The following is a 51,975-nucleotide window of genomic DNA, read 5'->3' on the forward strand; positions in this document are numbered from 1 at the left end:
GCGATTGACTACGATGGAACAAGTGCCACACCGTTTGACGACCAGATTCTGTACCTGGACATCAACTTCAACGGGAACACGGCAGGAAACGTCGGGTTTTCAGTGAACGGACAGTTGGACTTCGCGGGCAACCCGGTGTCAGTGACGGTGGGGAACATCACGGGTGGATTGATTCCAGACGTGGCGTACCTGTGCTCGGGATCATTTAACACGGGCGTGTCGGACGGGTTCGCGGGAATTGACGTGGCGTCGGATGCGGCGCCAGGGTCACCGGAACAGGTGATCGGCGGCGGTGTGGGCGCGGGCAACGCGGTGGTTGCCGAAGCGGGCTTCACGGGAAGCGTGTATGATGCGCAGGGAGCCGTTGGCAGCGTCAACGACTATGACGATGAAGCGGGAACGATTGAAAACAACCGTCGGCAGTTTGACGTGGCGCCGATCACGGCGTTCCAGGGAAATCTGTGCCCACGGGCGATTATGTTCTCCCGGACGTCACAGTTGCAGGACGGCGCCAACGACCTGGTGTTTGTGGCGACGGACTTTGGCTCAGTCGGGGACGGCGTGGCCGGGATCGATAGCGACGGAGACCTGCTGGACGATGTGTTGTCAGCCCCGGATCGGAGCGCGGACCCAGTCGGGTCGGTGTTTGTGTTGTTGAACGACACCACGAGCGCGTCATTCCAGGGAACAATCCTGCGCAATGCGCGCCGCCAGGATGAAGATTATGACTTTGGATCAACGCCGCCCTTCCCATTTGGGAAACAAAACGGGTTGATTCTGCCATCCGGCAACCTGCCATCAGGGGTGTCAGGTGGGGACTTCAACGGGGACAACGTGTTTGACATTTGTTCGTCAAACAACCTGTCGGGAACGGTGACGGTGTTTAACTCCGGACCGATTGCGGCGGTGCAGCCAACGGCGGCGCCAACCTCACCCCAGGTGAGTTCATATCCGAACATTTTGACGGCGTTTTTGCCAGTGGGCGGATCACCGACAACGGTGTACACACAGGATCTGAACGGGGACAGCAAACTCGACATTCTGGGAACGAACCTGTTGCCAGGTGGCTATGCGCTGTTCGGTTCATCAACCGCGGGTGGAACCCTGTTCAATCAGGGAACGCTGCGTGGATTGGGCCTGGATTCAGTGGTGACGAGCAATGGCGCGGTGTCATTGGCGATCAACACGATTCCGGCGAGCGGTGTGATTCCGATCAACGGGCTGCGGGATCCGATTGAATTCGGGGACAATGCGGGAACGTTGCTCGACATCGTGATTGCACGCGGCAGCACGCCATCGGATCTGACGGGCGCGCCAGGCGGCCTCAACGTGGGCTACGGAACGGCGTCGGGAGCGAACTTCGTGCAGTTCGGCACCGTGCGGTTGAGCAGCTTTGTGGGTGTGGCCGAAGGCAACATCAACAACGATGCGCTGCCGGATGTGGCGATTGTGGATCGCGGAGCGTTCCAGATCGTGATTCTGCAGAACAGTGCGGATGGATTGGCGGCGACGGCCCGGCGACGGATCGGGTTGTTCAACCTGCTGGACTTCTTCCCCCGCAACGAAGCGGGTGGTTTGACGTCATTGGACATCGGCGATGTGAACCGGGACAACCTGCGAGACATCGTGGTGGCCGTGGACGGACCAAACGATCAGGCAGTGGTGCTCTATAACCTGGGCAGCACGCAGATTGACTTTGACACGCGGTTTGCAATTCGCGCGTTCCCAATGGGCGGCGACCCAACAGCGATCAAGCTGGCGGATCTGGCCGGACCAGCGGGACCGGGAAGCGGAACGGCGACTGGAAAAGATGGGGCACCGGAAATGATCGCGGTGAACCGACGCACCAACAGCGTGACAACGCTGATCAACAACGGCGCTGGAATTTTCGGCCAGGGCCGGGTGGCGGAAACGGGCGGCTTTGATCCGCTGTCACAGGCGATTGCCGACTACAACGACGATGGCAAGTTGGACACCGCGGTGTTGAACCGAGGCCGTCGTGGATTGGGAACCGGCACGGGTGAAGAAGATGACTCAGTGGTGAGCATCATGTTGGGCAATGGCGATGGATCATTCCAGGCGACGAACTTCCTGGTGCCAGTGCCACGGCAGTCAGTATCAATCGCCGCCGCCGGATACGGGGTGGTGCGCAATGCAATTCAGATTGACATTCCAGACCTGAACCTGGATGGAATCATCGACCTGGGAGTGGCGTCACAGTTGGGCGGCGATTTGACCAACGATATTGACAACCCATTCACGGTCAATGATTCAGATGGAACGGATGAAGCGGGAGCGTTGACGGTGCTGTTCGGCAGTTCAAGCCAGGATGGCCAGTTTACGCGGTCAACGCAGTCACAGTCGCTGGTGGACACGGTGCGAACCGGTGGCCGGGTGGCGACCTTCCCAGGATCGCCAGATCCGCTGGGACTGTATCCAGTGATTGGATACGGTGAATTGTCAATCAACGCCGACTACAACCAGAATGGACGTCCAGACGCCCACGTGGGTGGTGTGGAAACCAACAATGGCAACCTCATTGGGGGCGGCGGATCAAACGATGGCGTGTTGGAAGACCTGTTCGCGGGAACAATGACGAGCCTGGACAACCTGAGCGCCGCGTTTGCCGCGCAACGGACGACCAACGTGTTCCCATCAGGGTTGAATAACCTGCTTACGACTTCTGGAACGGCGCCAGTGGACGAAGACAACGTGACGGGCGTGGCGTCAGCCGGCGCGTTCGTGGTGAGCGACACGGGAGCGATTGTTGACCAGTTCACCAACGACTTTGATCTGGGCAACTTCCAGATTGCACCCGATGCCGTGAGCGTGACGCGCATTGGTCGGGTGTATGAAAGCATCAACATCACCAGCATTTTGAACCACGCGCCAATCGTGACGACCTCGAACGGGAATCGTGCGTTTGACGGCCCAGGCCGGAAAGTTGTGTTGTCGGAAGCCGAGCAGAAGACAATCAACGTGAAAGCCGAGGACGTGGACCAGAGCCTGGATGGCCGGTTGTTGAAGTATCGGTTAGTGGAATTCCCAAGCTTTGTGTCATTGACGGATAACGGTAATGGTACAGCGTCAATTTCAGTGAAACCAGGATTGACGGATGGATCAGCCACCGCCAACAATGGTTTGGGTCAGGATTATCGAGTGGCCGTGGAAGTGACCGATCAGGACTTCCGTCTGCCGCTGACGAGCCTGCTGTTCTTCCGAATCTTTGTGAAAGACGCGCCAACCGCGCCGTCAATCACGCCGATTCCGGATCAAGTCGTGAATGCGACCCTGTCATTGGCGGTGCCAGTGACGGCGACGGATGCGACCAACCGCCGCTTGACGATGTCAACGACGTTTGCGCAGCCATTCTCAACCTTCACGGATGGTGGTGGTGGAACGGCGCTGTTCCAGTTCCGGCCAACCGAAGCCAACGGTGGCGTGTTCAACGTCAGCGTGACGGCGACCAATGACCTGGGCTTGAGCGCGACGGCGAGCTTCAAGCTGACGGTGATTGTCAACACCGCCCCAACCCTGAGCACGATTGCTGATATTACCACTCAGGAATTGAGGGATAGTGTTGTGACGGTTAAGGCAATTGACCCAGACCTGGGGACGTTGAATCAGACGTTGACCCTGTCAATGTCAGGGGCCCCAAGCTTCGCGATCCTGAGCGATGCTGGGAACGGCAACGGAACGATCACGTTGTCACCGAAGATTGGTGATGCGGGAACGTACCGGATCACGGTGCGTGCGCTGGATAACGGTATCCCAGCCAAGACGGGTGAAGTGAGCTTCAACGTGACGGTGACGTCAACGGTGCAGATCACTGCCGCCAGCTTTGCCAAGAAACGCTTGTTCGTGGCGGGTTCAAACTTCGGTCCGAACCCAACCCTGATCGTCAATGGTGTGACGGTGCCGGCCAATCTGATTGTGCCGACCTCCGCGCCAAACAGCATCACGGCCAAGGGCAACAACAAGAAACAGTTGGGCCTGCGCAAGGGCACCAACACCCTCGAAGTGATTGGCATCAATGGTGTCAAGTCAGCGGCCTACACGCTGAACCTCGCCGATGCTGAATAGTCTCTGAGAGGCAGTGCTTCGGCCTGCTTCCACGGCGGGTGGGTTTCATAACCCACCCGCTTTTTTATTTTTCGAGACTGCCCAACCCGGAAAATTGGTGAGACATTGGTTGAATATCAGTCGTATGCTTGGACGATTCCTTTCACCCCAATCACCAATCACCAATCACCACATCCGCCCAGTGAAAAAACCATCCAACCTGAAGAGGTTTTTCATCGGACTATGTCTTATATCGAAATCATCAGATTAGCACTTAGTGCTATACTGGCCCATAAGTTACGGTCATTTTTGACGTTACTTGGGGTCATTTTCGGAGTTGCCACGGTCATTGTTGTTGTTTCGCTGATTGAAGGGTTTAACACCTATGTTGATGAAAAAATTTCGGACATGGGCCCCAATGCAATTGTGATTCGAAAATTCAGCATTGACGATTTCAACAGTCTTGATGCCTTTGAAAAGGCGCAAAAACGAAACAAAGATATAAAGTTGGAAGATCTGGAAGCGATCAAAGCTCAATCCCGGTATGCCATATCAGTTGGCGCGCAAACCGGAGGTGGGGCAGAGGTCAAGCGTGGGGATGAAATCCTGTATGAAGTCAGTCTCACGGGCCGAACTGATACGATGGGAGACATCCAGCGCATGGAAGCGGTTCATGGCAATTATTTTACCTTCCAGGATCTTGAGCATAAGCGGCAGGTCTGTTTTATTGGATCAGAAGTTGCCGAACGTTTGTTTAAAACGGCCAATCCAATTGGAGGCGAGATTAAAATTGACGGTCGAGTCTTTTCGGTCGTTGGAGTTTCCAAATCACTTGGATCCGCCTTTGGTGCCTCGCGGGACAAGTTTATTGATATCCCGCTCACAACCTTTCAGAAAATCTATGGTACCCGGCGCTCGCTTGCCGTCTATGTCCAGGTTGCGAATGAACAGGTTGTCCCAGACGCCGTGGATGAAGTCCGTGTCATTATGCGGAACCGCCGGCATTTATCATTTGGGGACCTGGATAATTTTGGGATTACTACGGTAGAAATGATTTCAAATCTGCGTCAGCGGATCTTTGGCACTATTCAGATGACCGCCATCGGAGTTACTTCAATTGCCTTAGTGGTGGGCGGCATTGTGATTATGAACATAATGCTGGTTTCGGTAACTGAGCGAACCCGTGAAATTGGCATTCGAAAATCTTTAGGTGCTCGTCGAACTGATATCATTCGTCAATTTCTGGCTGAATCGTTTGTTCTGGCTCTGGTTGGGGGAGCGATTGGGGTCACGATTGCCTATATGATTGCCTTGTCCCTGGCAGCTTTTACACCAATTCCAGCCCGACTTCCTCTGGTGGCTGTCTTTCTGGCATTACTGGTCTCTGGAGGGGTGGGAATTGCTTCGGGCGTGTATCCAGCCTGGCGAGCCGCCTCATTGGATCCTATCCGCGCCTTGCGAGCTGATTAAGGCAGGTTTGAAGACGGGGAGTAACACAAATGAACCAGTTATTGAATAATGTGTTGATGGGATTCGATACCCTCAAAGCGCATAAACTACGGACCTTCCTGACAATTCTGGGGGTTATTGTTGGTACTTCAACTGTGATTGTCATTTCTGCCTTTGTTTCAGGTATCAATGTCCAGGTAACCAAGGAAATCGAAGCCTGGGGGACCAATACCATTTATGTCTATAAGTTCAACCCAGGATTTAACTTCCGCCCAACGCTTGAAGAACGAACCCGTAAGCCCATAACCAAAAAAGAAGCCGTCGCCATTCGCGAAGGGTGCCCTTCGGTCAAAGAAGTGGCACTGTTTCTTTCTCCAATTGATTTTTCAAATGAAGGAGGGCGATTGGAGCGCCGGATTCCAATTCGGTATCAGGACCATGAAATGCGCAATAGTACCTTACAAGGGACCTGGCCAGCTTATGAGCGAATGGGGGTCGTGAATCTCAGCGAAGGACGCTTTTTTACCGAAGAAGAAAACACTCGATGTGACCGGGTTTGTGTCATCGGTTTGGACGTTGCTGAGACCTTGTTTCCAACAACTGCTGCGTTAAATCGTGAGGTATTGATTGATAATTATCCCTTCCAGGTGATTGGTGTGCTTGCCCGGCGCGATCATTTTCTGGTGGGAGATGATGATGCCAATAATGAAAACAAAGCCGTTTACATCCCATATGAAACCTGCCACAAAATGTATCCCCACCTTGATGACCATTTTGTGATGGGAATGGCCAAACCGGGAGAACTGGATGCTGCCGTCAATGAAATGACCAGTGTCCTTCGACGCGTGAGAAAAGTTTCATACAACGACCCTGATAATTTCGGTGTTTCGACCTCAGACAACATTGTTGAGCAATTTGGCCAGATCACTGGTGGTATATTTTTGCTCATGGTCGCTATCTCAAGCGTTGGCCTCTTGATTGGTGGTATCGGAGTGATGAATATCATGCTGGTTTCAGTGACTGAGCGAACCAAGGAAATTGGCATTCGCAAAGCCATCGGTGCCCGGCAACGCGATATCATTCAACAGTTTTTGATTGAAGCTGTCACTTTGACTGGGATTGGCGGATTGATTGGGATTGGAATTGGATGGTTAATGGCGATTGGAATCCAGTATGTACTTCCTTCTTATGTACCACCATTAGCCCCAGTTGTTGGGATGGTTGTATCGGTGGCAACTGGCGTCATCTTTGGATTATGGCCGGCTATGAAAGCTGCCCGGCTTGACCCAATTGAAGCCCTTCGATACGAATAATATTTATAAGGGAGTCGGATGGAAATATCATACCACCAGGGTTCAGGGTTTTCGGAAGGGATGAGGGATGAAGGATGAGGGATGAAAAAATCACCCTGTCACTTTGTCAGTCGGTCATCTTGTCAGGGTTTAGGGTTCAGGGCCAGATACTCCAGTTTGAGCGGTACCTGCCGGTTCCCCAGTCCTCATTTTGAGTGGGATCAAGTCACTTCATCGCCTCAAACCCTGAAACCCTGAAACCCTGAAACCTGAACCCGATTTCATTGGGATTTTATTTTCTTCCGGATCCCTAATGCCAGTTGATATAACAACCTGCAGCCTTAGACAAAAAAGTTGAAAGCAGAATTATTATGTCGTTGACAGAACAAGAGATCAGTGGGTATGCCTGCCCTAAATGTCATACTCCGGTTCAACTGGCGGCTGATAAATCCTCGGTCGTGTGCCCCCAGTGCAAGGTTGCCTTCCCAATTCAGGAAGATATCCCCCATCTTATCTTTGAAGAATCCATTCCTTGCTCATGAATCCAGAAGCAATTCGACGAGTGTTACTCGTTCGATTGAGGTCAATTGGTGATACGGTGCTCATGACCCCGGTCTTGGAAGCCTTAAAGCAGTGGTCACCCAATATCTCAATTTCAGTTGTAAGCGAGCCCCTTTCGGCACCAGTTCTTGAAGCTCACCCCCTGGTTGATCAGTTATTTATTGTTCCACGAACCCGCAAAAAATGGCGAGATTTGATTCAACGAGGACGGCTGATTCAGGATTTAAGACAGGAAGGCTTTGATCTGGCGGTCAATTTACACGGAGGTACAACCGGGGCCTGGATTTGCTGGCTTTCAGGGACACCACGCCGGGTCGGGTTTGCACTCCCCAATACAAAATTTCTGTTAACGACTGTTATTCCGCCACCCCAGGAAGTCTGGCAAAAAAAGACGATTCACTGCGTGGAGCAACAACTTGCCTGGATCAAATACCTGGGAATCCCAATTCAACATCCCCCAACGCTTTCACTCAAATGCCAGCCTGAGAGTTTGAAAACCGTTGCCGCTTTTCTCACCGTCAACGGCATTTCATCACCCTATGCCGTTTTTCACCCGGCGGCAGCTTTTGCAACCAAACAATGGGCACCGGTGCGATTTGCTCAAGTGATTGACCGTGTCAGGGAATTAGGGCTGAAACCAATTATTTGCGTGGCCAGGTCTGAAACTGGGGTGGCACGGGCTATTCAAGGAGACCTGATTTCCAGAGATGAAACGCTTGTAATTGACCATTTTTCGCTTTCAGAAATGATGGCCCTCATTGCTGGGGCGTCACTTTTTGTCGGGAATGATAGTGGCCCAGCGCATATTGCTGCAGCTTTGGGGCGTCCAATGGTGGTTATTTTTGGATCTTCAAACGAGGAAGTCTGGCATCCGTGGACAACCTCACCCCATGAGGTGGTCCGCCGCCGACTTCCATGTGTTCCCTGTGCCGGGTACACCTGTCAGGTATTTCCAGAGCCGGAATGCATTAAAGGAGTTGAAGTGAGGGATGTACTTCAGGCAATTCAGCGAGTGCTTGGCACCTGGTAGCCTGATATCTGGGGACTGGGTTGAGGATGTGTCATCCTTTTAAAGATCAGGCCCAATCCTCATTAGCTTGGAACCGGCATATCTTCGTCAACCCATTCCTGATACCGAATCATATCCGCCCCAGAGAATCGTTTTAAAAGCTCAGGTCTATCCAAAAGCTGCCCAGCTCCGACCACCACTGCTTCCATCGGGTTCGACGCCCGCATGGCCGGTAATCCAAGTTCAAGGTGAACCCGCCGATAAAAGTCTCGAAGCAGTGACCCGCCGCCAGCCAGAGTTACACCAGTTCGATGAATATCAACGGCTACGGCTGGTTTACTTGACTCAATGACCTGTCTGATTCCTTCGATGATGGTGTCGAGGGTATGGTCGAGAGCTTCAACCACTTCGCTTTGCAATAATGTCAATTCACGAACTTTATAGTTGGTGAGGTTTTTCCCGGTGACCAGCATTGACGCTTCGTTTTCCTGTGGAATGGCTGAGCCAAGGTTGATCTTGATTTGTTCCGCCGATTGTTCGTCAATCACCAACTTATGTTTGCGGTGCAGGTATTCAACAATATCCTGGGTCATGCGATTTCCGGCAATTTCAAGCGATTTTGAAGCGATAATTCCAGTGGTACTGACAATTGTGATGTTGGTTGTGCCACCACCGATATCAACCAGAAGATGGGCTTGAGGGCTGCGAAACATCACCTCAGAGCCGACTGCCGCCGCCAGTCCTTCGTCAATTAAGAACACTTTGTTCGCCCCAATACTATAGGCCGCATTGCGGAGCGCCCGACGTTCGGTTTGAGTGGCTGAACTGGGAATACTCACCACCAGTTTGCAGTATCGGCGTGATTCGCGTTTACAGGCGGCGTGAAAGAAATTCCGAAGCATTTTTTCCGCCAGATCATAGTCGGCAATGGTTCCATCCTTCATCGGACGATGAACCACGGTGTCGTATGGCTCGCGGCCAAGCATCGCAATGGCCCGTCGCCCAACCGCGACAACGTTCCCCGTATCCCGATTAATGGCAATCGCTGATGGCTCATTGAGAATAATCCCATGGCCACGGGAGTAAATCAGGGTATTGGCCGTACCGAGGTCGATTGCAACCCCGCTGACAAAAAAATTCCGAATCGATTCCCACCACATGATCTATCACCCTTGATGAAAAAACGAAAAAAGGAAGAACTCAACCGAACTGTGGGATGCAGAGCAACCTGGTTGTGTTTTTAGAATGAGCCAACCGTCTTTATCAGAGCAGGTTGCGAATTGCAAAGGACAAATGAAAGCCTCAAGTCAGTGAAGAAAAAACAGGATGAAATTGGGTTCTTCATCCTATCTTCGGCGTGGAGACCCGGTCCTGGCTGGGCCGGGAGGAAACGCCGCTCCTTTTTGAGTTGATACGAAAGCGGGAAGAACGAATCCTTCCCACCCTCGATGTGATGTGAAGAGAGTACATCACGCACCGATTTGCATCGGGTAGTGCGTACCGGTCTAACTGTGACCGCCGACCGGATTCGACTTCCTCTCGACCGGATTTGGGAAGGTTTGCCGTGACCGGCACTGGCACTGACTCCCATGCCTGTTTAACCTGTCACCGTAGGGCAGCGGACTGAGGCGGCATCCGCAGGTACCTGTATATTCTTCCCAATCGGTTCCCGTGATTTGCACGGGGGTCTGGTCAACCGGAGCTTGAGCCAATCTCCCCACACCGGCCATCCGTCAGGATGGCGTCGTGGCGACACAACTCAAGCTCGGCCCTTGAGGACCGAGTCTGTTGACTTACTTTTCCAGGGAGCGTTTTTCACTTATAGTATTACTTACTATTGGATAAAAAGCTATCCTCCGTGCCGATCACTATGCGAACAATTAAGGAAATATCAGGCAGTTAAAATGATAGATGATACTGATGAAAATAACTCGACCACAGTGGATAGAATGTTGGGAGTCTGGAGAAGCAATGAACGTGAGCCCGGAGGCTGGTTTAGGAAAATTTGAATGTGCCTATAAGAGGTATTTCGGAGAAGAAAGTCTGTTTCTTGATGAGTGTCTGTGCCTTCAGTTGCTTGCCCAGTGTGAGATCCAGTATCTCATTCAATCTTGAGACCCCGGACGCGGCTGCCCGACCAGAATGGCAATCAAACACCAAATCCGCGAACCCGTCGTGATCGAGTAACTGGAAAACTTGAATTCAATGGAAGACTCGTTTTCGGGGCCACCAGTTTTGACTGTGGTTCCTGGTTTGGCGGCGCCTCGGTTGCATCCGTTTCAGGTTGAGTTGGTTCGGATTGTTCTTCAAAGTGCTTCAGGATTTGGGGGCGAGCCTGCTTGACCGCTGCCACCAGACCAAGATAGACACTTTGAAATTCGTCAAATCCAACCTGGGGATCCGTTCGAACAGAAAACTTAAACCCAATATCATCTTCTTCATCAATAAAAAATGCCCCCACTGCCAGTTGATCGTTGAGGCTGAGTAAAGTCTTAAAAAGTAGAGTTGGATTGGCTATTTTTTTGGTATTTCCAAATTTGTAGGCATAAAAGCCCAGCATTTTCTTCGATGGCATGTTGACCAAAACCAGGTCCACCACCTCTTTTCCACTCTGATAATGTGTCACCAGGGTGCTGGTATTCCCTTGTCGTTTTTCACTCTTGACATTCATTCGTTTCAAATATCCCTGCAGGGTATCAACCAGGGTTGGAGCCGGTTTAGGGACAGTCGGGGTTGATTGACCGGAAGTTGTACTGGTTGCCGGTGAGGTCGTTTTTTTCTTGGGCGGCGGAGCCTCCTGGGCAGAGACCGCGGGTCCTGTCAGGAAACAGAAAAGCAGAGGCAACAAGGCAGATGCAAAATGGGTCAAGCGCATAAAAAGAGTGATGGACAAGTTCGAGTTTGGTGCGGTGGCTGGAGGAATTGAGGGGATTGAGGGGTATGAAAAACCCGAAGCCCGGTTGCAAAGTAGCATGCTCTGGAAAAGGCTGGCAAGGATTCTTTTCCTGACCAAAATATGCTCAAATAGGGCGCCGTAATCACCGTCACTCCATTCAATTCCATGAAGAAAAAGTGCTGGTGGTTGAATTCAATATCACGATTTGAAAGTGATTTCCTTTCTTACCCAAATCCATGTCAGAACAAAAAGTTGTTTCGTCTCCAGCCGTGGAAACACTTGAAACCGAGTTAGCTGAGTTTGCTCGTCACCAATTTCGGAAATTTGCTCCGCGCAAGGTGGCGCCCGCTGAGTTTCAGGTTCGATTTTACCCGTATGCCGGGTTTAACAATACCATCCGACTGCGGCAGGGAACGCTACTGATCCGGCTGTCTGATTTACTCAAAGGTGCCTCGCCGGTGGTTCGGCACGCGATTATTGGTATTTTAATTGCCAAGATTTTAAAGAAGCCGGTTCCGGTTGAGTATGAAGAAGCCTTTCGAGTTTTTACGCAACTTCCCAGTGTCAAAACTGCCATTGAGCGCGCCCGCCGGGTCCGAGGGTTTAAGCACGTCACTGGTGAAAAAGGCCAGGTCTATGACCTTGGAGAACTGTTTCAAACACTCAACCATCAATATTTTTCTGATGAATTAAGCCAGCCAACCCTGACCTGGAGCCGAACCCAAACCCGCCGGATTCTCGGTCATTATGACCGGGCTCACCACACCATTGTCATCAGCCGAACCCTTGATGATCCACGCGTCCCAGGCTACGTTGTGGCCTATGTGCTGTATCACGAAATGCTGCATATCAAGCACCGGGTTCGTTCCGTCAATGGTCGAAATTGTATTCACTCAACTGAGTTTCAGACCGAAGAACGTGTCTTTGCCAGGTATACCGAAGCCCAACAGTGGTTAAGTGAACTTGCTCGTCGTCCCAAACCCAAGCCGGTCCGGAGAAAATCACCTGCCAAGCCAAATAGTGGTTAGTGATTAGTGATTAGTGGTTAGAAATCAACACTTTCCAAGAACCAAGCACCAAATAGTGGTTAGTGGTTAGTGGTTAGTGGTTAGAAATCAACACTTTCCAAGAACCAGGAACTCACCACTCACTCACCACTACTAACCTTCTTAAACATTGCGAAGCGGAAAATTGCGTCCGGCCATGTTGGGTGGAAGCGAGCATTCAGCCGCTTCGGTTAACTCCTGGGCAAATTCCAGGGTTGACGAGGGGCGATCCTCAGGTTTTTTGCTAAGGGCTCGCAAGACCACGTCTGAGACAGGTTTGGGCAAATCTGGTCGGAGCGTGTTGGGTGGTTGAGGTGGAATCCGAACGTGCTTGTTGGCCAGTTGCATTACGGTCGGAGCATTAAATGGAACGCATCCAGTGAGCATTTCATACAAAATCACTCCCAGCCCATAGACATCAGTGCGAGCGTCAATGGTTTTGTCCATCCATTGTTCGGGGGACATATAGTAGGGAGTTCCCGCCACCCGGCCCTGTTCAGTCAATGTTTTCATTAAGTTACCGGTAAACCGAAGTTTGGCCAGACCAAAATCAATGACTTTGACAACTTCGCCCTGGCCTTCATATTTCTCAACAATAATGTTTTCCGGTTTCAGATCACGGTGAATGATTTTGTTGTTATGGGCGACATTCAGTGCCGAACACATCTGGTTAAACAGATGAACCGTCCGATGGAGATCAAGCATCTTTTCCTCGCGCAAAACCTGGCGCAAGGTTCGGCCAGACAGCATTTCCATCACCAGGAACGTGATGCCGTCAGGTGTGACCCCAAAATCATACACGGCAATGGTGTTTGGATGATGGATTCGGCCCAGGGCAAGTGCTTCGCGTCGGAACCGTTCGGTTGCGGCTGAGTCAGCCACCAGTTCCGGTTTCAGGACTTTTACGGCGACATCATCCTGAATTGATAATCGTCGGGCACGATACACGGCACCACTGGCCCCTTGACCAATTTTGGACTTGATCAGGTATTTGTTATCAAGCGTTCGGCCCAATAAATAATCTTCACCCGCCAGTTCTGGTAGTCTGGTTCCGTCTTCTGGGCAAAATCGCATGGTATCTGGCCAATCTCGGGTACAACGTGGGCATTTTTTCATAGGCAACTTAGGGTGAGACAAGCCAACCTGACAGAGTTTATTCTACCAGGTGGAGGAAGTTCCCTGGTGTATCCTCTTTGACAACTTGTTCCCTCTGGCCAACCGTGGCAATGAGGGGATTGGCACGTGCAAGCGATTGAATTGATTGTTTTTCGGAGCGTGGAGATTGTGGGTGAACAGACTGGCCCAGTATACGATGTTTCACAAGAAAGCGCCAATCAGGGAACGCAAAAGCCCAAAGAAAAAGGGCTGAAAACATCAGGCTGAAGACAGTAGGCTCGGGGTATGAAACCCATTTTCTTCAGCCCCGAGCTTGCGAGACTTCAGCCCCAAGCCCTAAGCCCTGGTTTGTTCAGCCCCAAGCCCTAAGCCCGCCTTCTTCAGCCCTAATTCCCAGGTTCCTTGAGCATATATCCCGCACCACGAATGGTATGAATCAACTTCGGTTCAAAGTCGCGATCTATTTTGTTCCGCAGGTAGTTGATATAAACGTCAATCACATTTGTCAGCGTATCAAATGACAAATCCCAGACCTTTTCAGACAGAACGGTGCGCGAAAGCACGCGATTGGGGTTTTGCATCAGGCATTCAAGCAGGGCAAATTCTTTGGCTGTCAGCAAGATTTCTTTGCCGCTCCGCATAACCTTCCGGGCGACTGGGTCAAGCATAAGGTCCGCGACTCGAAGGACGGGTGAGGTATCCTGTCGCGAACGCCGGATCAATGCCCTGATTCGAGCCACCAGTTCAACAAAGGCAAATGGTTTGGTCAGGTAATCATCTGCCCCAAGATCAAGCCCTTGAACCCTGGTTTCCAGGTCATCTCGGGCAGTCAAAATCAGAATTGGGGTGTGGACCTGGCTTTCCCGAAGTCGCCGACATACTTCGAGCCCGCCCATGGAAGGCAGCATCAAATCCAAAATAATGACGTCATAAGGAAATTGAAGCGCCTGGATGAAGCCGTCTTCGCCGTCATGGACCACATCAACCGCCATTCCTTCTTCTTTCAGGCCGCGTTCCACAAGCGAAGCCATTTTCACTTCATCTTCGATCACCAAAACTCTCATGTCAGTTTCGTTTTACCCGTTTTCTTACCCTGGAGGCCATCCAAGGTCACGTCCACCTAGCACGTGGACATGTAACTGAAAAACTGTCTGTCCAGCGTTGCGTCCAGTGTTGACCACCACTCGATATCCGGTTTCCGCAATACCCGTTGTTTGGGCAATTTGAGCCGCCACCCGCAACAAGTGCCCAAGCAGTTGTGTGTCTTCTCCGGTTGCTTCACTGATTGATTCCAGTGGTTTGCGGGGAATCACCAGGATATGAACCGGCGCCTGGGGGTTGATATCACGAAAGGCGACACACTGGTCATCTTCAAACACAATATCCGCCGGGATTTCCCGGCGCGCAATTTTCAGAAAAATGTTGTTTGGATCTGCCATAAAGGGAAGTCCTTTGAGGAAGAGCGAGTTGTGAGTAGCGAATAGCGAGTCGTCAAGCCAGGAAAAGAAGGTACGGAGTAGTCAGGACAAAATCAGGTGAGGTCTTTAGTAAAATTTCACAGATATTTTCAACACGGAGTTCGCGAAAAGAATCAATCATTTACCAGATTGGATATCCTGGTGATCTTATGAAAAAGCACAGAGCAAGTATGGCTTGACGACTCGCTATTCGCTACTCGCTACTCGCTTTTGAATTGTTAACTCCGAAACCGTTCGATTTGGGCGCCGACCGAGCACAATTTTTCTTCAATTCGTTCATAGCCCCGATCAATGTGGTAAACCCGATCCACAATGGTTTCGCCATCCGCCGCCAGACCGGCCAGCACCAGGGAAGCACTGGCGCGTAAATCGGACGCCTGGACTCCAGCCCCCGTGAGTTTCCCCGTGCCACTCACGATAGCCTGATTTCCACGAAGTGTAATGTGCGCACCCATGCGCATCATTTCACTGGCGTGCATAAACCGGTTTTCAAAAATGGTTTCGGTGATGACCGATGTTCCTTCGGCGTGGGTCATCACGGCCAGATACTGAGCCTGCATATCGGTTGGGAAGGCCGGGAAGGGAAGCGTTGTCACATTTAAGGCTTTCAGTGGCCCGGCATAGGACGCATGAAGGGCAACATCGCTTAGCCGATCAATTTTGAGGCCGGCTTCCTGAAACTTATCAATCACCGCTGTCAGGTGATCTGGGTTGCAATCAGTAATTTCCAGATTGCCCTGGGTTATGGCCGCAGCCGCCAGAAGGGTTCCGGCTTCAATTCGGTCAGGAATGATCGTGTGCTCAGCACCACGTAACCGCTCGACGCCTTCAATGACAATGGTTGGTGTTCCCGCACCCGTGATCCGGGCGCCCATTCGATTGAGCAGCACTGCCAGATCAACGACTTCGGGTTCACTGGCGGCGTTTTGGAGCACTGTTCGGCCACGTGCCAGCGCACCGGCCATCATCAGGTTTTCAGTCCCGGTGACCGTTACCTGATCAAAATAGACTTCGGCTCCAACCAGTTTGTCGGCATGGGCAACGACATTTCCATTCACCAGTTCAATTGCGGCGCCCATTTTGGTAAGTGCCATCAAGTGAAGGTCAATCGGGCGTTGTCCGATGGCACAACCACCAGGCAAACTGACACTGGCGTGTCCAAAGCGAGCGACCAGCGGTCCTAAAACCAAAACTGAAGCCCGCATGGTTTTCACCAGTTCATAGGGCGCTTCACAAAATTGAATTGGATCGGCCTGAATTTTCAATGTGCCACGTTCCGGCATCAGGACAAGGCCACCCATGTCTTCAATGAGTCGCCGCATCGTGATGATGTCCCGGACATACGGAAGATTGTGTAATGTGACCGCATCTGAGGTAAGGAGGGCGGCTGCCATACAGGGGAGGGCTGCATTTTTGGCCCCACTGACACTGATGCGCCCTTCGAGGGGGTTTTTACCAATGATTCGAAACTTATCCATCCTAGTGATTCAACCTTTAAAAAATTAGAGATAACTCAGATTAAAGTCAGTAGTCAGTAGTTGATAAGTCAGTAGTCAGTAGACCAAATCCAGGTATTTCAGTCTGCAAAGACCTTGAAAGAACTCTTTGCAAGCTACTCAAAAAGAACCAGATAGACTTGACCGACAATTCAAAATCCCAACGTTTGACTACTGACTACTGACTCTTTTCATTCAATCGTTTCCAACCCAAACCGTTTGCGCTTGAGGATCAGGCCCTGTCGGGTGAGTCCCAATTCACGTGCGGCGCGGGTGATATTGCCGGAATGCCGTTCCAGGGCTTCTGAAACCAGCTTGCGTTCAAGCTCTTCGACGGCTTCGGACAGCGTTTTGGGTGTGGCAATCATTGAGCCGGAGCGCCGCCCTTGAATCGAAACCGAGACTGGACGCTGCCAGACTTCGTTGGAAAAATGTTCTGGCATCAGGATGGTTTCGTGGGGCGCGAGGGCCACAGCCCGTTCAATTTCATTTTTTAATTGGCGGACATTTCCAGGCCAGGAGAATTTGCTCAGGATTTCCATCGCGGCTTCAGAAAGAGAAATGGTTTTGTTTTCTTTTTTCGCGGCGGCTTTGAGCAGATAGCGAACCAGCACCGGGATGTCTTCGCGGCGTTCACGCAAGGGCGGCACATGAATGCGAATGACATTGAGCCGGTGATACAGATCTTCCCGAAATTTTCCACGCTCAACTTCCTTTTCCAGGTCCCGATTGGTGGCAGCCACCACGCGCACATCAACTTTGACCGGGTGGTCTTCCCCGACAGGGTGGATTTCGCGATCTTGTAGAAAGCGCAGTAACTTGGGTTGGACGTGCAGCGTGAGTTCGCCGATTTCATCTAAAAACAATGTTCCACCACTGGCGGCGCGGATGATGCCAAATGAATCTTTATCGGCACCGGTAAAGGCGCCGCGCCGGTGGCCAAACAACCGGCTCTCCACGAGTTCGGCTGGAATGGCGGCACAATTAAAGGGCAGAAACGGTTTGGCGCTTCGGGCGCTGGTATTGTGAACCGCCCGGGCGATGAGTTCTTTGCCGACACCAGATTCACCTGTAATCAAAACCGTCACGTCCGATGAGCGAATTTTTTGAATTCGTTCCAGTGCCCGCATCATGGCCGGGGATTCACAGACAAACCCGGCGGCCACCAGATTGCTGCTGGTTTTATAACTGCTGACAATGGTTTGTGAGGCCCGAACCGTGTTGCGCAGCATACAGTTTTCAAGTCCCAATTCGACAACCCGCAACAGCGAATCCAGGTTCCCCAGTTTGGTGACCGAAGCTGGTGTTCCACCGCTCAGATAGAGCCAGAAGCGACGAAGCGGAGTTGGGTCATTGGTATGCCGGTTGTCGGCCAATAATTTTAGTTGAACGCCTGGCGGAAGCGGTTTTTCTTCTTCAAGGTGCAGCCGGAGTTCAAAAAACGCGCGGTCGGCTTCTTTGCGGTCGCATCCACGGGCGGTAACCAGTTTCAGACTTTCATCCGCCAGTTGCTCAAACACCACCGCCTGCATTTGCAATTCATCGCGGATAATGGTGGCAACTTCACGCAGGAGCAAATCGTGTGAGGTGGCCGCCGTAATCAGGCGCTCGACAATGAGGGTATCCATGGTGAGTGCGGCTGATTCCGGACGCATGGAATATGAATTGTCGAGCAGTCGTTCAATGGCTTCCGTTGCCTGTTTTTGCCTGGGTTCGGCTTTGAGATCGGTAAAAATCTTGCAGGCTTTTTCCAGATGGGACATTGCCCGGTGCGGATTCGCTGTCCGCGCCATCGCCAGGCCGATTTCAAGATGGCTGCAGGCGGCCTCATAGGCAAAGCTGATTGATTCAAAGATGGAAATACTTTGCGCCAGCAGGGAAATTGCTTCGGTTGACTCACCACGCGAGAGCCGGATGATGCCTTCATACCGGGCCGCCAGCCCTGACATGTGAAGGTTCGGCTGTGTTTTGAGCAGTTCCTGGGCTTGTTTGAGGTAATCAGCGGCTTTTTCAATATCAGAGCGCTGCAAATAGCCCGTGGCAAGCCGCAAGTAGGTGCCGGGAATATCCACCAGGCGGCCAATTTTGGAGTTGAGCTGGAGGGTGTGTTGAAATTGAACCAGCGCGTCATCAACCCGGTTTTGGGCCAGAAACACATCCCCAAGCGTCTCCCAGCCCATGGCTTCAATGGATTTGATACCGGTTTCAAGCGCCAGTTCAATGGCCCGCCGGACACAGCGTTCTGCATCCTGAAAGCGTCCCTGGCGCAGGTACAATTCGCCAAGTGTATCAAGCACCACACTTTCAGTTCGCTTGTTGATGCCGGTGGCCAGATCAAACGCCATTTTGAGTGACGTTTCGGCCCGTTGCCATTCGCCGATTCCCAGTTGGGCATCAGCCAGGTTGTTATAGGCGATCCCGAGCAGGTTGCGATCTTTGGTTTGTGACCAGTGCTCAATGGCGCGTTCGTAGTTGGCAACAGCTTTATGAATATTGCCTTCCTCAATCTCGACCATCGCCAGATTATTGAGGAGTTTGCCGATGGAAATGTGATCGGCGACCGTGGGGCGGCTGGACATTTTCTCAAGCAATTCTAGCCCACGCATTGAATCTTCACGTGATTCCTGCTGCCGGCCTTCGAGATAATCAACCAGGGACAGATTCCAGTAGGTTTGCGCCAATGCCCGGGCATCGCCCACGGCTTCCAGGTGATCAAGCCCGGCCAGCAAGTGGTCGCGTGAAATGGCATATTCGTCAATCATCCAGTACACATACCCAATCAGAGCGTGGGATGACCCGCAACCAGTGACATCTTTAATTTCGGTGTACAGCTTGAGCGCATTGGTGGCGCAATAAATAGAACGCGGAGCATTATCGAGCCATCGGTAAATGCTCCCCATGCGATACCACAGATTGGCAATCGTGGTTTGGGGGAGGGTGTATTGGCGACCAGTCAAATCAACCGGAATGATTGCGGCCAGGGCCTCATCATACCGCCCGGTAATTTCAAGCAATTCAGCCAACTGACACCGGAGTTGAGCGGCTTCTTCCCGTGAAACAGATTCATTTTGCAGCAACTCGCCAATGAGCTGAATTCCTTTGGTTGGGTCTCCGCCTTGCACACTTAAACTTTCCATCGTCATCCGTTCAAGGGTGACGTGGTCTGAGACATCATTGTTTGGCACCCAGCGATTATTCATCGAACCGTCCTTTGTGGTATCCGTGGAAAGTGGTCAACCAGTGCAACAGCAGGGCATCGGGAAACTGGCTGAAAAAACCTGGTCCAGTTATCAGGGTGGTGGAGGTTGGGTGAAGCTATTATGGTGATGAACCGCTAGTTTACCAAAGCTCAATCGAGTGTGAAATAAGCGCGTGACCGGAATTTTAGGTTCGGGGTTTTGGGGCTGGAAATTGAGGGTGAAGAACTTCTTATTTTTGAATGAAATAGATGAAAAACAGCATCACTGAGGGGTGAAGGTATTCAAAAGTGGGATTGCAAAATTCAGACGGTGGAAGGCCATTCAGATTGGATCAATCCGTCTGTGCTTTCCACAAACACTCTAGTTTGTGTTTCGTGCGCGTGGGATTGCCTCCCGAGCCTGAGGAGGTAACATTTCGGTGGTGTGTTCGGTAACTGATGGTGGAACAATCATTTGGGATGCGCCGGACGGTAATTGCAACTCTGATGTTGAAAACCGCGCTCCACTTTCCAACTGTCGTTGCTTGTCGGCATCAACCTGAAATTCCTGTTCCTGCCGGCGTGGGGGCGGGGTGGTGGTAAAAAACCAGCCATTAATCAGGATTCCAAGACCAATAAAGAGTGGAACAAACCCCACTGGCCAGGGAATCCGGTCTCCCATCACGCTACTCAACAAAAGCATAAAAACCACGACTCCAAATCCAACTGAGGCAACGGTGATACCAATTCGAATCCGGCGAAGGCGGCGTTCTTCAGGGGATTCCAGAAATTTCTCAATCTCAGGGAGCACATCTTCAGCCAGGTGGGATAAATCTTTCACCGTCCGAAGTTCAAGGATTTTCGAAGCAATTGCTTTGCCGATTTCATCGCGAGCGGAAACCGCCGCCGCCGTCACTGAATCGGGGCGCTGCAGCGAGGTCCGCACAACGCGCATATCAGTCCCACAGGCACGGCAATACTGGCTGGGCTGGCGTTCTTCAGTTCCACAGTTTGGGCAAAACATGGCTTCCCTCAAAAGATTTTCAATCTGGTGATTGCGTTTGGTGACAAAATGAAGCTAGGCTGCGAAAATAGCCTTCCCATAATAGGAAATTGCTGCCCCCTGCAGCAACCTTCTTGAGAAATCTTTTCACATGGTAGTTTTTGGTACAGACCAGATACGCTCTTTTTCCTGCCTGCCTCTGGTCGGCTGGCTACCACCATCCTCATCCCACTTTGAGCCTTATGAACGGACAAGCCTATATTCTGCACGAACGTGCCAAAGCACTTGCTCAATACCCGCATATGCGGCGTGTTGGTGGTCTCTTATATATTTCAGGAACTTCGTCCCGCCGACCAGACAACACCTTTGACGGCGTTACCCACGAGTCTGATGGGACGATAACGCTTGATATCCGTGCCCAAACTCAGGCGGTGATTGAAAATATCCGACTGATTTTACGCGAAGCCGGCGCCGACCTGACCCATCTGGTTGATATGACAGTCTTTCTGGTGGATATGAAGGATTACCCTGGGTACAACGAAGTGTATAATCACTATTTTCAGGCTGAAACCGGGCCGACACGAACCACTGTGGCCGTTCATCAATTACCCCACCCCCACCTCTTGATTGAAATCAAAGCCATTGCGATTGACCCGGCTCATATCCAGGAAGATCGGGCCATTTTGTAAGAATGAAGAATTGAGAATGAAGAAACCATATAGTGGTTAGTGGTTAGTGGTTAGTGGTTAGTGGTTAGTGGTTAGTGGTTAGAAATCAATACTTTCAAAGCAGAACCAGGAACCAAGCACCAAAGAGTGGTTAGTGGTTAGTACTACAGCGAGGTTTCGGTTTTAACCTGCGAAGCGGGTGATGGCTCGTAGCCCAGGGTGGAGTCTTCGAAACCCTGGGTTGACGGTCATTCCCAATTTCTCCCGCCCCACCGGCAACCGCCTACGGCGGTTGCCGGTGGGGCGGGAGGTCGGTCGGGCCGTTGGTCCCAGGGTTGCACCCTGGGCTAGCGTGCCTACGCGGGAGTTCCTGGGCTCAAAACTCGGTTTTTTATTAAAACCTCGCTGTAGTATTAGTGGTTAGAAATCAATACTTTCAAAGCAAAACCAAGAACTAACCACTAACCACTAACCACTAACCACTTCTTTCATTCTTCATTCAAAAGGAGTTTCCATGCCAGGACTATCAACTATCAATTTCAAACAGTGGATTGAAGAACATCGCCATTTATTTCAACCACCAGTTGGGAATGCCCAGATTTGGAAGGACCGGGAATTTATGGTAACCGTGGTCGGTGGTCCAAACAGCCGGAAGGACTACCATATTGACCCCGGCGAAGAGTTTTTTTATCAACTTGAAGGCGATATGGTGTTGCGGATTGTCGAAGATGGCGTTCACCGGGATTTACCCATCCGCGAAGGAGATATTCTTCTCCTGCCGCCATTTGTGCCGCATTCGCCCCAACGCGGTCCCAAAACCCTGGGACTGGTGATCGAACGGATTCGACGTCTGGATGAACTGGATCAGTTCCAGTGGTATTGCGAAGCCTGTGGAACTGTCCTTCACACCGTCAGTGTGCACGTGTCAGACATCACGACCCAGCTTAAACCGGTCTTTGATGCCTACTGGGCTGACCTTGACGCCCGAACCTGTAAACATTGCGGAGAAGTACAACAGCCCCCTCCTCCTCGTGAATAAAGTCAGTGCCACCTGCGTCAGCGGGTGGTTTTCATGTTAAGCCACAGGCTCAGAGAGAAACCGCTGTTATTTGCCCACCCGCTGACGCAGGTGGTACTGACTTCAATTATTGCTATGAAAATCATTGACTTGCACACCCACATCCTTCCTCCAAATTGGCCCAATCTGAAGGACAAATATGGGTATGGCGGTTGGCCAAGACTGGATTACCTGTCCCCTTGCCACGCCAAAATCATGATTGATGATCGGTTTTTTCGTGAAATCACCGACAATTGTTGGGATCCAGAGGTGAGGTTAAAAGAGGGAGGCGTTGATATCCAGGTATTGTCAACGGTGCCGGTCATGTTCAGTTACTGGGCTAAACCGCAGGATGCGTATGACCTGTCCCGGTTTTTGAATGACCACATTGCCGAACTGGTCAATCGGTGGCCAGACCGGTTTGTGGGACTGGGAACCTTACCTCTTCAAGCACCAGATCTGGCCATTCAGGAACTCAAACGCTGTGTTCAGGAGCTTGGTCTGGCTGGGGTTGAAATCGGAAGCCACGTCAACGACTGGAATTTGGACCAACCGGAACTCTTTCCGGTATTTCAGGCTGCCGCGAAGCTGGGGGCTTCGGTGTTCGTTCATCCGTGGGACATGATCGGGCGTGAACGGATGCCTCAGTATTTCCTGCCGTGGCTGGTCGGGATGCCGGCTGAGTCGTCACTGGCAATTTGTTCAGTGATTTTTGGAGGAGTTTTGGAGCGACTTCCGCAATTGAAAATCTGCTTTGCCCACGGCGGCGGTGCTTTCCCATATACGCTTGGGCGGATCAACAAAGGATATGAAGCCCGGCCTGACCTATGTCAGATTCACATTACTCACCCGCCCCGAACCTATCTGCCTCAAATTTATGTTGATTCACTGGTTCACGATCCAGACGCTTTACTCTATATCCTCAAACTCTTTGGCGCCAATCGAGTTGCGATGGGCTCCGATTATCCATTTCCACTCGGCGAATTCCCACCTGGAAATTTGATTAGGTCAATTGATGAACTGGATGAACCGACGAAAGAACGGTTGTTGTGGGGGACAGCCGCGGAGTTTCTCGGACTTGAAAAGAAAATGGTGCCGTGGGAGGCGCTTGAGAATGAAGAATGACAAGGTGACAAATGACAAGGTGACAAATGACAAGGTGACAAATGACAAGGTGACAAATGACAAGGTGACAGGGTGACAGGGTGACAGGGTAATAGAATGACAGAATGACAGGCCAATAAATATGTCACCCATTCACCTTGTCACCCATTCACCTTGTCACTCAGTCACCTTGTCACCAGGTCATTTCTTGGCGGCTGGGGCGACAGGCAGGACCCCTTCGGTGGTTTCTTTGATCAGGTTGTCAACCACGGCGTGGAGATCGCCGGTTTCTTCATAAACCTTGAGTTGACGGTCAGCGCTTGACCCTTCCTTCATGATGGTATGCACGTATTCGATTTCCTTGCGGCTTCCGAGTTCGTCCACCACATCATCCACAAAGTCCAATAATTCACAGATTAAATCCCGGACTGGAACTTCAATCTGTTTTCCGAAGTCAATCAGCTTTCCGTCGAGGCCATAGCGAACGGCGCGCCATTTATTTTCCTGGATCAGCGCCCGGCGATAGAGGCGGAACCCCATATTCTGCTTCAACAATTTATAGAGTTTGGCCACAATTGCCTGGAACAGCGCGGCAATCGCGATGACTTCATCAACTTTTGCTGGCAAATCACAGGTGCGGAACTCCAGCGTGGGGAAGATTGGGTGTGGGCGGACATCCCACCAGATTTTTTTGCCATTATCAATGCATTTGGTTTTGACCAGCAGTTTGACATAGTTGTCAAATTCACTGGCGGAGCCAAAGTAGTCTGGAATGTCAGTTCGTGGGAACGCCTTAAATACTTCAGAGCGGTATGATTTCAGGCCCGTATTGCGGCCAATCCAGAACGGCGAACTGGTTGAAAGCGCCAGCACGTGCGGCAGGAAATACCGGGCAGCATTCATAATATGGATGGCATCTTCCCGGCTTTCCATTCCAACGTGAACGTGCAGACCATAAATTGAAAGGGCACGTGCCACCTGCTGCATTTCTTCGATCAAGGCATAGTAGCGTTCGTCAGGCGTGATCAACTGATCTTTCCAGTGAGAGAACGGATGGGTTGATGCCGCGACAATCGCCAGATTTTTCTTTGCCGCCAGGGTGGCAATCGTCCGCCGAAGCTTGGTGACATCTGCCCGGGCTTCCTGAATGTTTTTGCAAATACCAGTGCCGACTTCAATCTGGGACTGGTGCATTTCCTGTTTGACTTGCTCGCCGAGGAGCATCATGCCCTCTTCCAGAATCTCGGCCACGCGTGAGCGAAGTTCGCGAGTTTTGGGGTCAATAATCTGAAATTCTTCTTCAATGCCAAGTGTGAATTCCTGTGCCATGTAGGTATCCCCTTAAGTGAGGTTTGTGGGATCAGAAATGGAGATTGAAGCTGGTCGGCGGACTGACAAAACCTCTCGTCCACAAAGAGATTTTCTCAATCCCAAACCTGAATCCCAGGCCCTCGAAAAATTAGTCATTCAGGATGAATGTTGGAACCATGCCGCCACCCGAGGTGACGTTGCACAGTGCGTTACTGGAGAGACGCGTAAAGGCGCCGCCAACTTTCCCATAAAACAGCAACGGGTCAAGATCAACCAGTTGCTCAATAAACGTGATGTCACCTTCGGGCGTGTAATGAGGAAAAACTTCCTGGGCCGTGCTGACCCGTTCCTGGACCAGATAATCGCCGGTGAGCGCGGTTTCAATGGCGTCATCCCACTCTGATTCATTTGATTCCCAGCCGATAAAAATACCTTTCCCGCCATATTCATCATTTGGTTTGAGCACCAGGGTATCACGGTTGGCGCGGGTATAACTGACCAGATCAATGGACTGGCCATAATACATGGTGTTGCCTTCCTGACACCGGCGAGTCCAGGGAATGTGGGCCTTGATGGCTGCCCGCTGCTCTTCGGTGAACAAATGGGCATTGGCCTCATCAGTCAGAACCCCAAAGAACATCTTTTTGTGGACAAACTTGGTTCGAAATCCATTGACCACACACACATCGTGGGCACGATAGGCGTCAATCAGCGCTTTGCACTTGTCTGGATTTTCAAGAATGTCATTGGTCAATACCCGCCGATAGACCAGATCAATTTCAAAATCACCGGTGCGGAGTCGGCCATTGGTATGGTCCAGCTTTTCCGGCGCCACGATCTCGCAAGCATACCCGGACTGGATAAAGTACTCGCGGAATTGTTCGAATTCGCATTGGGTCGGGAGTCCCTCCCAATCCACAATCGCAATGTTGGGTTTATCGCGTCCGCCGCTCCATTCCTTAAAGGCCCGTAACAGCGTTTCAAGCAACAAATGCCGGGCATAGAGCGGTGTCACTGGAAAAGTTTTCACAAATTCCTGCATCACCGGCAAGTCCATAAAGATTTTGCCCATGACTTCGCAGTAAGAAATCCCAGCCGGGTTTTCGGCGTTGAGCTCAACAAAACTGTAGGCACTTTCAGTCAGAAAGGAATCAAGCCGGGACGTGACGGAAATACCGCTAAAGCCTGGATCAATCGCAATCAACTCAGCTTCACCGGGGGTAATCCCCAAATCGGCATTCAGGCGCGGTTCCGTGGTGACCGCCTGGCCAACCACTTCGACGCATGACCAGATTCGTTCACAGACGTCGGTAATATGTCGCCATTGAGCTGCGGAAACAAAGTGGGGGCGCAGGTAAGGGGATAACGGTCGGCCTCCGAAAATCATTTTCTCAGCCTGAATGCGGTCTTTGATAAAATCCCGCGAATCAGTCAAGACCGATGGGTGCGCCTCAAGAAGTTGATTATAGTGAGCAACGGCAGCACGAACTCGTTCCATAGTGTTTGTCTTTCAGAAAGGGAGAAAGAATACCATTTTGGAGGTGTGGTTGCGGAGAAAGGCAGACTTTTCAACGAATGAACTGCTTGATGATCCGACCTGACGATTTCAAAATGGTATTGAGGTTGGGGGCAAACGGGGAGCAACCAGAGACAATGTGGATGTGATGCAACATCGCTTGATGTTCGGAAAAACTGAAAATCCATCCAAAAATCAACCAGTGGTCAGGCTCACCTGCCTCAGCGGGTAAGACTGACCGACCAGCCTGTGCCATTCACTTCCACTTCGTGCTTATTCAGCCGCCGCGTCCGCTTTTACCGTAATTTCCTGGTTCATCATTGAACTCCAGCGGAACGGTTTGTGAGTGGGCTGGCCATCTTTGGCGTATCGAATCAGCAAATCGCTAACCCGTGAAACCATCCACTCAAAGTTGACCGGACCGACGGAGAATGAATCGGCATCCGGCGCTGGATTCATAAAGTCAATGGCATACGGAATGCCGTCACGAATGGCAAATTCAACCGTGTTGATATCATAGCCCAGCGCCTCGTTGAGGAGGATGACTTCGGCGACCACCCGGTCATAGAGTTTCTTGTCGAGATACTCTTCGGGTTTCATATCAACATACTGGTTTGGATATGGACGGGTTGGATCATAGGGCATGACCAGCACATCCCGCCGACCAATCCCATAACAGCGGACATAGCGGTCAAAATGAATAAATTCCTGCAGGGTCATGCACAATTGACCGGTCCGGTCATAGACCTGAATCAGTTCGTCAATGGTATTGACCCGATACACGTCGCGCCAGCCGCCACCATCGTGTGGCTTCAAAATCGCTGGCAAGCCGACATAATCAACGATTCCTTGCCAATCGAGCGGAAATTCGAGGTTCCGCAATGATTGTGACGTGACGCGCTCCTGATAATTCTTTTGTGGAAGCAACACGGTCCGCGGAACCGCCACGCCCAGGCGGGCTGCCAGCGAGTAGTTGAAAAACTTGTCGTCAGCCGACCACCAGAATGGGTTATTGACAATGATTGCCCCGCACAGCGCCGCATTTTTGAGATAGGCCCGGTAAAACGGAATTTCGTGTGAAATGCGATCCACGATGACTTTATAGGGGCAGGGTCCATCCATGCGAACACCACCGATGTTGACATATTCGGCAGTTACTCCGGTGCCGCTGGAGTTAATCCGTTCAATCAACGCAGGCGGAAACGTATTTTCTCGGCCAACCAAAATACCAACTTTCATAGTGTGGTTCCTTTGCGAATGTGGAATGTGAACAACGGCAAAACACCGCCTCTTTGCCTGGCACACAGACCCCAGGTATCCGAAGCTGTTGCAGCGATGATGCAGAATTAATTGTGGGGGAGATAGTGTGCTGCGAGTTCGCAAACATTAGCGACTTGATATTGGGATTGTCAAGCAACCACTTAGGTTCTCATGATCAATCAGGAATGGAAAATGGTACTAAGGTTAGAACTCTTTTATTTTCAGGTTCTAAATGAAGCCGCCAGAGGCTGACCATCCGGCTTGATGACCGGTGGCTCCAGGCTTGAAATTCAACCTGTGACAGGCAAAACAGACTATCAATTCGAAGCCGGATCTTTGAGCAAACCTTCAGTTCTGGCTCATCGAGGACGCCAGAAGGCCATCTTTCTTTTATGTTGACTTTGTAACGCAAAGCACTCTACAATGCGAACTCCCCATCAAAGTGATTGATCTGATTGCAGTTGGTAACAATTTTACAGCAAGGGCAAAGCCTTTTCACACCCGGCTGAGGAGGTTTTTTCAAAGTTGACTTGCCACACCTCATCATCATGAGGAAAATGCAGCCTGCTTTTAAGCCTTTTCTCGAAACTTGGCTCTATCTACAATGACTAATCTTTCTCCAAGTACTGTTACTTCTTACACTCAAGCTGACATGGATGATCCATTTTCTGGCTACCCGACCACTTCGCAGACAATGCTGGCCCACGTTCTGGTCGAGCCAGGACGATTGGAAATGCGTGAGGTGACCCGACCTGCTCCAGGTCCAGGCGGGGTCGTCATTCAGGTTCGGGCAGCATTAACCTGTGGTACGGATTTAAAAGCCTTTCTTCGTGGCCACCCAAAATTTCCAATGCCAACCCTGTTTGGCCACGAATTTTCAGGTGTGATTGCCGAAGTCGGTGCCGGAGTGACTCAATTTCGCGAAGGCGATGCGGTGATGTCAACCCACTCAGCACCTTGTGGCACCTGTTACTACTGCCAGCGCAACCAAGAAAATCTATGTGACACGATCATGGGCACCATGGTGTTGGGTGCTTATGCGGAATATATCCATATTCCCGAACACATCGTGCGACAAAACATGTATCGCAAGCCAGTTGAACTCAGTTATACAGAAGCGGCTTTACTGGAGCCGCTTTCGTGCGTTCTTCACGGCCTTGAAACCATTCGTTTCCGTGAAGATGACACGGTTTTAATCATCGGGAGCGGGGCCATCGGGTTGCTGCATTTACTGGCACTGAAAGCCTATGGTGTTCAAAACATTCTGGTGGCTGGCCGGCGTTCCTTCCGCCTGAAAATGGCCAAATCAATGGGTGCCGCCCACGTCATTGACGTCCGGCACGATGAGATCCAGGAATCGGTGATGGAATTGACCGGAGGTCGCGGTGCGGATACGGTCATTGAATGCACTGGACGGCCTGAGGTTTGGGAATCAGCCGTTTCGATGGCGCGTCGGGGTGGCAACGTCATCCTTTTTGGCGGTTGCAAGAAAGGCACCAGTGTCACCTTTGACACCCATCGCCTGCACTATGATCAAATCACCCTGCACAGTCCGTTCCATATGACGCCGGCTTCCGTTCGGAAAGCCTTCCAATTGTTGACCGAAAAAGGAATTGACGGGCACAACCTGATTACCGGTGAATACCGGCTTGACCAGTTGCTGGAAGTCTTTGATTTGCTTCAAAACAGCGACTGCATCAAATGTGCGGTCATCCCCTAGCCGGTCCCGGCGTAAGGGCTGACGCACAGCCCCATTTTAAAGCGGTGGTTCATGTTTCAGAGGTGATGCGGAAAAACCGGTGGCGAGGAGAGAACCGATGTGAGTTCTCGCCTTTGTCAGGTTTGTTCCGCATCACCTTTCTTCTTTTACCCAGAAAGTAAATTTGATTGACTGGAAATGTGAGAATCTATGAAAGTTGCCCGCATTTACGATTTTGAAGATATCCGCATCGAGGACATGCCGATGCCGGAGGTTGGTCCGACCGAAGCCCTGGTTCAGGTCAAAGCCTGTGGTGTGTGTTCGGGAGATGTCACACCCTGGTACATTAAACGCAAAGCCCCGATTGTGCTTGGGCATGAACCGGCTGGCGTGATAGCGGCTGTTGGCCGCGAAGTGACCAAATTTAAGGTCGGAGACCGGGTTTTTGCTCATCATCATGCTCCCTGTTTTGCCTGTCATCAGTGCCAGAAGGGAAATTATGTCCAATGCCCAACCTGGAAAGCCTCAAAGATCATTCCAGGCGGAATTGCCGAATATTTCCTGGTACCGGAAACCAATCTCGGCGATACGCTCCGTCTCCCCGATTCAATTTCTTTTGAAGATGGGGCCTTGACTGAACCGGCGGCTTGCTCTGTCAAATCAATCAAACGGGCTAATCTGCATCCTGGTGATACTGTGCTGATTATTGGCCTGGGGATTATGGGACAAATGAACGTCCTGCTGGCCAGGCACTATGGCGCCGGAAAAATCATTGGGGCTGATTTGGTGGATTATCGGTGTGAGCGGGCGATTGAATTTGGTGCAGATGCGGTCATTAACCCAACACGTGAAGATCTGGTCGAGCGACTCAGCGAATTGACCGGCGGCAAAATGGCGGATGTGGTGATTGTTGGACCTGGAAGCGCCCCGGTGATGGACCTTGGGATTCGATGTGCCGGGAAGGGCAGCACCGTGGTGTTTTTTATGGGAACACCACCGGAGGAAACTCTGACCGTTCACCCGTTTCATCTGTACTTCAATGAAATTTCGCTGGTGTCGAGCTATTCCTGCGGGCCGGATGATACCCAGGAAGCGCTGAATCTGATCGAAGCCGGTGTGATTACGGCTCAAAAACTGGTGACCCACCGGTTTCCGCTTCAGGAAACGACCCAGGCATTTCGAAAAATGGCCGAAGCCCGCGACGTTCTCAAGGCGCTGGTGGTTTTTCCTTAGGGAGCGTTAAAAAATAAGTTCCTGGGGCGCGTTTTGCCACGTCCAGGTTTTGGTCTTGCCCCGCGAAGCGTTGCAGTTCGGATAGCCGGTCGGTTGGCCGCTTTGGGCCTACCACCGGTCACCACGGCCCCCCTGTCGCTCCCCGCTTGGCCCGCGCGAACCTGTTCCCGGTGGTAGCTCGCAAAGCCTCGCAACCACCGGCTATCCGAACGGCAGCCTTTCAGGATGCTCAATCCAAATACCCGTTCCCCAAACGAAAACGGGAAGTTGATTTTTAACGATCCCTTAGGAAGAGGGCTGAAGAAGGCGGGCTGAAGAAAACGGGCTGAAGACTCGCAAGCTCGGGGCTGAAGAAAACGGGCTGAAGCCTTCGGGGTGAGATTGCACATTGACCCGTTTTCTTCAGCCCGAAGTCTTCAGCCCCAAGCCCTGGTTTTCTCAGCCCGTCTTCTTCAGCCCTGGTTTTTTTAGTCTACCCCTGCGTAGGAATGCAGGCCCGGCAGCACAAAGCTCACGCCAAGGTAGGTAAAGATCACAAACAAAAAGCCGATAACCGCAAAGTAAGCCGAGCTTTTGCCTTTCCATCCGTGAACAATCCGGGCGTGCAGGTATCCGGCATAGGCCAGCCAGGTAATCAGCGCCCAGGTTTCTTTCGGATCCCAGCTCCAGTAAGTCCCCCAGGATTCATTGGCCCAGACGGCACCAGTAATCAACATCATCGCCAGCATTGGGAAGCACACTGAAACTGTTTTGTAGGTCAGGTCATCAAGTGCTTCGGTCGAAGGGAGCGCGGCCATCAAGGTTTGTCCCCTCCAGGTAAACAAAACAATAAACCCGGTGCAGGCAACAAGGGTCAAAATGGCGGCCAGTTCGATAGGATTTGAGGCAAAGGTGACCGAGAGTACTCCAGATTGGGTCGTGAGAAAATCTTGAGCAAACCCAACCAGTTGCATCGGGGCAAACTGGGTTGGGTCCTGGTCTGAATTTTTCACCAGCCAGGCGCCAAAAGCTTGAAACTGGCTCTGGTTGATATGGCTCAGAACGCTTCCAGTCATAGCTTTCATTTGGGTATAGAGCGCGCCAAATGTCAGTACCTGGATTACCAGGGCGGCTGTCATCAGGCGGTTCCCCCAGATCTGCATTTGCGCTTTGGCCTGGAGCACAAACAGAGCGAGACAGATGGCGGCGGCCACATAAACCAGCGTTCCAAGTTGCATCAAATGCCCCACACCCGGTAAATCAGCCCGCAGGTTCCCACCTCCTGAAAGGTTTAACCCGCCGCCCATCGCGCGGACGCCTAACCCATAGGAACCAGTCGTCAGGACTTTAAAATCACCGATTATGATATAGGTCAGGATACCCAACACCGCCACCCAAAACCCCATGCTCTCGATTTTGACCTTTTCCTTGAGCAGGTGCAGCACTGCCACCCCAAAACTCACCAGACAGACTCCATAGCTGATGGCTGCCAGACTGACGTGAATTGGTCGCCAGTAACTGCGCAAAATTGGCTGAAGGGTTGAAATTTCGTTGCCCAGAAACACGCACAAAATCATCACCAGCGCTGAAATCGGCATGGTCACAAAGCCAATGAAGTCATACTTTTTCCGGCTGGCAATCACCAGACTTGAAAAGACCGCGATGCTCGTAAAGGCAATGCCTACGTCATAGAGCCCGGTCAACGGATAGGTATGCGAAACTTTATCCGTCCAGGGCATTGAAGCCCAAATCGGGCCAATCGCCGGCTGTTGTTTGAAATGGTCAACAATTTCAATCCAGCGAATCCCCCATCCGGCAAAATTGAGCACAAACCCAAAAGCCATTGTCCAGAGACCGATTCGCTGCAACAGGTGTTTATCTCCCAAACCAAGCAGGTAACTCACAAAAACCACGCTGGCACTCAAATAGGCAATCAGGGCGACCACCGTCAAGTTGCCTTCTTTCAAGATGTTGGGAGCGATGTTATTCCATCGCAACATCACCAGCCCAAGGGCCAGGATCAGCGGTATGATGTAGGTAAAACTTTTGCTCGAAGTCAGGCCAGATTGTGGCTTTACACTGGCAGCCGAAAATGGGACTTCAAGATTGACAGGGTTGGTTGACATAACAAAAACCTCTTGCGGAGTGATCTTATGGCGGAAAGAGCCGAATCAGGACGGAGTTATGAATTATGAATTATGAAACTACTCATTTATTGTAGAAGACAGGGGGAAGCCCCAGTCATTCATACCCCATTTCATAATTCATAATTCATAATTCGTTTGGGTGTTCTTGGGGTGAAGCGCCACGAGTATAGGCGAACCAGACGGATGACGGCAAGGATTCCACGACATTTGATTGCACCCCGTCGCCCATCTGGGGCGGGTTTTTCTGTTCTTTTGGGATATCGAATCTGGATTTTTATGAGATGGCGAGTTCGCTGAAAAAGACGGAAAAGATGCACCATCTAAACCAGGTTCATTCGGTCCAGGGAAGGTGGAGGGGGCAAAAGGTAGTCAGTTCGTTCAAATCAGTGCTACTCTCCGCCTTCAATTCCAGGATCAATTGATCTTCACCCAGTCGGAACTCACTCCATTTGTTGCTATTCATATGACGCCAACTGAGTTTGTTGCTTCAGTTCAAGGTGGGAAAATCGAGCCGGTGTATCTGTTGATGGGGCCAGAGACCTATCTTCAGTCGGAATGTTTACGCATATTGACCAGGCAGCTTATTTCTGACCCGGAAGCCCGCCAGTTTGGATATTCCGAGCATGCAGTGGCTGAGCGATCACTTGGAACGGTATTGGGCATTGCTGGACAGTTACCGATGATGTCATCTGCCCAGGTGGTGGTCGCCCGTGAATTTGACAAAGTTTCAGATGCTGAAATCGAAGCTCTGAAAAACTATTTGCGGCGGCCAAATCCCTCGACCACCCTGGTGTTTCAAACCACGGACCTTGATAAACGCCGGACACTGTCCACGATTCTGCTCAAAGGTTGTGCGGTTGTCGAATGTAACCGGATTGGCGACCAGGAGGCGATTGCCTGGGCTCAGGCTTTTGCGCGGAAGCAGGGGTATCAGTTTTCGCCACCTGCCGTTGGGCAATTGATTGGGATGACTGGCACCAGCCTGAACATTTTGTCCAAAGAGATTGAAAAATTGATGCTTTATGTGGGCAAAGGTGGGACGATCACTCCGGTTGACATCGAGGCGGTGGTTGTTCGGTCACGGGAGTTTTCAAGTTTTGATTTGACGGATGCGGTACTGGCCGGGGATGCCAAAAAAGCGCTGAAATTATTGCACCGGCTGCTTGGGCAAAGTGAAGAGCCTGTTGCCCTCGTCGGCGTGCTGGCGTGGCTCTACCGCCAGATGTTGATGGCCCACGATATGATGCAAAACAATGTCCCGCGTGAGGAAATTGTGCGGGATTTGCGAATGCCGCCAAGCCGGGTTACCCCATTTTTGACCGCCGTCCGCCGGAAATCCGAAGCCGACATTCGACGAGGCATCATTCGGCTGGCCGAAGTGGACGTGGCGTTGAAAAGCTCACGCGCCACACCCCGTTTACAACTCGAAGTCCTGCTGTGCGACTTATTGGCCCAGTCCTGACAGGTCGGATGGAAAAAAAGGTTTTGGAGCGGAAACAGGTGGAATGGGGAACCAGTGTTCCTGATTGAGTTACCGACCCTTCCACATACAGGAAGGGTGGATCCGGGAGGGGAACCTGTGGATGGCTCCATCACCCTCAACTCAAAACATTTTGGCCGAACACCGGGGTGGTTCGGCGCTCAATGACTAGCTCGCTGACAATTTGTTTACGTGCAACGTCAACCGTGATTTGTAGCGCGCAGCCGCATTTTGGTGAATCACGCCTTTTTGAACTGCTTTGTCAATCGCGGAAATGGTTGGTGGCAGTTGGGCGATGGCTTCATCTTTGGTCTTGACACTGAGCAGGCTACGCAGCTTTTTGATATAAGTGCGAACCCGGGCGCGGTTTTTGCGGTTGACTTCGTTGCGACGTTTGTTTTGACGATCACGTTTAATTGCAGACTCGTGATTTGGCATGAACGACTCCCTGTAAGATCAGTTTTCCTTGAGACAAAAGTTAATAGTGTGTGATTGGGAAAGTGAATGACGCAAACCGCGTAATTTACGGATGAAGGCGGCGGCTGTCAAGGTATTCCGTAAGGTTTTTCAGCCCAATCGGGGTTGGAGTTGGGGAAGTGCCGGGCCGTAGGGATGGTTTGCGCCGTTCCTGGTTCCTGAATAGAGTAACAGCGGGCCTTTATTCCTTCCGGTCAAACATTCGAAATTTTTCAATTTTTTCAGATCGAGGTGTTCCCATGGGTGAATGGATCAAAGTCGCCGAACGACGCCAGGTTCGTGAGGGAAGCTTTTTTGTGGTTGAGGTCAAAGAGAAAAAGATCATTTTATATAATATTGCGGGAGAATATTTTGCTTCGGCCCGGGGGTGTCCGCATATGGGCGCCCCGCTCGATGAAGGCGCCTGTGCTGGTACGGAGGTCATTTGTGTCTGGCATCACTGGTCGTTTGATCTGCGGACCGGAAAATGTACCAGTAACTCCCTGTCACCAGCCGATCTCAAGCTGTACCCGATCAAATTAGAAAGTGGGGCCTTGTGGCTGGAATACTCAGAGGATCCTCCACAACCAGCAATTGAACCGCAAGTGTAAACTACTGAAGATACTTGGCTTGAGGCTGAAAGAGACTGGCTGGATCTGGCTCTCCCCATCGTCGGAACGGTCGGGAATTCCCTCCTCGCCGGAGGAAGGAACTGGTCATGAAACTTAGCGTGGTGGCTATTTTCGCTTCTTGATCTTGAAGACTTCGTTACTTTCGTCCTGGCCGATATTTCCAACTGTATCCGTAGCCACCACCCGAATCATTCCCTTTTTGGTCGTCAGCGATTTCGGAATTTCAAAGATAAAGGAATTGGCCGTGCCCGGTGCATCACCGAGTTTGGTTGGGAAGGTTTGTCCTCCGTCGGTTGAAAGGAAAATTTCATGGCCTCGAATTTCGCTCCTGTCGGAGGAAAGCCAGGTTATCGTGGTGCTGCTTTTGGATTTTAGCTTCTCGTCACCATTGGGATAAATCACTCGGACTGATGGGGGGTCGGTATCAACTCCGGCCATCAAGGTAAAGTCAGCCGGGCTTGAAGCTGTTCCGAAATTGAACCCGGCATCAATGGCTCGAACGGCAATTCGGGCCTGGGTGGTCGGCTCCAGATAATCAGCCGGTGTCCATTGAAATAAAAGTGTAGTGGCCGGCAGCCCGGTGACAATGGTTTCATTAAACGTCGCGCCACTATCGAGCGAAAGCAAAATATCGTGGCTAACAACACCGACATTGTCAGCGGATGTCCATCGGATTTCAAAGGTATCAATCAGGGAAATTTCCTCGCCACCGACCGGAGACTGGAGCGAAATGGTTGGCGCCACAGTATCGGTTACAGGTTGAGCCTGAAAATTCTCAACCAACAGGGCGGCATTGTACGAACCCCACCCGGTTACCCGATCATATCCTGGCTGACAGGTAAATCCTTGCACGGCTCCAAAACTGTTATTGCCCGTTAAGGTATCAAAAAAGACCTGTGCCCCGGCACCGGTCGCCTGGGCATTTCCCAGGCGATAGATTTCAGGATTGATAGTGCCAAGTCCATTGGCTTGTTTGGCTTCGTTGAGAATGGCGCACAGCCCGGCCCAGCAGGGAGTGGAAACACTCGTTCCTCCAACACCGGCCAATGCTCCACGGATGATATAGGCATAGGCCGGGCTTCCGGCGAGTAAGGCGACATCCGGAACTGTGCGAACCGTTGTTTCAGGCACGCCAACCCCGGTTTGGAAAGCTGGTTTGGGAAAAAAGATACTGTCGCCGCCGCCGCTCCCGGTCCATCCGGTTTCACCTCCGTGGCCAGTTGCATTGCTACTGGCATCAAATTGCGGATTGACGTTGGTGCCGCCAACGCCAGTGGCTTGTGGCGGAGAGGCCAGGACATTGACTGACGGCGCGGTTGTCCCATCAATTCGAAGGCAATCAGACACCCCGTTATCACCTGATGAAACCAGAATTGACTGACCTTGCGTGGCAGCCTGGGCAAACAGCAGCTCAATAAATTCAGCGACTTCCAGACCGTTAAACCGCTCACATCCGCCAAAGCTCACGCTGATGACTTTGGCTTCCGGCATATTGTTGGTGATTGCCTGAATTGAGAAGTCAATATCCGGGGCAATCACGCTTTTGACGGTGGCATCAGGGGCTGTGGCACCCGCCCATTGGACATCGAGCACGGCTTCCACTTCTTCGACTCCACCGCGATTGGGACGAGGACCAAAGGGAAACACCTTGATCGGATCCTTTGGTGGTAGATTGAATTGCGAGCGAAAGGCAACCGGGTCGCTGAGGTTAAAATCGCTTCGGGCCGCTACGGCAATCGTAACGCCGCTTCCATCCAATCCTTGATCCAACAGTGGTTTCAGGTTGTAGACGGTGGCGATGTCAGCCGGGGCCATTAAATTTGATGGGCCACGTTGCGAAAAGGTATTTCCGGCCTGAGAGACACCAGATGTAAGGCTGGCTTCAGAGATCATCGGTTGAAACCGGGTAAAGCTGTGCAGGCCACTGATTCCCTTGATAAATGAAAAGGTCGTCGGAACGGATGGCATCCGATTGGCGGCAAATCCAACTTCGTCATCGAGCTGATATTCGTCAAGCTGGACGTCAAAGGCGCGTTCGACAGCTTCCGCCGGGCCTTCAATGGTCATCTGGAGGCGATTTGGCCACTGGTGAGAGACCCTGAGTCCTGTCGAGCGAAGCCATTCCCTCAGTTGTGCATATTCTTGTGGCAGGCGGCCAAATCGGCTGCCAAATTCCTGTGGTGTCAACCATTTATGGTACTGAGGCGAAGCGGGATTTTGCTGAGCCGCCATCAAATCCTGAAGTCCTTTGGGGTCGCGCGATGCCAGAACCACCGTCAGTGGGCCAATATGGCGAAAGGCTGGAACTCGTGCCTGTTTTTTCGCCAGGTCAGCCACCAAGGGAAGTCCCCCGGAAACCTGTCGTTTGGCTGGAACCATTGAGATTTGCGAACCCGGTGACACTGACGAAACCCACACCGGGCCATGTGCGAGAAAGCACGCTACAAGAAAAGGAATCAGGATTTGTTTCATAAATTATTGCCATTCACTATCCGCTTTTTGATTGACTACTCGCTACTCGCTTAGGGAGCGTTAAAAAATAAGTTCCTGGGAGCGCGGGCGTCCTAATTATGTCCAGGTTTTGGTTTTGCACCGCGAAGCGTTGCAGTTCGGATAGCCGGTCGGTTGGCCGCTTTGGGCCTACCACCGGGTCCAAAGGCCACCCCTTGTTGCTCCCCTGCTTCGCCCGCGCCCCGCAGGGGCGCGGGCGAAGCAGGGGAGCAATGGAGAGAACGAACCTGTTCCCGGTGGTAGCTCCCAAAACCTCGCAACCACCGGCTATCTGAACGGCAGCCTTTCAGGATGCTCAATCCAAACTCCTGATTCCCAAAAGAAAACGGGAAGTTGATTTTTTACAGTCCCTTACTTCCTATTTGGGGTCGTACTTGAACCGGAAGCTGGCTGAAGTCAGTTTTCCTTCAGTGAAAGTAATTTCGTTTTCGCCGTCTTTTAAATTTAATTGTTGCTGAGTGGCCTGAACCCGTAAGCGGCCAGTTTCCTGCACATAGCGGGCGAGCAAGGGCGGAACGACCACTTTATTATTGATTCGAAGCTGGCCAGTGAGCGAAAGCTGTTTCCCAAAGACTGAGAGTTTATTTTTCGCGAAGCGGACTTTTTCAATGGATGGTGGTGGCACGCTGGTGTTGGCCAACGTCACCCGGGCTAAAACTGGAAAATCCACTTCCAAATTATTGACCTGAACCCCAACCCCAACCAGGCGGCGACCATCGTCCGGTGAGATCACCGCTTTGCTTGGTTTGCGAATATCAGCCATAAAGAAAAAATCACTTCCATCACGGCTGAGCTGGCTTGAGCCAATTGAAATCAGCTTGATGAGGACAAAAAAGCTGCCTCGATCAATCGTGAGGTCTGGGGTGTCAAACTCATTATAGTTTAGGTAAGACGTGAGCTGGGCCAGGTCAGAAAAATCCTTTGTGATTGTAAAATCACCTTGTTTGACGTTGTTAATCTGAGCATTGGACAAATCCGCGTCAGTATCGGCTGAAAAAACAAACACCCGGACCTGGGCACCGGCGGCAGATGGAGCTGACCTTCCAGCATTATCCTTAACCCAGCTATTCAAAGATGGATACAGAACATGGGTGAGTGTCGCGGGATAAATGTCAGGGGTGATTTGCTCACCGAAGAGAAAAAAGTCAGGGCGGTCTGGCGGCACAATATTAAACACAAATCCAATATTTTGCGGGACAGGTACTGACAACCCCTTTGGCAAAGCTACATAAGAAGCCGTTGGGGACTGGTTGGGCACGATAGATGAGTGCACGGGAGGTTGCCCTGCCGATGGGGAGAGATCCGGAATTGAAAGTGGAACCGGTGAAAACTCTGGACCCACCTTGGGGTAAATGCGCTCAAATTGGGATAAGGGAACTGACTGGACAACTGGGGCTGGGAGTGGCGATTGCTGAATACTTTGCGAGGAGCGAAAGGCCAGGACATTGAGCGAAAGCAGGGAAGTTCCAAGTAGAGCAGCCACGATGACTGCTGACAAACGATGCAATCGTGGTAACAGCATAATTTTGGAGAACCTGAGTTGTGAAAAACTATGTGGTGGGTTAATCCCAATTAAAAAGGAAAAAAGGGAAAGGGGAAAGGGGAAATTGCCAGATGAGGGTTGAAAGATCTGGGGCTGAGGGCGGAAGAAATCGGACTGAAGAAATCGGACTGAAGAAGTTGGGCTGAAGACTTCGGGCTCGGGGCTAAGGGAGCGTTAAAAAATAAGTTCCTGGGGCGCGTTCCGCCACGTCCAGGTTTTGGTTTTGCACCGCGAAGCGTTGCGGTTCGGATAGCCGGTCGGTTGGCCGCTTTGGGCCTACCACCGGATCCACGGGCCGTCTCCTTGTTGCTCCCCGCTTCACCCGCGCCCCGCAGGGGCGCGGGTGAAGCGGGGGGAGCACTGGAGAGGACGAACCTGTTCCCGGTGGTAGCTCCCAAAACCTCGCAACCACCGGCTATCCGAACGGCAGCCTTTCAGGATGCTCAATCCAAATTCCTGATTCCCAAACGAAAACGGGAAGTTGATTTTTTACAGTCCCTAAGGGCTGAAGACTCGCCAGCTCGGGGCGAAAGAAAACGGGTTTCAAACCCTGAGCCCCAAGCTCTCAGCCCTGGTTTTCTCAGCCCTGGTTTTCTCAGCCCGAAGTCTTCAGCCCCAAGCCCTGAGCCTTGTTTTTTATTGATTCGACTTTCTGAAAATGACTTTGAGCGATTGTCGCCACTGCTGGCCAATTCCAATGATTTGAATCGGAACCGCTGGGTCAATCCAGGAAAGGGAATCCTGGGTTGTCGGGTGAAGGTCCAGCATTGGTGCGATTAAGCAAAGCACTGGTGGCAGTGATCGTGAAATGTTGAGCTGTGCAAAAGCCGGGTGACGATGGATATCTCCTCGGTGTAAGTGGTTTTGCACTCGATACCAGTATTCGAGCCCTTGCCACAGGTGTTGGGGATCCGCGCTGGCTTTTAATTCAAGGATGGCAAGTTGACCATTTTCACGTACTCCGAGCAGGTCAACAAACCCACCGTCTGTCAGATTAAAAGCCGCCACCTGTTCGGCAACCGTGTGTGGTTGGAGGGACGAGTCAAGGTGTGAAATTTCACGTTGGACAATGCTTTCCAGCCAGCGTTCGGCCTGCAATCGGTACAGCGGATGTCTATGATCAACTGGTTGTCCAGTGCGATGTTTGCCAAGCAATTGGACCAGATTGGCAAACCGTTTGTGTGAAGCTGAGGTCAACTGGCGCAACGGGTGATGAAGGGCGCTGATTCCAAACCGAAGTTGAGCCGGTGAAACAGGTGTTTCTCGAACCAACCGGGCAAACTCAAGGCCATTCCACCGAATGGAAATCCAGGGGTGTGAGAGTGAATGGCAACTGGTGATAGTGGTCGGAGAAAGATCAACGATACGGTTGAGCTGGTCGCGCTCATCTTCAGTGAGTGGCGGGATGGCTCCGCCGGATGCCTCGAAAAATTGGTTGACCGGTCCAGTAAAGAGTGCTGGTTGATCTGGCGGGAAACTGATCGGGCGAGCCGCAGTGCAGGTGGCATCAAGTTCAAAAAGCTCTAGTTTCAGTCCGCGAATCATGGTGATTTGCCGACAGATATGTTCGATACACACCCGAGGCGCAAAAATCAGTGCTCTGGTGATGGGAACTCCGGTTTTTAACAACTCAGTCGCCATTTCCAAAACGGCGGCAACCACCTGATGTTGTGCTGGTTTGAGTTCGCCGGGGTTGATCCCAATCGCCACCCACTGGTTGGTTTGAGCGGTTATCCAGATCCGGGAAAAATAAACTGAACGCTGACCAGTTGGGGACTGGCGTGCACTGGCCCGATGAATGTGAACTGAAGGGAAAGTTCGCTTGATCAATTTGAGCAGACGGTCATGAAATTCGGTCCGTCGAGGGTGAGCCAGGATTGGAAGACTGTCGGCGGGATCAATCTGAATCAAAAGCAACCCGGTAAGGTGCCCACTGTGTCGTGAAATCTGAATCTCTATCCGGTTGAGAGCCGACGTAAAACTGACCACCTGCCAGCTTTGGGCATAACTTTCACCCCAAAATAAAACAATCAACTTGTGGTACTTCACCTCGCAGGTCACTGTACCAGGCAGTTGTTCAAACTGGTGGATCCGATCCGGGAGCGTGAGTCTCAGGTGTAAGCAATTTCCTTCAGCGGCCTGTGTCAGCCGGAGCAGGTTCAGTTCAAGTTGATATTTGGCCGTTTCAAGATCTGGTTTCAACCCCGTCATTTGCCATTATGACTCCTTCCGAAAAAGTAAAAGGCACAGCCGGTAGGGGGCTGTGCCTGATGGAAGGGCAAATTGTGTTCCAGACCTTACTCACGATTGGTAAACAGGAGCGTACCGTCGTTATTTTGAACCACTCGCGGTGGTGGAGGCGGCAATTCAGCCGGCTGGGCTTTTTTCGAAGCGTTTTTCGTCCCGTAGTGCTTTTTGCTGCCATACTTGGACGTGATATTTTTTACATACGCCTGGGTTTCGCGGATATTGGGCACCTGATTGCCATTGCGTTTCACCCGATTTTCACCCGCGTTGTACCCGGCGAGGGCCAGTTCCACGTTGCCATCAAACATTTCCAGCAGGTCGCGCAGGTACCTGGCGCCACCATCAATGCTCTGTTGAGGGTCAAATGGATCGGTGATGCCATACCGACGGGCGGTGCCATCAATAAACTGCATCAACCCTTTGGCACCAGCCGGAGAAACCGCATATTGGCGGAATCCTGATTCCTGGCGCATGACTTCCGTAATCAACAGTGGATCTACCCCATGTTTTTGACCAGCTTCCAGAATCAACTTATCAAGCTCAGGTTTTCCGGTTGAAATGGTTCGATCACTGCCGACGACCAGAACTTTGGCTTTCCCCGGCACCTGAGTACTGGTAACCACCCACCGGCCATCTTTGTCTTTGATGACGTTCATGATGGTTTTTGGTGGGACTTCCCATTCGGGTTCTTCCTTTTTCACTTCAGTGGCTGGAGTTTCTGATCCTTCGGCTGGTACGGCTGTCTCTGGCGCCGGCGCCGGTTTGGCCGGTGCATCATCAACTCCGAAGTCACGGTTGGTAATCACGACTCGGCGGGGGGGGGTGTCAGCCGCTGGTTCTTCTTGAGCCAGAGCGTTTTGTCCAAAGGTCAGTGACAAAAATCCAATCAGCGTAATTTGAAGCAAGCGGTGCTTACTCATTCGGGTTTGAGTCCTTTCAACAAAATCCAAATTGCATTTAAGTTGAGCAATATCAGTGCCAGACATGAATTAAATCTTGATTTTTTTCGGTGCACTGACAGTGAGGTTACCTGCTCCAGAAAAACCCTGAGACGAAGCCCGAATCTGACACGGACTTGGGATCATGAACGGGATAAGTACAAGAAAGACTGTTTGGGATGATATTTTAGGATTTCTGGATACAGATGATCGAAAGTGTAGGGATTTAGGTTGAAAGTGTCAATATCCGAGACGAATCCTGGCGCAGAGTGACAAGGTGACTCAATGACATTGTGACAGGGTGACAAGGTGACTGAATGACATTGTGACAAAATGACAAGTCCAGCCGAGCATCAAGATTTTGTCATTTGATCATTTTGTCACCTTGTCACCCTGTCAGGTTGTCACCTTGTCACCTGGTCACCCTGTCACCTTGTCATCCCCTCACTTTGTCACCTTGTCACCTGGTCACCCGTCTGAAATCATCAGTCGGTTTAAAATAGAGACCGCCTGCTAAACTGAGCAATCCCAGGAGTAACCATTCAATACTGCGCAGATGGATGATGATTTCAGCCTGGGCCAAAGCTGTTGGATCGGTTGTCCCGGTTATTGGCCAGAAAAGGTTGGCACCAGCAGCCAGCAAACAGGCACTGGCCAGCAATCCAAACAGATGTCGGCGCACAAAAGACTGGGGTTTCAGTAAGCGGTGCAGTTGATACCGCGCCCGTTCATGCTGATGCTGCATCTGGTGACGGAATGCCGCCTGGGCTTTTTCCAATGGGGATGGGGTTAAATCAAGTCCACAGGCTGGGCAAAACCGCATCCCTGGGAGACGTTCCTTGTTACAGCGGCGACAAACCTGGATGTGTGAGGTTGGCGGCAACGAAGTGGTCAGGTTTGGGATGTCCTTGACTGGGAGTTCGCCCTGGAGCGGTGCAGCCGTTCGGGAAACCGTTGTTGGCAGGGCACCGTTGGACGTGCCTGATTGCGAAAGAAAGAAATATTCCAGTGGTTCAGTCGCATTTGGGCGGGAACCGAGCATTGCTGTTGGGAGTTTGGCGTTGGGCTTTCCGCACACGCCACACAAAACCTGATCCGGCTGGAGCACAGCTCCGCACGTAGAACACACCATAAAATTTCCTCACTTGAACAGAAAAACTGTGTTGGGGACTTGAGCCAATCGCCGTGACCATCAGGATTGAGGAACTGGCCACTTGAAGTGCGGCAGGCTTGACAGTTTTCCAGATGAGGAAATCCAAATGAGCGTTGGTTGGATAGACGGAAAGAAACCAGGAGGGAGCGGGGCAAAAACGGGCAATTTTCTCAGAAGAAAAGCCAGTGAACCAGGGCAGTTGGGGAAAAGGGGAACTGTTCGCCGTTCACCTTTTCGATCCCCAAACCCTGACCCCGTCAGTCGCTGACTTGCCCGGTCATTGCGCGAGTTCGTCGTGGATGGTACGCAGTTTGAGAATTTCAAAGCGACGCACCCCCTGTGGGGTTTGAGCCTGGACTTCATCGCCTTCTTCTTTGCCCATAAAGCACCGGCCCAGGGGAGACGTGGTCGAAATCAACCCGTTTGGCACGTCTACTTCTTCGGGGGTGACCAGTCGGTAGGTGATTTCCGTGTCTCGGTCCAGATCCAGAACTTCCAGGGTTGATCCATAGGCTGCCCGATCACGAGGCAATTGATCAATGTTGAGCATTGAGAGGGCGGCGAGGCGTTGATGCAGGGCACCCAGACGGGCTTGAACATAGCGCTGGCGTTCCCGAGCCGCCTGGTACTCTCCATTTTCGCGCAAGTCACCAAGGGCGGCGGCTCGTTGGAGTTCACGTGGGAGTTCAATTTTCAGCTCCTGCTCAAGTTTGCGTATTTCCTCTTCCAGTATTTGTTTGACTTTCATTAGTTAACAGGCATCAACGCTCAGCTTTTGAATGCTAAGGGGAAACACCTTACTCCTTTCATGAATAATTTCCCGCTGGACTCCGATTTCTCGAACAGAGCTCCTTAAACCAGGATTCAATGGGGAATCCTGGTTTCGGAAAAAAAGAACCCCCGGTCAGGCTATCTCTCGCCTGACTGATTTGATGAAGCCTTCTGACGTTGGTGGATGAACCAGGAAACCTGAGTCTATCAGGGGAAAGAGTTTCTGGCATTTTTTCCCTAAAAAATCAAGATGCCTTGGATAAGAAACCGAGACTTTGCACAATGGGAGTCTTGTCGCCCAGAGATGCTTTAGACTATACTTTCAACTCGTCGCTTCTATCTAAAGTACTTCGTAGCACCCTTTACATTTCGTTAACCCAGCACACCACGACCTGAAAACAAGCTTATCAGGATAAGTCTTTTTTCTGTAGCGAGATAAGCCTTCCAAAGACGCTGCTGGTAAAAATCAACTTTCAGGGGAAACCTGCCTCACAGGGGGATTGGTGACACTGGCACTCCACACTATTTCAGGATGAAATATCTCGTGGGTGCTGGTGATGGATCTGGTAGGGCATCGGCTCAGATCTTCGGAATCATCAGTGACACCATGAAAATACGCGATTTCGTTGACGCTTTTCGGCGCAAGCCTGCCAATCAAGAAAGTTCGGTGCCTCCTAAGAACAAAGGGGAGGACGAATCGCTTCCGCTGGTTGAAGTGGCAGATGTTGTTTCGAAAGCTGAACGACCTCCAGTCCCGATTCTTTCTGCCCCAGTGGTTCAGACGCTGATGGGATCCGTACCGATTCCCCAGCGATTTGACCCCCGGCGGGGCCGTGACGCCTCGCTGCAATCGGCTGGGTCTGGTGGAAACCCCTTGCCTTTGGAGCCAAGTGGCCGACCACCCGCCGTTCCGGATCCAGTCCCTGACGCCTCGAATATTCTGGAGATTGGCTTGGAGCCAGGCAGTCCCTCGGTTGGGTTAGATCAGATAGACACTGAACCCACCATCGGTCAACCCGCCAACTGGTCAGACGCGGACCCTTTGGGGGATTTGGTGCCAACCGCACCGCTCCCAACCGCACCCTTTGTGCCGCCTCCGCCGTTGCCTCCGCCAGTATCACTGGCCGATCCGCTGGCTGATTTTCATACACCGCCAACTCCGACTCCATCGCCGTCAACCCAGCACATGGCAAATCCGTTTGCGGGTCCGCCCCCAAATGCACCGCTCGCGGCGTCCTTACCGCCGCCCAGAATGGTGCCGCCGGCGCCGCCAGTTGCCGACCCCTGGTTTTCGTCTCCGTCGCCGCCTCCACGGCCTACGCCGGCTGGAGAAATGACAGGGCTGGACGCACTTTTGAGTTCTTCATCAGAGAGCCTCCCGACCTTTAAACCTGTGTCTTCGTTGCCGCCGGCTGCCCGCCCAACTCCAGTTCGGCAACCAGCGCTGGATACACGGCTAATCGAGGTTTTTCAAAAACTGGCCACATTTACGGGAGACATCGCTGAAACGACATCTTCCGAAGGTGTTTACGAAACTCTGGTGCGGGCGGCACAAGACTGCTTACAGGCAGCGCGTGCCTTTTTGATTCCTTTTGATGTTGATGGAAACCCGCTACCGGTGCCGACCGAAGTGTATGACACGCCTCCCAAAGTCTCCCTGGAAGGCATGTTTTTAACCCGCTCTTTTGCCAGTGCCTTGATGGAACGGGTGGGCACCCCTGAAAAGTCATCGCTTGTGGTTCAATTAGCGACCGGGCAAACCCTGCTGCCTCCGAATCAGGCGGCAACGATTGAGTGGTATTTACTGCCTCAGTTGACATTGCCTGGCGCCCTGGTGATTGGCGTGCAATGGAATGCGCCGGTTGGTCCTCCTGCCTATGGAGGGGCAGTGGCTGAGGTGCTGCTCAATTGTGCTCAAAGTGTTTTACTGCGGCTTGAATCCCCGCTGCCGCCTCCGCCTGAACCCGCCATGGTCCAACCCGTGGAAGAGCCAGTCGTCCAAACTGTTTTACCTCAAGGGGTTGCCGAAAATGTGCTCAAACTGCTGGATGAAGCAATCTTTGTCATTGATAACCAGCGTCACTTACGGTTTGGCAATCCGATGGCTGAATTTCTGACCGGCTGTTTTCAGGGTGAGCTGCAGTCATCAACATTTGATGAAATCAGCCAGGGGCCAGGGATGCAAAATGCGAATCTGTGGCAGCATTTGCACATGTCCACTGAAGACCAGCAAATCCACACTGATATCAATACCCTGGATGGAGGCTCCCTTTCGGTAACGGTTTCCGCCTTGACACTTTCCGCCAGTGACGGTCAGGCTGCCGCTGAGTTTGCCAATGGCCGCGTGATTGCCGTTCGGGATGTCACCCAGAGTCGCACGGATGCTGCCCAGGTCGTCATGGCCGAGCTTGAAGGGGTTCGTCACGAATTAGAGCAAACCCGGATGCAACTGGAGCAATCGCGAGCTGAACTGTTTGCGGCGATGAGCGTTGGGCGACCTGCCCCGCCACAAGACCAGGTCAATGCGTTTCGAAATTCGCTGATGATGGTACTTGGGTTTTCAGAGTTATTGAATCGTGGCGAGTACGGGCAGATGAACCCTCAGCAATTTGAAATGTTCCGCAATATTGAACATCACGCCAAACAAATGTCAGCACTCTTAGAAACATTGCTGCCAGCCTCATAGGCACGGGCTGAAAAAGTCGGGCTGAAGAATCTCGGGCTGAAGAAATCGGGTTGAAGACAATGGGCTGAAGAAATTGGGTTTATTTCATCCCTCATCCCTCATCCCTTCCTGTGCCCCAAGCCCGAAGTCTTCAGCCCCGAGCTTGCGAGACTTCAGCCCTGAGCCCCAGGATTTTCAGCCGCAATGCGACCCTCAAGCCCCCTTATTTCAGGAACCTCTCTGACAAGGACAGCACACCAAAAATTCATTCCATACAGAAAACGGAAATTTCGCTATGACGCAAACTGCCCCACGAAGAATCCTCTTCGTTGATGATGAACCAGCTATGACCCAACTCGGCAAAGTTGTTTTAGAACGCGCTGGACATCGCTGTTCTTTGGCGACCAATGGAGAAGAAGGGCTACAACGTATTTTGGCCGACCGACCGGACCTTGTCATTTTGGACTATATGATGCCTGGAATGAGCGGGGCCGAGGTGTTTCGCACACTTCGTACCTACTCTTTATACAAAGAGGTACGGGACACTCCAGTCCTGATGCTCACCGCGAAAACCGATAACGACACCGAACGGCGTCAGTTGATGGAGCTTGGGCTGGCGGCCTATTTGACCAAGCCGTTTGGTCACCGCGAATTGCTCAATGTCATTGACAACATCCTCATTACCAGCGAAGTCCGAAGGCATCACCAGCAAATCGCCGCCGATATCAAAAGCGCCTACATTGGGGCAATTCATACCTTGCTGAAACTTTTAGAAATGAAAGATCCCTATGCCAAAGAACACTCTCAAATGGCGGAACTGATATCGGTTGCCGTGGCTGAGCAGTATGGATTGAATGAGTATCAAATCGAGACCATCCGTCTGGCGGCTCTGCTCCATGACATCGGGAAAGTTGAAATCCCCGAACACATCCTCAACAAACCCGAACCTTTTTCGACTGATGAGCGCTCCGTCATGCAGCAACACGTGAGCTATAGCGTCCAAATTTTAGACGCCATTCCCGAAATGCGGGAAGTTGCGATTTTGGTGGGATGTCATCACGAGCGGATTGATGGGAAAGGCTACCCGCAAGGGTTGGATGCCGATGAAATTCCGCTTGGCGCGCGCATTATTGCGGTGGCGGATGCCTACGATGCCATGCAGGGCAATCGCTCCTATCGGAGCAGACTATCGAAAGAAGAAACCATCGCCCAACTCAGAGCCAATGCTGGAACCCAGTTTGACGGCGATGTGGTCGAGTATTTTATTGAAGCCCTGGAGACAATCGAAGCCCGAAAGAGTGACCGTGTGACAAAGTGACAAGGTGACCGTGTGACAAAGTGACAAGGTGACAGGGTGACTCTATGACAAGGTGACTCTATGACAAGGTGACAGGGTGACTCTATGACAAGATGACACAATATCATTTGGTCACCTTGTCACCTTGTCACCTTGTCACCCTGTCACCTTGTCACCTTGTCACCTTGTCACTCTGTCACCCTGTCACCTTGTCAGTCATTCCTATTTGTCCAACGTTCCGCGGGCGGCCTGGTCACGTTCGATTGATTCAAACAGGGCTTTGAAATTGCCTTTGCCGAAGCTCTCGCTGCCCATGCGTTGAATAATTTCAAAGAAGAAGGTTGGCCGATCCTGGATTGGCTTGGTGAAGATTTGCAACAAATAGCCGCTGTCATCCTTGTCAACCAGAATGCCTAGATCCCTCAAGATTTCAACATCTTCCCGAATCGGTCCAACTCGATCCAGCAACGTGTCATAATAACTGCCAGGCACGGTTTGGAACTCGATGCCGTTGGCCCGCAACTGGCGCACCGTGGAGAGAATATCCGCCGTGGTAATGGCCGCATGCTGGACGCCCGGTGTCTGGTAAAAATCAACATATTCTTCAATTTGCGAGCGTTTGCGGCCTTCGGCGGGCTCATTGATCGGCAGTTTGATGCCGAGTGTCGGGCTGGCCATGACTTTGGACCGCAAGGCCGTGAATTCGGTGCTGATGTCGTTTTCGTCAAAGTGACGGAATTGGAAGAACCCAAAGATTCGTTCGTAGTACTCCACCCAGGTTTCCATCTCGTTCCAGCCCACATTGGCCACAATGTGATCAATCCGGATGAGTCCCGCCCGGTTGGGGGAGGGCAGATACAGGTCGCGGAATCCAGGCAGGAAGGTGCCTTTATAGCCTTCGCGTTCGATAAACCGGTGAATCGTGTCGCCATAGGCTTTGATGGCTGCGGTTTTGACGGTGCCGTGCTCGTCTTCAATCGTGGTTGGCTCCTGAACTGATTCCGCACCACGAGCCATGGCTTTTTCATAGTCGCCGAAGGCATCAGCCGTTTTAAAAGCGACCGCATTGACTCCGTCACCGTGCTTGCGAACGTGCTCGGTAACCGGATGCTCAGGTAAAAAGGCCCCCGTGATGATCAACTTGATGTCATTTTGTTTTAAGACATAGGACACTGTCTCACGGGTGCCGGTTTCCGGACCACGGTAGGCAACAATGTCAAAACCCAGGGCAAAGCGAAAAAAGAAGGCTGACTGTTTGGCATTGCCGACAAAATATTCCAGATGGTCAAAATCATTGACTGCCAGCGGTGTCGCTTTTCCAACCAGAGATTCTTTGGGAGTCGTCATAGAAAAATTCCTTTCCTCGCCACCGGGTCTCGGCTCGCGAGATACATTTTCAAAGAAAGCGATGAAGTTCGATGTAATTCCTCTTGAAGATCAGCCTTTGGGAGGAACTGATATCAGTTGAGGCTGGGTCAAGAGAGGGATGAATGGCTGGAAGCGTATCCCAAGCAATGGGCGAAAAGCAACTGGGTGCTTTTTTTAGGGTTCGGGGTTCGGGGTTCGGGGTTCGGGGTTCGGGGTTCGGGGTTCGGGGTTCGGGGTTCGGGGTTCGGGGTTCGGGGTTCGGGGTTCGGGGTTCGGGGTTCGGGGTTCGGGGTTCGGGGTTCGGGGTTTGAACCCCGAACCCTGATCTAAAACATCACCCCAAATACCCAAGTTCCCGCAGGCGTTCGCGGACTTCTTCGCTTTCCTCGTCGGAAAATTCGAGATCAGGCAGGTCCTCGCCCGTCGCAGCATCACCGACCTGAACCGGGTGCTGGCGCATAAAGTCATCGGTGAAGAGTCCGGTTAAGACTTTGCCGTCCATATCTTCGGGGACTGGTAATCCCATCAAATGCAGAATGGTTGGGGCGCAATCCAGAATTTTGGCTTCGGTCAGATGGGCGCCTTGCCGGATATTGGGTCCCTGAACCATCAAAATACCGTGCATCCGGTGGGTGCCTGAGTTTCCAAACGCATCCACAATGAATCGGTTGGAGGTAAAATCCATATTCCCCAGCGACACATAGCGCATATCTTTGGGCAGGAAACACACATCCGGGGCGTCAGCGATGTGCTCGCCTTGATAGAGGTCTTCGCGAGTATAGAGTTCGCCGATAAAGGGTTCACCCGTGTCGGGGTCACGCATAGCCTGAAGTTTTTTGACGATCTGATCCCGGACTTTGGAATAGTCGGCTTCCTCGACCATGCCGTGCGGTTCTCGACCTTTCAGGTTGATGAAAATCTGGCCGTAATTCCCTTTTGAAAAGGCGGTAGTCCGTGACCAGTCCACATCATTAAAAGAGAGGAATAACTGATTGAGGCGGCTGACTTTGTTGCCCTGCGTTCCAACGCCGCGTGCTGGACGGATTTTCTTGAAAATTGGCTGACGAGAGAGTTTAAAAGCAAATTCCGGCGTCATCCCAAGTGCAAACATGGCCTGTTTCAACCGGGTTTGAGCCGTGCGTTTGAGTTTGAGAAACCCTTCCTGCATCAACCAGATATTGAAAGCACAGTATTTGTGGGCGGGTCCAAAGCCATGATCGGAGGCGAGAACAACGGTAGTTTCCGGGCCGGCAGCCGTCACCATATTGCCGACTTCCTGATCAACTTTTTGCCAGAATTCAACGATACGGGCGCGATGGGCTTTAAATTCCTCGCTGTCATGGCGTGGATGCGACTGATCCATCACGTGCCACGTTTCGTGCTGGAGGCGATCTGTTCCCCAAATATGGGTGACGAGAAAATCCCAGTCTTCGCGTTCCATCAGATAGCGGTTAACCTTGGATTTGTAATCAACTTCATCAAAAACTTCGTCGAGCACACCGTCTACATTGCCCTTGGCGTAGGTTTGGGTGAGATAGAGCCGGTACGGGCCAAGTTTGCCTTCGATATCAGCGAGCAACGTGTTGGGGTAGGTAATATCGCGGCGTCCCCGAGGCGTCATAAAATCCGAGATCAGAACACCATTGACCGGACGTGGTGGATAGGTCACGGGGAAGTTAGTGACAATTACCTTTTTTCCGGCATCGCCCAGAATTTCCCAGAGCGCTTTGCCAGTGCGTTGGGTGGCATTGGCCGCCATTTCGCGCATGCTGCCACCCCGGCGCTGGATAAATTCCAGAATGCCGTGTTTCCCAGGATTTTTGCCGGTGGCAAACGACGTCCAGGCTGTCGAAGTGATGGGAGGGAAGACCGTTTCGAGTGGGCCCCGCGTGCCCTGTTGATTGATCCTGGCCAGATTTGGAAGCTTGCCTTCCTTCATCAATGGATCAATCCAGTCAAATGTTGTTCCGTCAATACCGATAACTAAAACCCGATTGCGCAAGGGATGAACCTCTTCTGAGATGAAATGTGGTGTGAAGATAACTGGGCATCTTGCCAGAAAACCAGCCTCACGTCACCTTTTTCCTACGAGAGGAGCCTGCTATCGTTGACAACATCGTTCCCCCATTTTTTCTCAATAAACTTCCACTCCTTATCAGCTTTTTCTTTATCACCAATAAAATCATAGAGTTGAGCACGCTCTATGTAGTCAAACAGCAATTCTTTGTTTGAATAAAAAAAGGTCAATTCAGAAAGAGAAGTCCAGGTGAAGGCGGAAGAACAAAGAGAAGAAGAAGGCAAAGGAGGCGAAAGGAAGAGGAAGCAGGAAGAGCGGGAAGGAGGAAAAGCCGAAC

Annotated in this window: 37 protein-coding genes; 14 read left to right on the top strand and 23 right to left on the bottom strand. The window is 51.7% G+C overall.

What is annotated here, in order from left to right; genetic code table 11:
- From HY774_17790 to HY774_17805, 4 genes are all read left to right on the top strand, one after another.
- Nucleotides 1-4,083: cadherin repeat domain-containing protein (locus tag HY774_17790; protein MBI4750336.1), on the top strand; the 4,083-nt coding region annotated here is incomplete at its 5' end.
- A 222-nt stretch (nucleotides 4,084-4,305) separates the two neighbouring features.
- The gene (locus HY774_17795) at nucleotides 4,306-5,532 is read left to right on the top strand and encodes an ABC transporter permease (GenBank protein MBI4750337.1); all 1,227 of its coding nucleotides are present in this window, start codon (nucleotides 4,306-4,308) and stop codon (nucleotides 5,530-5,532) included.
- A 29-nt stretch (nucleotides 5,533-5,561) separates the two neighbouring features.
- A complete protein-coding gene (locus tag HY774_17800; GenBank protein ID MBI4750338.1) occupies nucleotides 5,562-6,824 on the top strand; it encodes an ABC transporter permease in 1,263 nt (420 codons plus the stop codon).
- A 517-nt stretch (nucleotides 6,825-7,341) separates the two neighbouring features.
- The gene (locus HY774_17805) at nucleotides 7,342-8,394 is read left to right on the top strand and encodes a glycosyltransferase family 9 protein (GenBank protein MBI4750339.1); all 1,053 of its coding nucleotides are present in this window, start codon (nucleotides 7,342-7,344) and stop codon (nucleotides 8,392-8,394) included.
- Nucleotides 8,395-8,456: 62 nt separating this feature from the next.
- On the opposite strand, the gene HY774_17810 is transcribed toward HY774_17805, so the two are convergent.
- Nucleotides 8,457-9,533, bottom strand: coding sequence for a rod shape-determining protein (locus HY774_17810; GenBank protein MBI4750340.1), 1,077 nt, complete (start codon nucleotides 9,531-9,533; stop codon nucleotides 8,457-8,459).
- A gap of 989 nt (nucleotides 9,534-10,522) precedes the next feature.
- Nucleotides 10,523-11,248 carry a hypothetical protein gene (locus tag HY774_17815; protein MBI4750341.1) on the bottom strand — a complete coding sequence of 242 codons (726 nt, stop codon included), beginning with the start codon at nucleotides 11,246-11,248 and terminating at the stop codon, nucleotides 10,523-10,525.
- 257 nt (nucleotides 11,249-11,505) lie between these two features.
- On the opposite strand from HY774_17815, the gene HY774_17820 reads away from it, so the two are divergent.
- Nucleotides 11,506-12,297, top strand: coding sequence for a M48 family peptidase (locus HY774_17820; GenBank protein ID MBI4750342.1), 792 nt, complete (start codon nucleotides 11,506-11,508; stop codon nucleotides 12,295-12,297).
- 141 nt (nucleotides 12,298-12,438) lie between these two features.
- Here the strand turns inward: HY774_17820 and HY774_17825 are convergent, their stop codons facing one another.
- The 6 genes from HY774_17825 to HY774_17850 form a co-directional block, all read right to left on the bottom strand.
- A complete protein-coding gene (locus HY774_17825) occupies nucleotides 12,439-13,389 on the bottom strand; it encodes a serine/threonine protein kinase (GenBank protein ID MBI4750343.1) in 951 nt (316 codons plus the stop codon).
- A 428-nt stretch (nucleotides 13,390-13,817) separates the two neighbouring features.
- Nucleotides 13,818-14,495, bottom strand: coding sequence for a response regulator transcription factor (locus HY774_17830; GenBank protein ID MBI4750344.1), 678 nt, complete (start codon nucleotides 14,493-14,495; stop codon nucleotides 13,818-13,820).
- A gap of 24 nt (nucleotides 14,496-14,519) precedes the next feature.
- Nucleotides 14,520-14,870, bottom strand: a complete 351-nt coding sequence (locus tag HY774_17835) for a histidine triad nucleotide-binding protein (protein MBI4750345.1) — start codon at nucleotides 14,868-14,870, stop codon at nucleotides 14,520-14,522.
- A gap of 257 nt (nucleotides 14,871-15,127) precedes the next feature.
- The gene (murA, locus tag HY774_17840; GenBank protein ID MBI4750346.1) at nucleotides 15,128-16,387 is read right to left on the bottom strand and encodes a UDP-N-acetylglucosamine 1-carboxyvinyltransferase; all 1,260 of its coding nucleotides are present in this window, start codon (nucleotides 16,385-16,387) and stop codon (nucleotides 15,128-15,130) included.
- Nucleotides 16,388-16,596: 209 nt separating this feature from the next.
- Entirely contained in the window at nucleotides 16,597-19,605 is a 3,009-nt protein-coding gene (locus HY774_17845) for a sigma 54-interacting transcriptional regulator (protein ID MBI4750347.1), read from the bottom strand.
- A gap of 360 nt (nucleotides 19,606-19,965) precedes the next feature.
- Nucleotides 19,966-20,607: a zinc ribbon domain-containing protein gene (locus HY774_17850; protein MBI4750348.1), complete on the bottom strand. Its 642-nt coding sequence runs from the start codon at nucleotides 20,605-20,607 to the stop codon at nucleotides 19,966-19,968.
- A gap of 221 nt (nucleotides 20,608-20,828) precedes the next feature.
- On the opposite strand from HY774_17850, the gene HY774_17855 reads away from it, so the two are divergent.
- From HY774_17855 to HY774_17865, 3 genes are all read left to right on the top strand, one after another.
- Nucleotides 20,829-21,275, top strand: a complete 447-nt coding sequence (locus HY774_17855) for a RidA family protein (protein MBI4750349.1) — start codon at nucleotides 20,829-20,831, stop codon at nucleotides 21,273-21,275.
- A 493-nt stretch (nucleotides 21,276-21,768) separates the two neighbouring features.
- Entirely contained in the window at nucleotides 21,769-22,293 is a 525-nt protein-coding gene (locus HY774_17860) for a 3-hydroxyanthranilate 3,4-dioxygenase (protein MBI4750350.1), read from the top strand.
- A gap of 114 nt (nucleotides 22,294-22,407) precedes the next feature.
- Complete coding sequence (locus HY774_17865; GenBank protein MBI4750351.1) at nucleotides 22,408-23,436, top strand: amidohydrolase; 1,029 nt, start codon at nucleotides 22,408-22,410, stop codon at nucleotides 23,434-23,436.
- A gap of 180 nt (nucleotides 23,437-23,616) precedes the next feature.
- Here the strand turns inward: HY774_17865 and HY774_17870 are convergent, their stop codons facing one another.
- The 4 genes from HY774_17870 to HY774_17885 form a co-directional block, all read right to left on the bottom strand.
- On the bottom strand, nucleotides 23,617-24,744 hold the full coding sequence (locus HY774_17870) for a carboxylate-amine ligase (protein MBI4750352.1): 1,128 nt from the start codon (nucleotides 24,742-24,744) through the stop codon (nucleotides 23,617-23,619).
- A 130-nt stretch (nucleotides 24,745-24,874) separates the two neighbouring features.
- A complete protein-coding gene (locus tag HY774_17875; protein MBI4750353.1) occupies nucleotides 24,875-26,224 on the bottom strand; it encodes a hypothetical protein in 1,350 nt (449 codons plus the stop codon).
- A 70-nt stretch (nucleotides 26,225-26,294) separates the two neighbouring features.
- The gene (locus HY774_17880; GenBank protein ID MBI4750354.1) at nucleotides 26,295-26,498 is read right to left on the bottom strand and encodes a hypothetical protein; all 204 of its coding nucleotides are present in this window, start codon (nucleotides 26,496-26,498) and stop codon (nucleotides 26,295-26,297) included.
- A gap of 17 nt (nucleotides 26,499-26,515) precedes the next feature.
- A complete protein-coding gene (locus HY774_17885; GenBank protein MBI4750355.1) occupies nucleotides 26,516-27,481 on the bottom strand; it encodes a hypothetical protein in 966 nt (321 codons plus the stop codon).
- 673 nt (nucleotides 27,482-28,154) lie between these two features.
- Between HY774_17885 and HY774_17890 the strand changes: the two genes are divergently transcribed.
- The gene (locus tag HY774_17890; protein MBI4750356.1) at nucleotides 28,155-29,222 is read left to right on the top strand and encodes an alcohol dehydrogenase catalytic domain-containing protein; all 1,068 of its coding nucleotides are present in this window, start codon (nucleotides 28,155-28,157) and stop codon (nucleotides 29,220-29,222) included.
- A 189-nt stretch (nucleotides 29,223-29,411) separates the two neighbouring features.
- Nucleotides 29,412-30,434: an alcohol dehydrogenase catalytic domain-containing protein gene (locus tag HY774_17895; GenBank protein MBI4750357.1), complete on the top strand. Its 1,023-nt coding sequence runs from the start codon at nucleotides 29,412-29,414 to the stop codon at nucleotides 30,432-30,434.
- Nucleotides 30,435-30,901: 467 nt separating this feature from the next.
- On the opposite strand, the gene ccsA is transcribed toward HY774_17895, so the two are convergent.
- Nucleotides 30,902-32,539 (bottom strand): cytochrome c biogenesis protein CcsA, encoded by a 1,638-nt coding sequence (gene ccsA, locus HY774_17900; protein MBI4750358.1) that lies wholly within the window; start codon nucleotides 32,537-32,539, stop codon nucleotides 30,902-30,904.
- A gap of 484 nt (nucleotides 32,540-33,023) precedes the next feature.
- On the opposite strand from ccsA, the gene holA reads away from it, so the two are divergent.
- The gene (holA, locus tag HY774_17905) at nucleotides 33,024-34,022 is read left to right on the top strand and encodes a DNA polymerase III subunit delta (GenBank protein ID MBI4750359.1); all 999 of its coding nucleotides are present in this window, start codon (nucleotides 33,024-33,026) and stop codon (nucleotides 34,020-34,022) included.
- Between the two features lie 186 nt (nucleotides 34,023-34,208).
- Here holA and rpsT read toward each other — a convergent pair whose 3' ends face one another.
- Complete coding sequence (gene rpsT, locus HY774_17910; GenBank protein MBI4750360.1) at nucleotides 34,209-34,478, bottom strand: 30S ribosomal protein S20; 270 nt, start codon at nucleotides 34,476-34,478, stop codon at nucleotides 34,209-34,211.
- Nucleotides 34,479-34,756: 278 nt separating this feature from the next.
- On the opposite strand from rpsT, the gene HY774_17915 reads away from it, so the two are divergent.
- Nucleotides 34,757-35,107: a Rieske (2Fe-2S) protein gene (locus tag HY774_17915; GenBank protein ID MBI4750361.1), complete on the top strand. Its 351-nt coding sequence runs from the start codon at nucleotides 34,757-34,759 to the stop codon at nucleotides 35,105-35,107.
- A 126-nt stretch (nucleotides 35,108-35,233) separates the two neighbouring features.
- Here HY774_17915 and HY774_17920 read toward each other — a convergent pair whose 3' ends face one another.
- From HY774_17920 to HY774_17945, 6 genes are all read right to left on the bottom strand, one after another.
- On the bottom strand, nucleotides 35,234-37,507 hold the full coding sequence (locus tag HY774_17920; GenBank protein MBI4750362.1) for a S8/S53 family peptidase: 2,274 nt from the start codon (nucleotides 37,505-37,507) through the stop codon (nucleotides 35,234-35,236).
- A 490-nt stretch (nucleotides 37,508-37,997) separates the two neighbouring features.
- Nucleotides 37,998-39,161: a hypothetical protein gene (locus HY774_17925; protein MBI4750363.1), complete on the bottom strand. Its 1,164-nt coding sequence runs from the start codon at nucleotides 39,159-39,161 to the stop codon at nucleotides 37,998-38,000.
- Nucleotides 39,162-39,818: 657 nt separating this feature from the next.
- On the bottom strand, nucleotides 39,819-41,393 hold the full coding sequence (locus HY774_17930; protein ID MBI4750364.1) for a hypothetical protein: 1,575 nt from the start codon (nucleotides 41,391-41,393) through the stop codon (nucleotides 39,819-39,821).
- A gap of 86 nt (nucleotides 41,394-41,479) precedes the next feature.
- Nucleotides 41,480-42,415: a lytic transglycosylase domain-containing protein gene (locus HY774_17935; protein ID MBI4750365.1), complete on the bottom strand. Its 936-nt coding sequence runs from the start codon at nucleotides 42,413-42,415 to the stop codon at nucleotides 41,480-41,482.
- Nucleotides 42,416-42,827: 412 nt separating this feature from the next.
- Nucleotides 42,828-43,499: a hypothetical protein gene (locus HY774_17940; protein ID MBI4750366.1), complete on the bottom strand. Its 672-nt coding sequence runs from the start codon at nucleotides 43,497-43,499 to the stop codon at nucleotides 42,828-42,830.
- 298 nt (nucleotides 43,500-43,797) lie between these two features.
- Complete coding sequence (locus HY774_17945) at nucleotides 43,798-44,268, bottom strand: transcription elongation factor GreA (GenBank protein MBI4750367.1); 471 nt, start codon at nucleotides 44,266-44,268, stop codon at nucleotides 43,798-43,800.
- A gap of 630 nt (nucleotides 44,269-44,898) precedes the next feature.
- Between HY774_17945 and HY774_17950 the strand changes: the two genes are divergently transcribed.
- Both HY774_17950 and HY774_17955 read left to right on the top strand, forming a co-directional pair.
- Nucleotides 44,899-46,977 carry a hypothetical protein gene (locus HY774_17950; protein ID MBI4750368.1) on the top strand — a complete coding sequence of 693 codons (2,079 nt, stop codon included), beginning with the start codon at nucleotides 44,899-44,901 and terminating at the stop codon, nucleotides 46,975-46,977.
- Between the two features lie 274 nt (nucleotides 46,978-47,251).
- Nucleotides 47,252-48,274 (top strand): response regulator, encoded by a 1,023-nt coding sequence (locus tag HY774_17955; GenBank protein MBI4750369.1) that lies wholly within the window; start codon nucleotides 47,252-47,254, stop codon nucleotides 48,272-48,274.
- Nucleotides 48,275-48,475: 201 nt separating this feature from the next.
- Here HY774_17955 and hppD read toward each other — a convergent pair whose 3' ends face one another.
- The 3 genes from hppD to HY774_17970 all read right to left on the bottom strand — a co-directional run.
- Nucleotides 48,476-49,600 carry a 4-hydroxyphenylpyruvate dioxygenase gene (hppD, locus tag HY774_17960; GenBank protein ID MBI4750370.1) on the bottom strand — a complete coding sequence of 375 codons (1,125 nt, stop codon included), beginning with the start codon at nucleotides 49,598-49,600 and terminating at the stop codon, nucleotides 48,476-48,478.
- A 355-nt stretch (nucleotides 49,601-49,955) separates the two neighbouring features.
- On the bottom strand, nucleotides 49,956-51,623 hold the full coding sequence (locus tag HY774_17965) for an alkaline phosphatase family protein (protein MBI4750371.1): 1,668 nt from the start codon (nucleotides 51,621-51,623) through the stop codon (nucleotides 49,956-49,958).
- Between the two features lie 83 nt (nucleotides 51,624-51,706).
- A partial coding sequence (locus tag HY774_17970) for a hypothetical protein (protein MBI4750372.1) occupies nucleotides 51,707-51,975 on the bottom strand: 269 nt, incomplete at its 5' end.

The organism is Acidobacteriota bacterium (assembly GCA_016208495.1).
In the GTDB taxonomy this organism is placed as follows: Bacteria; Acidobacteriota; Blastocatellia; order Chloracidobacteriales; family Chloracidobacteriaceae; genus JACQXX01.

Bases quoted from the DNA above. Each gene is read 5' to 3' on its own strand.
- HY774_17795 (MBI4750337.1), top strand. From the start codon at position 4,306: ATGTCTTATATCGAAATCATCAGATTAGCACTTAGTGCTATACTGGCC.
- HY774_17800 (MBI4750338.1), top strand. From the start codon at position 5,562: ATGAACCAGTTATTGAATAATGTGTTGATGGGATTCGATACCCTCAAA.
- HY774_17805 (MBI4750339.1), top strand. From the start codon at position 7,342: ATGAATCCAGAAGCAATTCGACGAGTGTTACTCGTTCGATTGAGGTCA.
- HY774_17810 (MBI4750340.1), bottom strand. From the start codon at position 9,533: ATGTGGTGGGAATCGATTCGGAATTTTTTTGTCAGCGGGGTTGCAATC.
- HY774_17815 (MBI4750341.1), bottom strand. From the start codon at position 11,248: ATGCGCTTGACCCATTTTGCATCTGCCTTGTTGCCTCTGCTTTTCTGT.
- HY774_17820 (MBI4750342.1), top strand. From the start codon at position 11,506: ATGTCAGAACAAAAAGTTGTTTCGTCTCCAGCCGTGGAAACACTTGAA.
- HY774_17825 (MBI4750343.1), bottom strand. From the start codon at position 13,389: ATGCGATTTTGCCCAGAAGACGGAACCAGACTACCAGAACTGGCGGGT.
- HY774_17830 (MBI4750344.1), bottom strand. From the start codon at position 14,495: ATGAGAGTTTTGGTGATCGAAGATGAAGTGAAAATGGCTTCGCTTGTG.
- HY774_17835 (MBI4750345.1), bottom strand. From the start codon at position 14,870: ATGGCAGATCCAAACAACATTTTTCTGAAAATTGCGCGCCGGGAAATC.
- murA (MBI4750346.1), bottom strand. From the start codon at position 16,387: ATGGATAAGTTTCGAATCATTGGTAAAAACCCCCTCGAAGGGCGCATC.
- HY774_17845 (MBI4750347.1), bottom strand. From the start codon at position 19,605: ATGAATAATCGCTGGGTGCCAAACAATGATGTCTCAGACCACGTCACC.
- HY774_17850 (MBI4750348.1), bottom strand. From the start codon at position 20,607: ATGTTTTGCCCAAACTGTGGAACTGAAGAACGCCAGCCCAGCCAGTAT.
- HY774_17855 (MBI4750349.1), top strand. From the start codon at position 20,829: ATGAACGGACAAGCCTATATTCTGCACGAACGTGCCAAAGCACTTGCT.
- HY774_17860 (MBI4750350.1), top strand. From the start codon at position 21,769: ATGCCAGGACTATCAACTATCAATTTCAAACAGTGGATTGAAGAACAT.
- HY774_17865 (MBI4750351.1), top strand. From the start codon at position 22,408: ATGAAAATCATTGACTTGCACACCCACATCCTTCCTCCAAATTGGCCC.
- HY774_17870 (MBI4750352.1), bottom strand. From the start codon at position 24,744: ATGGCACAGGAATTCACACTTGGCATTGAAGAAGAATTTCAGATTATT.
- HY774_17875 (MBI4750353.1), bottom strand. From the start codon at position 26,224: ATGGAACGAGTTCGTGCTGCCGTTGCTCACTATAATCAACTTCTTGAG.
- HY774_17880 (MBI4750354.1), bottom strand. From the start codon at position 26,498: ATGGCACAGGCTGGTCGGTCAGTCTTACCCGCTGAGGCAGGTGAGCCT.
- HY774_17885 (MBI4750355.1), bottom strand. From the start codon at position 27,481: ATGAAAGTTGGTATTTTGGTTGGCCGAGAAAATACGTTTCCGCCTGCG.
- HY774_17890 (MBI4750356.1), top strand. From the start codon at position 28,155: ATGGATGATCCATTTTCTGGCTACCCGACCACTTCGCAGACAATGCTG.
- HY774_17895 (MBI4750357.1), top strand. From the start codon at position 29,412: ATGAAAGTTGCCCGCATTTACGATTTTGAAGATATCCGCATCGAGGAC.
- ccsA (MBI4750358.1), bottom strand. From the start codon at position 32,539: ATGTCAACCAACCCTGTCAATCTTGAAGTCCCATTTTCGGCTGCCAGT.
- holA (MBI4750359.1), top strand. From the start codon at position 33,024: ATGACGCCAACTGAGTTTGTTGCTTCAGTTCAAGGTGGGAAAATCGAG.
- rpsT (MBI4750360.1), bottom strand. From the start codon at position 34,478: ATGCCAAATCACGAGTCTGCAATTAAACGTGATCGTCAAAACAAACGT.
- HY774_17915 (MBI4750361.1), top strand. From the start codon at position 34,757: ATGGGTGAATGGATCAAAGTCGCCGAACGACGCCAGGTTCGTGAGGGA.
- HY774_17920 (MBI4750362.1), bottom strand. From the start codon at position 37,507: ATGGTTCCAGCCAAACGACAGGTTTCCGGGGGACTTCCCTTGGTGGCT.
- HY774_17925 (MBI4750363.1), bottom strand. From the start codon at position 39,161: ATGCTGTTACCACGATTGCATCGTTTGTCAGCAGTCATCGTGGCTGCT.
- HY774_17930 (MBI4750364.1), bottom strand. From the start codon at position 41,393: ATGACGGGGTTGAAACCAGATCTTGAAACGGCCAAATATCAACTTGAA.
- HY774_17935 (MBI4750365.1), bottom strand. From the start codon at position 42,415: ATGTCTGGCACTGATATTGCTCAACTTAAATGCAATTTGGATTTTGTT.
- HY774_17940 (MBI4750366.1), bottom strand. From the start codon at position 43,499: ATGGTGTGTTCTACGTGCGGAGCTGTGCTCCAGCCGGATCAGGTTTTG.
- HY774_17945 (MBI4750367.1), bottom strand. From the start codon at position 44,268: ATGAAAGTCAAACAAATACTGGAAGAGGAAATACGCAAACTTGAGCAG.
- HY774_17950 (MBI4750368.1), top strand. From the start codon at position 44,899: ATGAAAATACGCGATTTCGTTGACGCTTTTCGGCGCAAGCCTGCCAAT.
- HY774_17955 (MBI4750369.1), top strand. From the start codon at position 47,252: ATGACGCAAACTGCCCCACGAAGAATCCTCTTCGTTGATGATGAACCA.
- hppD (MBI4750370.1), bottom strand. From the start codon at position 49,600: ATGACGACTCCCAAAGAATCTCTGGTTGGAAAAGCGACACCGCTGGCA.